Origin of the sequence: Candidatus Enterococcus murrayae (genome assembly GCF_017315985.1) — a bacterium.
GTDB classification, from domain to species: Bacteria; Bacillota; Bacilli; order Lactobacillales; family Enterococcaceae; genus Enterococcus_A; species Enterococcus_A murrayae.
In genome coordinates, this window is record NZ_JAFLVR010000073.1 from 1 (window position 1) to 47703 (window position 47703).

44 protein-coding genes and 1 riboswitch are annotated in these 47703 nt (G+C 41.7%); of the genes, 30 read left to right on the plus strand and 14 right to left on the minus strand.

Annotated elements, in window-relative coordinates; genetic code table 11:
- Positions 1-21: 21 nt before the first annotated feature.
- Positions 22-780, plus strand: a complete 759-nt coding sequence (locus JZO85_RS21315; protein ID WP_207110537.1) for a nucleotidyltransferase domain-containing protein — start codon at positions 22-24, stop codon at positions 778-780.
- 123 nt (positions 781-903) lie between these two features.
- Here the strand turns inward: JZO85_RS21315 and JZO85_RS21320 are convergent, their stop codons facing one another.
- From JZO85_RS21320 to JZO85_RS21335, 4 genes are read right to left on the minus strand one after another with little or no spacing between them, the layout of a single operon-like run.
- Positions 904-1296, minus strand: a complete 393-nt coding sequence (locus JZO85_RS21320) for a DUF1801 domain-containing protein (RefSeq protein ID WP_207110538.1) — start codon at positions 1294-1296, stop codon at positions 904-906.
- 6 nt (positions 1297-1302) lie between these two features.
- The gene (locus tag JZO85_RS21325; protein ID WP_207110539.1) at positions 1303-1779 is read right to left on the minus strand and encodes a GyrI-like domain-containing protein; all 477 of its coding nucleotides are present in this window, start codon (positions 1777-1779) and stop codon (positions 1303-1305) included.
- Between the two features lie 55 nt (positions 1780-1834).
- Positions 1835-2752: a helix-turn-helix transcriptional regulator gene (locus JZO85_RS21330; RefSeq protein WP_207110540.1), complete on the minus strand. Its 918-nt coding sequence runs from the start codon at positions 2750-2752 to the stop codon at positions 1835-1837.
- Positions 2753-2792: 40 nt separating this feature from the next.
- Positions 2793-3497 carry an ArsR/SmtB family transcription factor gene (locus tag JZO85_RS21335; RefSeq protein WP_207110541.1) on the minus strand — a complete coding sequence of 235 codons (705 nt, stop codon included), beginning with the start codon at positions 3495-3497 and terminating at the stop codon, positions 2793-2795.
- A 90-nt stretch (positions 3498-3587) separates the two neighbouring features.
- Here JZO85_RS21335 and JZO85_RS21340 point away from each other — a divergent pair, with 90 nt between their 5' ends.
- The 4 genes from JZO85_RS21340 (at position 3588) to JZO85_RS21355 (ending at position 7577) form a co-directional block, all read left to right on the plus strand.
- Complete coding sequence (locus JZO85_RS21340; protein ID WP_207110542.1) at positions 3588-4433, plus strand: isocitrate lyase/PEP mutase family protein; 846 nt, start codon at positions 3588-3590, stop codon at positions 4431-4433.
- Positions 4430-5656 (plus strand): dicarboxylate/amino acid:cation symporter, encoded by a 1227-nt coding sequence (locus JZO85_RS21345; RefSeq protein WP_207110543.1) that lies wholly within the window; start codon positions 4430-4432, stop codon positions 5654-5656. Before JZO85_RS21340 ends, JZO85_RS21345 begins: the two co-directional genes overlap by 4 nt.
- A gap of 191 nt (positions 5657-5847) precedes the next feature.
- Entirely contained in the window at positions 5848-7146 is a 1299-nt protein-coding gene (locus JZO85_RS21350; protein ID WP_207110544.1) for a Y-family DNA polymerase, read from the plus strand.
- 2 nt (positions 7147-7148) lie between these two features.
- Positions 7149-7577: a hypothetical protein gene (locus JZO85_RS21355; protein ID WP_207110545.1), complete on the plus strand. Its 429-nt coding sequence runs from the start codon at positions 7149-7151 to the stop codon at positions 7575-7577.
- A gap of 180 nt (positions 7578-7757) precedes the next feature.
- Here the strand turns inward: JZO85_RS21355 and lepB are convergent, their stop codons facing one another.
- Positions 7758-8327: a signal peptidase I gene (gene lepB, locus JZO85_RS21360; protein ID WP_207110546.1), complete on the minus strand. Its 570-nt coding sequence runs from the start codon at positions 8325-8327 to the stop codon at positions 7758-7760.
- Positions 8328-8468: 141 nt separating this feature from the next.
- On the opposite strand from lepB, the gene JZO85_RS21365 reads away from it, so the two are divergent.
- Together JZO85_RS21365 and JZO85_RS21370 are read left to right on the plus strand one after the other, a co-directional pair.
- On the plus strand, positions 8469-9104 hold the full coding sequence (locus tag JZO85_RS21365; protein WP_207110547.1) for a pentapeptide repeat-containing protein: 636 nt from the start codon (positions 8469-8471) through the stop codon (positions 9102-9104).
- Positions 9105-9800 (plus strand): alpha/beta hydrolase, encoded by a 696-nt coding sequence (locus JZO85_RS21370; RefSeq protein ID WP_207110548.1) that lies wholly within the window; start codon positions 9105-9107, stop codon positions 9798-9800.
- 40 nt (positions 9801-9840) lie between these two features.
- On the opposite strand, the gene JZO85_RS21375 is transcribed toward JZO85_RS21370, so the two are convergent.
- Positions 9841-12060 carry a MucBP domain-containing protein gene (locus JZO85_RS21375; RefSeq protein WP_207110549.1) on the minus strand — a complete coding sequence of 740 codons (2220 nt, stop codon included), beginning with the start codon at positions 12058-12060 and terminating at the stop codon, positions 9841-9843.
- Positions 12061-12412: 352 nt separating this feature from the next.
- A riboswitch (M-box (ykoK) riboswitch) is annotated at positions 12413-12580 on the plus strand.
- 113 nt (positions 12581-12693) lie between these two features.
- Here JZO85_RS21375 and JZO85_RS21380 point away from each other — a divergent pair.
- The 5 genes from JZO85_RS21380 to JZO85_RS21400 all read left to right on the plus strand — a co-directional run bounded on the left by JZO85_RS21380 (position 12694) and on the right by JZO85_RS21400 (position 17886).
- On the plus strand, positions 12694-13842 hold the full coding sequence (locus JZO85_RS21380; protein ID WP_207110550.1) for an FtsW/RodA/SpoVE family cell cycle protein: 1149 nt from the start codon (positions 12694-12696) through the stop codon (positions 13840-13842).
- The gene (locus JZO85_RS21385; RefSeq protein WP_430732927.1) at positions 13814-14953 is read left to right on the plus strand and encodes an FtsW/RodA/SpoVE family cell cycle protein; all 1140 of its coding nucleotides are present in this window, start codon (positions 13814-13816) and stop codon (positions 14951-14953) included. The genes JZO85_RS21380 and JZO85_RS21385 overlap by 29 nt, the downstream gene beginning before the upstream one ends.
- A gap of 38 nt (positions 14954-14991) precedes the next feature.
- Entirely contained in the window at positions 14992-16569 is a 1578-nt protein-coding gene (locus JZO85_RS21390; RefSeq protein ID WP_207110551.1) for a phosphatase PAP2/LCP family protein, read from the plus strand.
- A gap of 115 nt (positions 16570-16684) precedes the next feature.
- On the plus strand, positions 16685-17533 hold the full coding sequence (locus JZO85_RS21395; RefSeq protein ID WP_207110552.1) for a sulfite exporter TauE/SafE family protein: 849 nt from the start codon (positions 16685-16687) through the stop codon (positions 17531-17533).
- Positions 17533-17886, plus strand: coding sequence for a DUF1634 domain-containing protein (locus JZO85_RS21400; protein WP_347401818.1), 354 nt, complete (start codon positions 17533-17535; stop codon positions 17884-17886). Before JZO85_RS21395 ends, JZO85_RS21400 begins: the two co-directional genes overlap by 1 nt.
- A 37-nt stretch (positions 17887-17923) precedes the next feature.
- Here JZO85_RS21400 and JZO85_RS21405 read toward each other — a convergent pair whose 3' ends face one another.
- The 4 genes from JZO85_RS21405 to JZO85_RS21420 form a co-directional block, all read right to left on the minus strand.
- Entirely contained in the window at positions 17924-18910 is a 987-nt protein-coding gene (locus JZO85_RS21405) for a polyprenyl synthetase family protein (protein WP_207110553.1), read from the minus strand.
- On the minus strand, positions 18907-19473 hold the full coding sequence (locus JZO85_RS21410) for a Gx transporter family protein (protein WP_207110554.1): 567 nt from the start codon (positions 19471-19473) through the stop codon (positions 18907-18909). The genes JZO85_RS21405 and JZO85_RS21410 overlap by 4 nt, the downstream gene beginning before the upstream one ends.
- A gap of 11 nt (positions 19474-19484) precedes the next feature.
- A complete protein-coding gene (locus JZO85_RS21415) occupies positions 19485-19898 on the minus strand; it encodes a NusG domain II-containing protein (RefSeq protein WP_207110555.1) in 414 nt (137 codons plus the stop codon).
- A 219-nt stretch (positions 19899-20117) separates the two neighbouring features.
- A complete protein-coding gene (locus JZO85_RS21420) occupies positions 20118-22073 on the minus strand; it encodes an FAD-dependent oxidoreductase (RefSeq protein WP_207110556.1) in 1956 nt (651 codons plus the stop codon).
- A gap of 256 nt (positions 22074-22329) precedes the next feature.
- On the opposite strand from JZO85_RS21420, the gene pplA reads away from it, so the two are divergent.
- From pplA to menA (JZO85_RS21440), 4 genes are all read left to right on the plus strand, one after another.
- Positions 22330-23229, plus strand: a complete 900-nt coding sequence (gene pplA / locus JZO85_RS21425) for an extracellular electron transfer flavoprotein PplA (RefSeq protein WP_207110557.1) — start codon at positions 22330-22332, stop codon at positions 23227-23229.
- Positions 23230-23383: 154 nt separating this feature from the next.
- Complete coding sequence (locus tag JZO85_RS21430) at positions 23384-24454, plus strand: FAD:protein FMN transferase (protein WP_242550488.1); 1071 nt, start codon at positions 23384-23386, stop codon at positions 24452-24454.
- Position 24455: 1 nt separating this feature from the next.
- Entirely contained in the window at positions 24456-25406 is a 951-nt protein-coding gene (gene menA / locus JZO85_RS21435) for a 1,4-dihydroxy-2-naphthoate polyprenyltransferase (RefSeq protein WP_207110559.1), read from the plus strand.
- A gap of 65 nt (positions 25407-25471) precedes the next feature.
- A complete protein-coding gene (menA, locus tag JZO85_RS21440) occupies positions 25472-26458 on the plus strand; it encodes a 1,4-dihydroxy-2-naphthoate polyprenyltransferase (protein WP_207110560.1) in 987 nt (328 codons plus the stop codon).
- 40 nt (positions 26459-26498) lie between these two features.
- On the opposite strand, the gene JZO85_RS21445 is transcribed toward menA (JZO85_RS21440), so the two are convergent.
- Positions 26499-27929: a basic amino acid/polyamine antiporter gene (locus JZO85_RS21445; RefSeq protein ID WP_207110561.1), complete on the minus strand. Its 1431-nt coding sequence runs from the start codon at positions 27927-27929 to the stop codon at positions 26499-26501.
- A gap of 542 nt (positions 27930-28471) precedes the next feature.
- Here JZO85_RS21445 and JZO85_RS21450 point away from each other — a divergent pair.
- A complete protein-coding gene (locus tag JZO85_RS21450) occupies positions 28472-29005 on the plus strand; it encodes a GNAT family N-acetyltransferase (RefSeq protein WP_347401819.1) in 534 nt (177 codons plus the stop codon).
- A gap of 47 nt (positions 29006-29052) precedes the next feature.
- Positions 29053-30807: a hypothetical protein gene (locus JZO85_RS21455; protein ID WP_242550489.1), complete on the plus strand. Its 1755-nt coding sequence runs from the start codon at positions 29053-29055 to the stop codon at positions 30805-30807.
- A gap of 324 nt (positions 30808-31131) precedes the next feature.
- Here the strand turns inward: JZO85_RS21455 and JZO85_RS21460 are convergent, their stop codons facing one another.
- Entirely contained in the window at positions 31132-32214 is a 1083-nt protein-coding gene (locus JZO85_RS21460) for an iron-containing alcohol dehydrogenase family protein (protein WP_207110564.1), read from the minus strand.
- Positions 32215-32365: 151 nt separating this feature from the next.
- Here JZO85_RS21460 and JZO85_RS21465 point away from each other — a divergent pair, with 151 nt between their 5' ends.
- The 10 genes from JZO85_RS21465 (at position 32366) to yjeM (ending at position 42696) form a co-directional block, all read left to right on the plus strand.
- Positions 32366-33817 carry an ABC transporter substrate-binding protein/permease gene (locus tag JZO85_RS21465; RefSeq protein ID WP_207110565.1) on the plus strand — a complete coding sequence of 484 codons (1452 nt, stop codon included), beginning with the start codon at positions 32366-32368 and terminating at the stop codon, positions 33815-33817.
- The gene (locus JZO85_RS21470; protein WP_207110566.1) at positions 33810-34532 is read left to right on the plus strand and encodes an amino acid ABC transporter ATP-binding protein; all 723 of its coding nucleotides are present in this window, start codon (positions 33810-33812) and stop codon (positions 34530-34532) included. The genes JZO85_RS21465 and JZO85_RS21470 overlap by 8 nt, the downstream gene beginning before the upstream one ends.
- Before the next feature lie 19 nt (positions 34533-34551).
- A complete protein-coding gene (locus JZO85_RS21475) occupies positions 34552-35703 on the plus strand; it encodes a pyridoxal phosphate-dependent aminotransferase (RefSeq protein WP_207110567.1) in 1152 nt (383 codons plus the stop codon).
- Between the two features lie 73 nt (positions 35704-35776).
- Positions 35777-36628 (plus strand): AraC family transcriptional regulator, encoded by an 852-nt coding sequence (locus JZO85_RS21480; protein ID WP_207110568.1) that lies wholly within the window; start codon positions 35777-35779, stop codon positions 36626-36628.
- 84 nt (positions 36629-36712) lie between these two features.
- Positions 36713-37282 carry an NUDIX hydrolase gene (locus tag JZO85_RS21485; RefSeq protein WP_207110569.1) on the plus strand — a complete coding sequence of 190 codons (570 nt, stop codon included), beginning with the start codon at positions 36713-36715 and terminating at the stop codon, positions 37280-37282.
- Between the two features lie 101 nt (positions 37283-37383).
- Positions 37384-37593 (plus strand): hypothetical protein, encoded by a 210-nt coding sequence (locus JZO85_RS21490; protein WP_207110570.1) that lies wholly within the window; start codon positions 37384-37386, stop codon positions 37591-37593.
- 90 nt (positions 37594-37683) lie between these two features.
- Positions 37684-38157, plus strand: coding sequence for a GyrI-like domain-containing protein (locus JZO85_RS21495; RefSeq protein ID WP_207110571.1), 474 nt, complete (start codon positions 37684-37686; stop codon positions 38155-38157).
- Between the two features lie 85 nt (positions 38158-38242).
- Entirely contained in the window at positions 38243-39001 is a 759-nt protein-coding gene (locus tag JZO85_RS21500) for an ABC transporter ATP-binding protein (protein ID WP_207110572.1), read from the plus strand.
- Entirely contained in the window at positions 38994-40589 is a 1596-nt protein-coding gene (locus JZO85_RS21505) for an ABC transporter (protein WP_207110573.1), read from the plus strand. The genes JZO85_RS21500 and JZO85_RS21505 overlap by 8 nt, the downstream gene beginning before the upstream one ends.
- Before the next feature lie 619 nt (positions 40590-41208).
- Positions 41209-42696 carry a glutamate/gamma-aminobutyrate family transporter YjeM gene (gene yjeM / locus JZO85_RS21510; protein WP_207110574.1) on the plus strand — a complete coding sequence of 496 codons (1488 nt, stop codon included), beginning with the start codon at positions 41209-41211 and terminating at the stop codon, positions 42694-42696.
- A 96-nt stretch (positions 42697-42792) separates the two neighbouring features.
- Here yjeM and JZO85_RS21515 read toward each other — a convergent pair whose 3' ends face one another.
- Together JZO85_RS21515 and JZO85_RS21520 are read right to left on the minus strand one after the other, a co-directional pair.
- Complete coding sequence (locus JZO85_RS21515) at positions 42793-45039, minus strand: FtsX-like permease family protein (RefSeq protein ID WP_207110575.1); 2247 nt, start codon at positions 45037-45039, stop codon at positions 42793-42795.
- Positions 45039-45740: an ABC transporter ATP-binding protein gene (locus tag JZO85_RS21520; protein ID WP_207110576.1), complete on the minus strand. Its 702-nt coding sequence runs from the start codon at positions 45738-45740 to the stop codon at positions 45039-45041. The genes JZO85_RS21515 and JZO85_RS21520 overlap by 1 nt, the downstream gene beginning before the upstream one ends.
- Positions 45741-45907: 167 nt before the next feature.
- Here JZO85_RS21520 and JZO85_RS21525 point away from each other — a divergent pair, with 167 nt between their 5' ends.
- Together JZO85_RS21525 and JZO85_RS21530 are read left to right on the plus strand one after the other, a co-directional pair.
- Complete coding sequence (locus JZO85_RS21525) at positions 45908-46534, plus strand: TetR/AcrR family transcriptional regulator (protein ID WP_207110577.1); 627 nt, start codon at positions 45908-45910, stop codon at positions 46532-46534.
- A 555-nt stretch (positions 46535-47089) separates the two neighbouring features.
- Positions 47090-47662, plus strand: coding sequence for a helix-turn-helix domain-containing protein (locus tag JZO85_RS21530; RefSeq protein WP_207110578.1), 573 nt, complete (start codon positions 47090-47092; stop codon positions 47660-47662).
- The last annotated feature ends 41 nt before the right edge of the window (positions 47663-47703 follow it).

Here is a 47703-nt window from a genome sequence, read left to right on the forward strand (position 1 = left end):
TAGGAAGGCAGGATTATAGGAATGAAAGAAAAAATCAAACAAGCCCTGCAAGAAATTGCCAAGCAAGAAAACATTGAGATTCTTTATGCAGTAGAAAGCGGCAGTCGTGCTTGGGGATTTCCTTCTAAAGATAGTGACTATGATGTACGTTTTCTCTACCGAAGAGAAAAAGATTGGTATTTGAAATTAGAAAAAACAAAGGATCATTTAGAATTTCCTATTGATGAACAATTAGATATTTGCGGTTGGGATTTAGATAAGACACTGAGCTTGCTGCAAAAGAGTAACCCCGCTTTACTAGAATGGCTCAGTTCTCCCATTGTCTATCAGGAAGATACTCAGTTTGTTGCAGAACTACGTCGCTTGAGTGAAAAAAATATGGATGAGCAGCGGTTGATATATCACTATCTTCATATGGCAGAAGGCAACTATCGGGAATATTTAAAAAAAGAGTTTGTCCGAATCAAAAAATATTTTTATGTGCTTCGTCCAGTACTAGCATGTATGTGGATTAAAGAATACCATCAAAGACCGCCGGTAGCGTTTGAACGATTATTGGAGCAGCCGGATTTATCAGTGGAGTTGTTGAAGGTGATTGACGAGCTATTGGTTCGGAAGAAGAGGGGAGACGAATTAGACGTAGAGGCAGCAATACCACAGTTGAATACTTTTTTGGACGAGCAGCTGCAGTTTTTTGCAGAATATGTTAAAGAGCTTGATAAGAAACCTGGGATCGCTTCTGCTGAGTTGAATGCCTTTTTCTTGAAATGGGTGAAGTAGTGGGAGCCGGTGAACCAGGGAGATCGACTCTTTGCGGCGTTTCAAGTTTATTTGAAATTTAAATACAAAAAATCAATCACCTAGTATTTGTTGCTAAGTGATTGATTTTTTTGTTTAAAAGAGCTATTTATTTTTGTGATAAGTTAGGCCCATTTGAATACAAATCCGTAAATTCTCTATCGGAAGAGGCGCATCAGGATCAATAATGATCGCTCTGTTTTTAGAAAAAGTTAACTCGTCCTGGAACATTTCTCTGAATTGTTCGATAAGGTGTGTCTGACAATGAAAGAAAATAGCAACGTTATCGTCACCAAAAGTATCTAATCTGATAGGCGTTCCTTTTTTAGCAGTGTAAGAGGGCTGATTCCATTTCAGGTTTTCTACCAAACTTTCATCGGGGGCTACTTCTCTGCTAATATCAAAAATTAGTTGTCGGATTTCTAGTAAAGCTGTCTTTTGTTCAGCTGAGTACCCATCAAACTTCCTTTTTACATTAGAATCATTAAATAGATCCATTATTTTTTACCTCCTTCTAACAGGGAGCCAAAGCTCACTTTTATACGAATCAGATGTCATGTCGCCTTGAAAATAAATTTCAAAACGAGGGAGTGGTAATTGGTCGTAGTCGGAATTTGGCAGCCAAGAATAAATTATTTCCTTTTTCAGCTGCATCATCGCATGGGGGATAGGACCGGTACATTCGAATTTCGCCCACTCTGCTTCAGGAAAATCAATGCTAGCTAGCTCTTCGTGATCGTCTATCCTGCTAGTTGTTCCAATGAGGTAGTTAAAGTTTTCTTGCCCATTTTCATCAGAAACACCCAAAAAACCGTTTATCTCACCATCAGAGACAGTCATTAATTGGCCCATCATTTCTGGAGTCAAGGATGCCCACATCGACGCAATCTCCTCAAAATTTTCCTTGCCTTCAACAACAGGAAAGTGTTTTTTGAAACCAACTACCTTAAATGCAGATTTTTTTTGTAAATGTACGTTCATAAAATTCGCCGCCTTTTCTATTATTATCCTTAGTATGCAATAACAATACTGACAGCTATATGTCACTATTTAATTCATTGTTCAATTTTTTTATTATTTGCGAATACTCTTGTTTTAGTTCATTAGGAGCTAAAATCGTGACACTTCCATGAAACCTAAGCAGATAGGCCGCTATTTCTTCTAAACTATGAGAGGAAAAGCTGACGAGTATTTTATCGTCCAGTATTTGCATTTCATTCGCTAAATAATAGTCAAATAGCCTTCCTAATGAGCTTTTTGGGAATTCTAGTTTGATCTGAAATTCTTTAGATGAAGCAAGATCGGATTTACTGTCGAATTTTGGGCTGAAATTTTCAGTTGTTAAAGTAAATGATCGAATTCTTGTTACTTTAAAAAATCGGAAAGCTTGTCGCAGTTCACAGTAGGCACGCATAAACCAGCTTCCATTAAATAGGCCCAGCTCGTGAGGCTGCACTGTGCGCGTGGTCATTTCTCCAGTACCATCGGCGTATTTGATCACTGCTTTGATTTTTTTAGTCATCGCAACTCGTATTTGTTTGTTTATATCAAGAACATATTTTTCAATTGCTGGTCGGTGAACAGTGGGCGAGCTTAAGGATAATAATCGATCGTCTGATGAATGGTTCGAAAGAAGTCGGACCTTCTCTTTTAAAACACTGGGTTCATGCGTTTCTCCGATTATTTTTTCGTTGACCGTTAGCGAATCCAAGATCAATTGCTTTTCTGTTTCGGTAAAGCTAAGTGAGCGAAGCTTGAAGGAATCAATAAGTGAGATCCCGCCATTTCGACCAAAGCTGGAGCTGATCGGAAAGCCAGCATTTTCAATTGTCTGGATATCGCGAAAGACGGTTCTTTTTGAGACATCAAATCTTTCCGCAAATTCTGAAGTTGTGATGACGTCATTTTCTAAAAGCAGAACAATCATTGCGAGTATTCTTTCTATTTTTTTCATCTAACTAATGTTTCTCCTTGCTTGTGATTTCGATGCCACATTAGGACGGCTCATTCTTTACGAGTACTTTTTGACTGTCCCTGTTTTTATAGACGGTCCGCAGCCAAGCAGGGGAAACCGCTGACAAAATGACACTTCGGTTTTTATCGGATTTTATTATCCAGCCTTGTCGTAAAAAGGCGGCACAAATTTCTGAACCTAAAGGACCAGCCAGATGGAATCTTCGTTCACTCCAATCCATGCAAAGTTTTCCGTTTAACGCTTCAGGAGAACTCACCCCAATCTCTTCAAAAAATATTCGACCAGCGTCAGTTAGTGAAATTTCGTGATTTTTCCTTCTCAAGTAATCCTTCTCAATAAAGAAGTCAAACAAATTTACCCCCAATTTTCCAGCTAAATGAGAATAGCAGGTACGGGCCTCTTTTATTTCTATATATTCTTGTTTTTGATTGTAGGACTGGATCTTTTGAGGTGTGGAGATAGTCATCAATAATTCCAGTATGTCCGCAATTGACTCGTTAATTAGTCCATAGTACACATTTTTTCCTTGTTTATAAGTATCTATCCAGCCTATCTGGGTAAGCTTTTTTAAATGGTAGGACGTGGTACTAAGGGAAACGCGGGTTCTTTTTGAAAGTTCAGTCACGGTGTAATAGCGACCATCGATCATAATAGTCATTAATTTTATTCTTGTTGGATCACCAATAAGCTGAATTGTTTCTGGCAGATTTGGGATTCCATTCATAAATTTCATCTCTTTTCTACACTTCGACCGTCATCGAAGTATCTGTGTGTTAACTTACTATTATCTTATCAGAATGAGGAGTTGAATAAAATGAATAGTACTCACCAACAAGAAGCGGCGGCCCAGTTACAAGCGCTGCATAAGCAAAAGGAATTATTTGTTTTACCAAATATATGGGATGCAGGAGGCGCAAAAATCGTTGAGGCAAAGGGCTTTAAGGCGATTGCTACGACAAGTGCAGGAATAGCCTTTGCGAATGGATATTCAGACGGCGAAGCGTTGCCGTTTAGTCTCTTAATAGAGACTGTTAAACGCATTTCTAGTAAAATCTCCACCCCTTTATCTGTTGATTTTGAAAGAGGGTATGGTGAAGAGGAGGGGGAGATCTACGAAAATACGAAACAATTATTAGCTGCCGGCGCTGTTGGCCTTAATATTGAAGATGGCTTGCCCAACAACAAACTATCAGAAGTAGAGTCAATGAAGAAAAAGCTGCAAGTCATGAACGATTTGAAGAATGAGCTGGGAATTGATTTTCTAATTAATTCCAGAACAGACATTTACTGGAACCAGATTGGCTCGGAAAAAGAACGATTGAGGAAGACGATTGAACGTGCCAACAGCTATTTCTCATGGGGAGCCGATTGCGTATTTATACCAGGGAGTATTCCATTTAATGAACTGGAAATAGTAACTAAGGAAGTTGCCGGACCGATCAATGTTTTATTAAATGAACAGTTAAAAAATATAGATGCATTAAACAAGATCGGGGTCAAAAGAGTCAGCTTGGGCTCCTCGTTGAGTAGAAACAGCATAACTAATTTATTCAATCAAAGTGAACAGATAAGGAAAAATCATTTTGATCTTTTGCTAAAGGATACGTTGTCTTATGACTATGTAAATCAGTTTTACGGAGCACAGGAGGAAGAAAAATGAAGTACATCGCAAATTATAAATCATCCCTTTTACTTCTTCTGTGTATAGGTGTCGGAGGGCTTGTTGGGATAATTTTTCCAGAGAGTTCGGTTATTACTTATCCTGTGGGAAGCATCTATTTAAATTTTCTCTATGTTTTAGTCACACCGCTGATATTCTTTAGCGTCATAACAGCGATCATTTCTACAAAAACGGTAGAAAAGGCCAAGCATATTTTATTTTTGAGTATGGTCACATTTTTGCTGTTTTCTTTGGCGGCGAGTCTCATCGCACTGCTATTAGGTATTTCATTGCCGTCTATGGTAGCCTCTGACAGCAGTGCCATTATAAATACGCTGCCGCAGATAAATGAGAAAGTAGACTTTACAGAAAAAATCATCCGAATGCTCTCTGTAAAAAATCTGCCGGAGCTGTTTCAATCCGAGAATATGATTCCGTTATTGCTATTTTCAGCACTGGCGGCAGCGTCGATCAGAAAATTAGGCAACAAAGCTAAGTTATTAAAGGAGCTATTTTCAGTCATTACCGATCTTCTGTATACCATGATTTCAACATTAATGAAGTTTGCGCCGATTGGCTTTGGCTGCTATTTTTCATACAGTATCGGTCAGACAGGCGCTGCGATCTTAAAGAACTACGCAAAAATATTTCTTCTTTTTCTCTTATTCTCTATTTTGTTTTATTTCATTTTTTATAGTATCGTCATCTATTTTTCTGGAGGTGTTGCGAAGGTGAAGCTGTTTTGGCGATTCAATACGATTCCGTCGTTGACAGCCGTTGCGACAGCATCTAGTTCAGCATGTATTCCAGCAAATCTAGCTGCCTGCGATCAGCTAGGCATTGACAGAGATGTTTCCAGTACCATCATTCCATTAGGAGCAAATATTCATAAAGACGGAGCAACAGGTGCAAGTGTGTTAAAAATTTTATTAATTTTAGAACTTTGTAATATTGATTATATGAACTTCTCCACCTTAGTCTTAGTCATTTTAACGGCAATTTTATCGGGAATTGTCATGGGCACTGTTCCAGGAGGCGGCGTATCCGCGGCAATATTAATGATCTCAATCTTTAATCTGCCGAATGAAATGATGTCGATTATCATTCTATTGAGTACAGTATTTGATATTCCAGCCACATTATTGAATTCTGTTGGCAATATTCCCAGTGCTATGATTGTTGATCGAATGATTTTCCGAAAGAGGAACAGCACTGTTTTGTAGAAAAAAGTTAAAGGAATCATACCCGCAAAGCTCTTATAAAAAAATAGTGAAGCAAATGAATGACAGCTTTCGATAGTAATTATTGAAGGCTTTTTTTGCGTTTTTTTCTAGCTAAGTAAATGATTGACAAAAAGCCAGAATAATCTTAAACTAAAAACGAACATATGTTTGTTTTTTAGGAGGTGGTTTTGATGAACATTTATGAAGGAGAACCTATCAGAGATGTTTTTTGTATGGACTCCAAAAGTTTTTACGCCAGTGTGGAATGTATCGAGCATGGGTTGGAACCACTGGAAGATTTATTAGTCGTCATGAGCGGTGATCGTGAGAATGAAGGGTTGGTTTTAGCGGCCAGTCCGATGGCCAAAAAAGAGCTGGGGATCAGTAATGTCAGCCGCGGCTTTGAAATTCCTAATCATCCAAGGCTGCATATCGTGCCGCCAAGAATGACGCTGTATATCCAATATCACATGCGTATTCAGGAGATTCTTCGTTCATATATGGCAGAAGAGGACATTCATACATATAGCATTGATGAACAATTTGGTGATTTGACTCATAGCTGGAAATTATTTGGCAATAGTTCGGCAGAAGTCGGCAGGATGATTCAGAAAGAGATCATTGAAAAAGTAGGGATTTATACCTCCCTTGGGATGGGGGACAACCCACTATTAGCGAAAATTGCGATGGACATTGAGGCGAAGCACGATAAAGAGCGTATTGCTCAATGGCATTATCAGGATGTTCCAGAAAAAATTTGGCCGCTGCGTTTGAATGACTTTTGCGGTATCGGCAATCGAATGGAACGCCGCTATCAAATGATGGGATTAAGAACGATGGGGGATTTAGCCCACACTGATCCGTTTGTTTTGAAAAATCATTTTGGCGTGATGGGGATGCAGCATTACATGCATGCTTGGGGAATCGACCGGTCAGTGCTTTCGCAAAAAGATTTGTATCCTACTAAAGAAAAATCAATCGGCAACTCACAAGTTCTACCGAAAAATTATGCTCATAAAGGAGATATTTTGACAGTAATAGCGGAAATCTGCGAACAGGTCGCCCAACGTTTGCGTAAAGCGGACGTCTTAGGAGGTACGCTGCATCTAGGGATCGCTTATGCCTATTTTGGCAGCGGGAAGCGCGGCGGATTTCACCACCAGCTGAAGATTCCGCCGACCCATCAAGCGAAAGAGCTGACTCGTGTTGCTTTTTCATTATTTGAAAAGTATTGGGATAAATCTGAAGTCCGAAATATTTCCATTACTGTCTCTTCTCTGCGTCCGGCTGGCAGTTTACAGCTAAATCTTTTTGAAGATCCGAATCAAACGATCAAGGAAGAAAAAATTGATGAGGTCATTGCCCAAATTCGGAGCCGCTACAGCTTCACTTCGATCGTTCGAGCGCATTCATTGAACGAAGGCGCGACAGCAATTAAGAGAGCCGGCTTGGTGGGCGGTCATGCTGGTGGAATGGAAGGAATGGATTAGCCATGATTTATGATGATGACAGTGCAGAGCAGCTTTTTATGGAAGCTAAGCAAACCTACCAGGATCGCGGAATGATGAAGTGGATTGGTTTTTACTTATCAGATCATACGGCGGTCTTAGGCAAGGAGGCTGTGGAACGGAATCACATCAATGCCGGAAAAGAACAAATGAGTTTGGAAGAAATCGGAGAAGTTTTGCAGCAAGGGTATCTTAAAAATAAGCGGCTTGCTATTCAGCTGGAGACCTTAGACAATGAAGGAAACTATTTGAATGACCTTGTGGGAAAAATCGTCGGTCAAAAAGAAGAACAAATTTATTTGAACGAAGAGGAACGAGGCATGCTTCATTTAACAATCGAACAGATCCACCACGTTACCCTATTAGGCCCTAAGAAAATCCTGACAGAAAAAATTACTAAGCCGCTCGAATAATTGTTTAAGAGCTTCCTGTAGATGAAGGAAACGATGAGCTCAGCTCCAAATTTTATTAAAAGCATAAATGAAAGTCAAACGCTCCTATACTTTCGTAATCGAAAGCAATAGGAGCGTTTGACTTTAAATTTGTAAAGTATTTTTCAAAAAGACCTTCTAATCATTACTTTTGCGGCACGCTTAAAATAGCTTCAGCTCATTTAATGGCCAGAAACGCAGAATCACTTTTCCTTGGATCAAGGATTTGTCAACGAAGCCGAAGATCCGGCTGTCTTTAGAGATCAATCGATTATCTCCTAAAACGAAATATTGATTTTTAGGGACGGCCACATTGAAATCATCGGTGAAACTAGTCGCATTGGCTGCCTGCTCTTGAAACGCTTTGCTGTAGGAATACTCCTCGAAAAGCTTATCTTCTTTGAACTTTTCTTTGAATTCATCGAGATAGGTCTCAGCATATTCTTTGCCGTTGATTGTTAGGACATTGTTCTTCATTTCTACGTGATCACCGGGCAAGCCGATGATGCGTTTTACTACATAAATGCTTTGATTATCCGGCTCTTTAGTAGTGATGATGTCTTGTCTGTCTAAGTTGGATATTTTAGACGTAATCAGCCGCTGTTTGTCATGAAGGCTAGGATCCATCGAATGGCCTTCGACTTTTACTGGAGAAAAAACAAACATTCTAGCGAGAAAAATCAATGCTATGATTATGACTACCGGAAGCCATTCTTTTATTTTATTGCTCATAAGGTCACCTCGTTGGTAAATTTTATCATTCTTCAAAATAAAAAGCTCTTTTAAAACTCTCTTTTAGATTTGGGCTAGAGAAATCTTATGATTTATGGGAAACTTAGAACATAAAAATGAATGATGAGCAGGAGTAGAGCGATGAAGAAAAATTATCCAGCATCACCGATTTTACCAAAGAGTTTTACTGAAAATTTTTACTTAGAGGACGAAGCTGTGATTGAAGAGGTTCATGGTGTCGAGTTTGACTATAGCTACTTGAACTGTGAAAATCTCGTGCTGCGGCGATCGATTTTAGAAAAAGTGACGATGCAGCGTACGAAGCTGATCCGCTTTGAAGCCAGCAATGTGGTCATTAAAAATTGTGATTTTTCCAATCTTGAATGGATCGGCGGCAGCTTCCATCAAGTGGTTTTCGAAAATTGCAAGCTGACAGGTTGTAATTTTGCGGAAAGCTATTTGCGGGATTGTCAATTCAAGGATTGTCTTATTAGTTTTGGCTCCTTCAGCGCCACCAACTTGAAAAATGTGGCTTTTGAAAATTGTAAAATGACCGACAGCGAATTTTTTGAGGTCACCTGGAAGCATCTATTTTTGCTGAATAATGATTTGGACAATAGTAATTGGATGCGTACGAAATTGTCTGGTTTAGATTTTACCAGCAATCAATTTGGCAAAATTGCCTTTTCAATGGAGCAACTGAAGGGATTAAAGGTCGATTCATACCAAGCGCTGATCATCGCGGCTGGGTTAGGATTGGAGATTGTGGAGGAATAAATGAAAATAGAACAGAGGAAGATTCAGGGGATTCCTGTCATACGTTGGGGAGAACCGAGTAAAAAAATACTTTTAGCTTTTCATGGAGATCAATCTCATAAAGAGGATACCGTGATTCGGCTTTTAGCGGAAACGGCAACGAAGAAGGGGTATCAGGTTTGGAGCTTTGATTTACCGGAGCATGGGGAACGCAAAGAAGAGGACTATGAGCTGACTCCGCAAAATGTCGTTGCGGACGCGCAGCATCTCCTTTTTGAATTAGAAAAACAGGCAGAAAGTATTTCGTTATTTGGCTGCAGCATGGGGGCGTATTTTGGAATGCTGGCGTGTCAAAATAGGAAGATCGATCAAGGGTTCTTTTTGTCGCCAATTGTTGATATGCAGGAATTGATCGAAAATATGCTGCTTTGGTCGCAACGGACTCCAGCTGATCTGAAGCGGGAAAAGCGGATTGAAACGCCCGTAAAAATAGTAGAATGGGATTATTATTCCTATGTTGTTGAGCATCCAATCAAATGGGATATTCCGACAAATATTTTGTATGGCGGAAAAGACAACTTGACATCAAGAGCGACCATTGAAACATTTTCGGAGGCTGCTCAAAGCTTATTAACTGTCTTTGAGCCGGGAGAGCATTTCTTCCATACCGCTGAACAATTAGCTTTCTATCAGAAATGGTTGGAAGCAAATCTATAAAAGAACAGCCTGGCTAAATTTTTTTAGCCAGGCTGTTCTTTTATTTTATTCTTTTACGACTGAAAACAAGCAGAGCCGCTGCCAGAAGCAGCATGCTGGTGCCAGCGATCAGATACTTTGGAGTAATCGCTTCGCCGGTTTTCGGTAATTTTGCGGCCGCATTTTTTGTAGCGGTCGTTTGTCGCTTGGTGTTGATAGAGCCGCCTGCCGGTTTGACAGTGCCTTTGCTCGAATCAGTAATTCCACCTGTTGAATGTGTGTCCGTTGTCGTTGTAGCTGCTGTATCAACGCTGGACGAAGTAGTTCCCGAAGGCTCGCTTGTCTCAGTCGCTGGTGTCATTACAGGCTGATAGACATAGATAACCGTTTGTGCTTGATCGCTAAAGCTTCCTTTAGCATTTTTAGGAAGCTGTTTTTTATCTAAGGTATAGTTTTTGATTGTTGGCTGATATTCCTTGCCCGACACATCAAAAGCAGCTCCGATTTTACCAGTTAAGACTTTTTTTGCATGAATTTCTTTGCCCTTTGGATCAAGGTACTTGATCGTTACAGGTTTTGCTTCTTTTTCAGGATCGATCACGGTGACTGTAGCGGTCGCTTCAGCATGATCGCCTGTCCAGCTTCTATTAGGAACACGGTTATACGTATAAGTGATTTTATATTTCCCGACTTTGGTATTATCAACGCTTCCTTCGGTTTGAACATCATTGATCGTGATCGGCTGCCCATAAGGATCGGTTCCGCCGTCGAAGTTGTCCTCGAATTTCCACGCATCGTCAACGTAAATTGTGGAATCATGTGCATTTAGAATAGCTGAATTTCGTTTATAAACGTAAGTGACCGTTTGTGGATCAGCAGTTAATTCGCCAGTTGCATTGGAAGGCAATTGATCTTGATCCAGGGAGTAGCCAGGAATCGTCAACTGATAGTTTTCCGTGGTCGTATCATAAGGCTCTCCAACATTTCCTGTAATCGTTTGATTTTCACGAATTCGATCGCCGCTTTCATCTACATATTTAATTGTCAGCCCCGGTGAAGGAGTGGTGTGTTGAACAGTGAATTGGTGCAAATAGGTTCCAGCTGAGATAGCGTAAAAAGTAAATCCTTCCGGCTGATTGTATGTTCCAGCAGGATTATTCAAACGGGCGTTGTACTTAAACGTTTGTAATTGATCAAACTCTTCTTGTGTAACGCCAGAAATAGTAACCCCTTCGTCTGTTATAGCTAAGCGGCTGCTGTCCAGCTGTACACCATTGAAATCAAAATATGTTTGACTAGCACTATTTGAAGTAGTGAATGGCGGTACATAGCCATCGAAGTTCGTCATGCGGTTTGGCATGATTGAAAACGGAATGTAGATCGTCTTTTTGTCTGCATCGTAATTCAATTGATCAGCATTGATCGGTGTTGCAGCATCGCCTCGGCCAGTATTCTGACCGTATGCGGCAAGCTGTGTCAGTGCAGGCATTTGATTGATTGGTTTAAAATCAGTGATACCGCAAAATTGGACACGCAATTCCTTTAGTTTTGTCAAAGCAATTACAGGCTCAATAGTGGTAATGTTCATATTGGATTCGAAGGTTAAGGATTCCAAATTCGTCATTTTAGTGATTTTGTTATAAACGTTATTGGTCACGCTGCTCCCAGAAAGATTTAATTGAGTGAGTACCGGCCCGAAAATTGGAACATTTTGATCGGTGACATTTGTTCCCATCAGGTAGACCTGCTTCAATTTTGGCAAGCTGGCTAACACGGAAAAATCATTGATTTGATTATTGGAATTCATGTAGAAATATTCCAAATTACCTGCCAGCTCTAACCCTTTTAAGCTAGCTAAGGCAGTGTCGGTATTTTGGATGAAGAGGCTGGTCAGCTTCGGCATATCTTCTTGGGTCAATGTATCTTTTGTTTTCCCAATAGCTTTTGCGACGATTTGCTGCAGGACTGGATCAGGCATCCAAGTGTCTAAGCTGGCAGCGCGTGCTTCGACTGTGTTCGTTGTTGAACTTGTTTCAGCTGACGGAATAACCGTTGTACTTTCACTTGAAGCCGACGTGCTGGTTGACGGGACTGCTTCCGCTTCATTTGATGTTGAATGGATACTGTTTACTGAACTAGCAGAGGGGATCGATTCAGAGCTAGTTGAAATAGTTGAATCGCTGTCATATGTATTTGTTTCAGCACTCCCTTTGAGAGGAATACCGACAACAGAGCCCAAAATGATAGAACTGATTGCGGATAAATATAAAGCCTTTTTCACAAATATAACTCCTTTATAAGTAATTAGTAATGAATAAACAATAAAGCAATTTTTATAAATAAACTGTTCAAGTTTTATGCGCTGATTTTCGTTATTTGAACAATTCATTTTATTGACGAAAAACGCCTAGTATTTTCCGAAAAAATTATCTAAGCAAAGAATTTAGCAGAAATGAATAGTAAAAAAGTAAATACTATTTTTTTACTTAATGTAAATATCATAAAAAGTTTGTTATTCCTAGTAAATTTTTAGTAAAGGATTTCATAAGCAAAGTTAAAGAAATTTGGGTTTTCTATAGAAATTTTTGCTATTTACTGACAAAAAACGTAGTATTCTTTGTGAAAATAAATATAAGTAAACTTGTTAGGTGAGGCTCCTAAACAAACATAGGCTATTGTGCAGAAACGTCGAAAGACGCCAATGTGTAAAATAGGAATTGTCGGATTAAGGCTTTTCATAAAATAGCTAAGAGTAATTCTTTACGTTGTTTAGTGCTAAAACTCAGACGATGAGATTGATTGTGTGAGGCACCCAACTTGTTAGTTTTTTTGCTAACGATTGGTGTCTCTTTTTTAGGTTATTTGCTGTGGACTCTCTCGTCTCAAACAATTACTTGATGAAGGGGAGAGAGATATGATGAAAAGAAAAAAGATCGATTGGCCGTTGTTGCTGCCTTATTTAGGGGCAAGTCTAATCGGTCTTTTAATTGTTTTCAGCGCTAGTTCTTATCGATTGATGGCCGAAGGAGAAAATCCGCTAACGCTATTTAGTAAACAGGCCATTTTCATGGGTCTGAGCTGGCTGCTGATCGCAATTATTTATCATGTGAAATGCGCTGTTTTAGTGAAGGGTGGATTGGCAAAAAGCTTATTGGCGCTAGGATTGGTGAGTCTGCTGCTGGTAAAGATCAGCGGAGTCAGTATCAATGGCGCACAAAGATGGGTTTCCTTATTGGGTATCCAGTTTCAGCCTTCTGAAGTAACGAATGTCGCGTTGATTCTTTATTTGGCCTATTTTTTCCGAGTGAAACGAACGAGGCGCGAATTACTGGTTCCCGGCGGACTGGTTTTACTCAGCGGTTTGTTGATCCTGCTTCAGCCAAAAGTGACAGGTGCGATTATTATTTGGGGGGTTGCTTTAGTGATCATCACGACTGCTCAATTGCCTTATCAGCTTTCACTTATCATTTTTTTGACGCTTATCGCAGGGATTGCACTGATAGGAGGAGTCATTCTTTTGCTGGGCAGTCATCATCTTTTACCGGAATTATTTGCCCATACCTATGATCGCGTTCGGCTAGTGAGAGATCCTTTTCTCGACCCCTACGGAAAAGGCTTTCAAATGAGCAATTCTTATTATGCTCTTTATAACGGCGGTTTCTTTGGCCGAGGTTTAGGGAACAGTATTACGAAAAAGGGCTATCTGCCAGTTGCAGAAACGGATTTTGTCTATTCGATTTTAGTCGAAGAACTAGGTGTGGTGGTCGGCTTAATTGTATTAGCGCTGCTTTTTTTGATCGCTCTTCGTTTATTTGTACTAGCAGCAAAGGAAACGAGCCAGCAGATCAGCTTGATTTATTTTGGTGTTGGAACACTATTACTGATTCAAACAAGTATTAATATTGCCAGTATTTTAGGACTGATTCCCATGACAGGCGTGCCGCTGCCATTTATCAGTTATGGAGGAACCAGCTATCTGATTCTCTCAGCGGCTCTAGGTATTTGTCTAAAATTTTCTTCGGAGGTCCGAACAAATGATGAAACGTTTGAGCAACGAATTTAATTACTCTTTGTTTTTGCCGATCTTTTTATTCTATTTGATCAGTGTTGGTGTGCAGGCGATGGCCGCTGATTTAGACGGAGCAGAGGTAAAAAAGGTAGTAGTCAGGCAGATTATTTTCTGCCTGCTTTCACTGCTGGCGATGGGGGTAGTCAGCAGGATCAAAACGGCGCATCTATTACGATACGCGCCTGTTTTTTACATTTTATCATTAGGAATAATGCTCCTTTTGTATTGGTTTTATGATCCCGCGATGTACACCGTAACGAATACAAAGCGTTGGTTGCGAATTGGCGGTTTTTCCTTTCAGCCATCAGAGCTGATGAAGCTGAGCTTTATACTTTTTATGGTTCGTCTAACACTGATCAATGAGCGGAACTGCCAGCAGCGGACCATGAAAAGCGACCTGCATTATTTAGGCAAGATTGCCTTGTATAGTTTGCCGACATTCTTGTTGATGTTCATGCAGCGGGATTTTGGAACGAGTTTGGTTTTCATTGCTATTTTAGGTGCGCTGTTTGTTATTTCTGGAGTGCATTGGAAGATACTTGCTGCTATTACAGGTGCGGGGGCCGCTCTAGGGAGCACATTATTGGTTTTAGTATTTAGTCAATGGGGGAATAGGCTGCTCTATTGGCTGCACTTTAAAACCTATCAATTGGATCGGGTACGCGCCTGGGCCGATCCGTTTCAATATCGGGATTCTATTGCGTATCAGCAGGTACAGAGTCTCTACGCGATTGGATCTGGCGGATTATTTGGGCGAAAGGCAGAGCAAGCTTCCGTATATGTGCCCGTCCGTGAATCGGACATGATCTTTACCGTAATTGGTGAGAGCTTTGGGTTTATCGGCGGAACCTTGGTGATTTTTCTGTACTTCTATTTGTTTTACCAAGTCCTGTCTGCGGCAATAAACACAAATAATAAAGCGAATCTCTATATTGCAGCAGCGTTTGTGTTTAGTCTGCTGTTTCAAATTTTTGAAAACATTGGTGCGGCAATTGGTATTTTACCGCTGACCGGAATTCCCTTACCGATACTAAGCCAAGGCGGTACTTCCTTGATCGTACTGGGCGTCGGCTTAGGGATTATGTTGGGGTTTAGTGAAAAATAGATCGTTAGCTGAAAAAGAACGGAGAATCAATAATCATTATGCGAAAAAAATTGTTTATAAAAAGTATAGGCGCATTGCTTGCAGTCCTTCTATTTACCACTGCCATTACAGCAAATGCGCAATGGCTACACCACTTGGATCATCTATTCATTCAATATCGATTGCCAAACATTTACTACGCAACGCTTTTCGTAGGAGCAATAGCTAAGTTGGCCACCATTGCTCCGATGCTTGCCATTTTCATTACCCTTGCTGTCCTTTTACTGCGGAGAAATGATAAGGGGCTGGCTTTTTGGGCTTTGGGGAACTTGGTTTTTGCAAGTGCTGCAGGCTATTTACTGAAGCAGCTGCTCCAGCGCTCCCGACCGGATCAAATCCAATATATCTCCCGTACTTCTTACAGTTTTCCTAGTGGACATTCGCTGCTTATAGCGACCTTTATTTGTTCAGTCCTTTTGCTCTATTTTTTCAGCGAGAAAAAACCGCCGTTGCTTCTCAAGCTTGTTCTTTTATTTCTGCTGATCGCGGTTGCAGGCGGCAGAATTTATTTAGGTGTTCACTATTTTAGTGACGTTATCACTGGTTTACTTCTTGGAGCTGGACTGACCTTTGGAACTGCCGCATTATTTTACCCATATTTGCTGCCAGCTCAGACGAAAGATAAGAGAATCAGAAAATCACGTGTTTTATCATGGCAGAAGGGGATATTAGGTGTTCTTGCCGCTTTAGTCGTGCTTGTTTCGGGCTTAAGTGTTTTTGCAGTAAAGTTTTATCATAGTTCACAAAAAATAGCGGACTCGATGTATTCTCCCGTAGAGCGAACAGGAAAACGGAAGACTCCGAACGCATCTGAGCCGATGAGTATTTTGATTTTGGGAATTGCGAATGACGCTAAAAGAAAGACAGATTTTCGAGCGAATACGATCATGGTAGCGACATTGAACAATCAAACAAAAGAAACCACCTTGGTAAGTATTCCTCGTGATTCATTTGTTGAGATCGTTGGGGCGGACTATGAGGACAAAATCAACCATGCTCATTCGATCGGTGGACCAGAGATGATCATGAAGACGGTTGAACAGTTTTTAGATATTCCGATCCATCATTATGTTTCAGTGAATATGGACGGTCTGCAGACGTTAGTGGACGCAGTCGGCGGTGTGACTGTAAATAATGATTTTGCTTTTTCCGCAGAAGGTATCGACTATCCAAAAGGCAAACAGCATTTGAACGGCTGGGAGGCGCTGCAATATTCCCGCATGCGCTACGAAGATCCTAAAGGGGATTATGGCCGACAGGGAAGGCAAAGAGAAGTGATGGAATTGCTAATCAAAAAAATGCTTTCGACGAAAAGTCTTTTCAGCTATCAGAAGATTTTGGACGGTATCGGAGAAAATGGAAGGACGGATCTAACATTTGAGCAAATGCAGAAAATCATGACCGGCTACCATTCTTGTTTGACAAAAATCGATAGTCAGCAGGTTCAGGGTGAGGGCTTCACCGGAGATGGCTTTACTGGCGAAGAAGGGATTTCTTATCAAAGAATCCCGCAGGAGGAAGTGGACCGTGTGAAAGAATTGCTGCATAAACAATTGAATATAGAGGAGAAAGAATAGCTGGCGAAAACCATCCATTTTATGAAAAATAACTATTGGATTTCTTAATAAGGACGCTAAATTTTCTGCTTTGAAAGAATGTTGCGCTATAATAGCAGCAGAAAGGCGGGAAATTATGCTTAGTCAGATAGGATTATTACTAGTGGTCGGTGTGCTGGCCGGAATATTAGGGTCGATTTTAGGGATCGGCGGCGGAATCATTTTGACGCCTTTTTTGACGTTGGTAATGGGATTAGATATCCAATATGCGATCGCTGCCAGCATTGTTTGTGTGATCGCAACGAGTTCAGGCGCAACGATCGCTTATTTGAAAGATGATATGCTGAATCTGCGAGTCGCGATGTTTTTAGAAATCGCGACCACGATCGGAGCAATCGTTGGTGCATTGCTTTCAGGAGTTGTGCCGACAGGCTTTTTATTTATTTTATTCGGAGGCTTTTTACTGTTTTCAGTCATCAATATGATTCAAAAGCTGCGCGGCAAAACGGATAAAAAAATCAAAGAGTCAACAGGAGACTCATTTGCTGAAAAATTGAAATTAAACGGGTCCTATTACGATAAGGTGCTGGATAAGCAGATCGATTATCAGGTTGAAAAGGTGCCCGGCGGTTTCGCCATGATGTTTGGTGCGGGGATCGCGTCGGGGTTATTAGGAATCGGCAGCGGAGTATTCAAGGTAACAGCGATGGATACCATCATGAAAATGCCATTGAAGCCTTCAAGTGCGACTAGTAATTTGATGATGGGAGTGACTGCGGCGGCTTCTGCGATGGTTTACTTTTTCAGCGGAGCGATCTTACCGGAAATCGCGGCCCCATTAGCATTGGGTGTTTTAGTTGGTGCAACGATCGGCTCCCGAATCATGACGCGCTTAAAACCAATCGTGATTCGAATGATTTTCATTCCGATTTTATTGTTTATGGGGATTCAAATGGTTCTTCGTGGATTCGGGGTGATCATTTAGTGGAAAATAAGGAAGAAATGTTGAAAATCGAACGCTCTATCGGATATATTTTACGAGTGGGTGTGATTGTGTCGGCTGCTATTATTTTAATTGGAATGCTCCTATTATTATTTTTACCGAGCAGTGGACCGGTACCGAACAGCTTGCCCCTGATTTTTCAAGGCTTGCTGCGCTTAAATGGGGAAGCATTTATTATGCTAGGGCTTTTTTGCTTGATCCTGACACCTGTTTTGCGAGTGGTGGTATCAATCTTCGCTTTTGCGAAAGAAAAAGATTATCTATATGTTGCGATTACGATTATCGTATTAGTTATTTTGATTATAGGCATGAGCTTTGGTTTAGTTGAAAAATAGCAATTGAAAAATCCGCCCACATTGGGCGGATTTTTGCTTAGCTTTTTCGTGTTAAGATTTGTCGAGTCAAACGGTCAAGCTTTTCCTTTGTATCGAAAAAGTTCTCCGGTAATTTCTGAATATCCTTTAGTGCTTGTTCCGTATATTCTGAAGCGAGCTGTTGTGCGTAAGCCACGCCGCCCAATTGATGAACCAACTGCTGAACATGCTGTGTATCTGAGCTGGTCATCTGTTTTTTCTTTTCTAAATAAGGTCGTAATTGTCCTTTGTCTTGATTGAGGGCGTAGATCAAAGGTAGGGAGTAAACCCCTTGACGGACGTCTTCTAAAACAGGCTTGCCTAAAGTAGTAGAATCCGCTTGATAATCCAGCAGATCGTCCATGATTTGAAAAGCGATGCCGATATTTAGTCCGATCATTCCAGCTTTTTTTGCGAAGCGTTCACTATTGCCGCTTTCAAACGCACCAACGGAGCAGCTTAAAGCAAAAAGCTCCGCCGTTTTTCCTGAAATGTTCTCTAAGTATTCATCCACTGTTTGATCTAACTTATAGCGGTCATCCATCTGACCTAACTCACCGTCTAAGATTTTTTCCATGCTGCGAGAATTCAATTGAAGGCTTCTTAGAGAAGTAGAGTAATCTGACAGTAGCTTGAAACAGCAAATGAACAAATAATCTCCGGCGTAAACCGCAGTATCGTTTCCAAAAGCCGACCGTATTGTCGGCAAGCCGCGTCGTAATTCTGATTCATCCACAATATCATCGTGGATCAAGGTAGCTGTGTGGAGCATTTCGATCGAGGCAGCCAAGGAGGTGGCTTTTTTTTCGTCTTGATCCGGTCCAAACTGGGCAAACAGGAGTTGATAGGCTGGACGTAAAAGCTTACCGCCTGCATGGATCATATCTAATACGGCCGATTCGACTTTTTTATTTTTCAATTTGACGACATTTTCCATCATTTCAAGGGTCGTCGTTAATTGCTTAGCAAGATCAGGATATTCTTGCCACATGGGATGAAGTTTCATTTTTGATAGCCTCCTGATCCTTTTTTCGTTTTTTGTGTCAATTCATAGTCCAATTGAAATTTTTGCAGCGCTCGTACGTGAACCAGCAGATAATTTCCCGCGATACCAATGACGATTCCAGCAAGAATTCCCAAAAGGGACATGACCGGCAAGTAGAGCATGACAGTCCAAGACTGTGCAATCCAGCTGGCGACCAGTAGTTGGCCGACATTATGCAGAAAGCCGCCGGCAGCACTGATGCCGATAATACTGACGCGTTTAGGTCCAAGACTTTTAACTAAAAGCATACCGAAATAGCTCAGCAGCGATCCGCTCATACTATATAAGAAGGTCGATACTGTTCCGCCTAAAAGGGTCGTTAAAATCAGACGCATCCAAATCAAACGGAAGCTGTCTCTTTTTGGCATAGTAAACAGCGCAACGATCGTTATTAAATTGGCGAGACCAAGTTTGGCCCCTGGCGCAAAGGCAAAAGGGGAGGGAAACATGTTCTCGATTAAGCCCAAGATCACACCTTGAGCGACTAGAAGTGCTATGTAGATCAACTTTTGTGTTTTATTCATAATAAGGGCAGCTAGTAAATGACACTGCCGGGTTCCCCTCCGTCTGAGGATTTGATTTCAATCAGTAATTTATGCGGCAGACAAACAATCGTTTCGCCGGATTGATCGATCCAACCGCGGCGTACGCAGATCTGATCTCCGCAATCGGCTTCTTTGATGCGGATCCGATTTCCTTTGATTTCAATTAGATTATAGTCCCCATCTTTGTCTTCATAACGATAGGTGTAGGCCTGCGACTTGTCCGAAAGATCAAAGGTTTTGAGCTCTTTTCCATCGACCGAAAGGATTGCTTCTTGTGTGGTGCTTGTTCCGCGGTTGAGACTGAAGACAACGACAGGAGCGAAGGAGAGCAAAACAAGAATCACAACAATGATACCGTCCCAAGGCCGCAGCAAACTATTTTTTGCAAAATCCTTCAGTTTCAAAGTACACACCTCGTTTATTTTTTCTCTGGATACTAGATAAACGAACTAGCTTGGTTGAAACCAAGCAAAAGTCGGCGCTTTTGAAGTTCGCTATCGATCCATTTTCATCTGATCATTCCAAAGCAAAATGAGTTCGTAAATCTTTTTCTTATCATAACATAAAGAAAGTTCTAAAGAGAAAAACAAGCCCTTTAGAACTTTCCGTCAATATTGGTCAAATTAGTTGGAGCTGTCTTTTCCGTAGATGGATCTCGGTGTTCCGTACCACCATCTGCCAGCAGTACGCTGAATCCAAGGAATCACCCAACGGTCCAGACCTAATGCACGACCGGAGCCATTCATCAAGGCGAAAGCAACAGGGATGAACCAGATGTTTACCCAGTAGAACATACCTGATAAACAGAAGGCAACGACTAAACCAATCGTAGCAGCATTCGCTAACCAAGTGAATAAGCCAAAGATCAAGGCCAATGCGATCCCGATTTCAACGAAGGTCATGAATTTTTGCATGAATAGTGCAACATCTTTATTCGGCATCATAAATTCCATAATCTTCGCGAACCAATTCGGCATTTTTTCAAAAACGGGCATTGGGTTTTCACCAAATGTATAGTTAAAGCCAAAATGTGTCGCCGCAGTCGCCGTTGCGTCAGTTGCTCCGCCAGCCGCACCAGTTGCGGCTGTTGTTGCTTCAGCTGCGTGTGAACCAGCCGCTGAGGCGCCAGTTGTTACTTGCTCCTGCAGCCAAGGGAAGGGGAACACGACTTTATCAGTAAACCACGAGCCGCTGCCAAACCAAGAACTTGGATTTAAGTAGCTGCCGTCGCCGACTACTTTTTTCGATGCTTCCACCAGCCACATTGAACCGTAGAACACGCGTAAAGGTACGCTCCAAAGAACATTGCCATAACGAGAAGAATGTCCGCGGGTCACATTACGATCATTTTTGATATGGAAGAACTCATGCATCATATATTGGAACATGTAGTAGCCAGAGCGCATGTCAAAGAAGTATTTCAGGTTAACGATGTGTTTCATCACAATCGCCATGAAGCCGGCCATATGAACCTTGTCCATTAGGTTGGCAACACCCCATTTAGAACCAATGGAAACCATGAAGCCTTGATAATTACTCTTGAACTCGTGCTTTTGCGTATTTTTGATTTTTGCGACGATATTAGCCGCAGCAGTATGGGCCGTTTGTTCAGCAGCCTGAACGATTTGCGGCGTAGGCTTTCCATCATCGTTTTCTTCATAATAAACCAAATCACCGACGATGTAGATGTCTTTATCTTCGTAGCCTTTAGCTTGCATAAACTCGTTGGCATATAAGCGCTGACCGCGAGCAGCTTCCAAACCAAAATCAGCTGCATCAGTCGTTCCTTTCACACCGGCAGTCCAGATCAAAGTGTTCGTTGGAATTTGCGAACCGTCCTTTAAGACGATATGATCTGCGGTTACCTCGGTAATAGGAGCGCCTTTCTTTAACTGAATGCCTTTCTTCATCATAAAGCGTTCCGCTTTTTCCGCGTCTTTACGATCAAGCATATTTAAAATAGTAGGAAGGGCTTCCACAACCATCAAAGTAAACTCTTCAGGACGCAATTTATGTTCTTTGGCCAGGACATTTTTCCATTCCATCAATTCGCCGATCATTTCGATCCCAGTAAAACCAGAACCGCAGACCACAAAGGTCAGCATTGCACGGCGAGTGGCTTCATCAGGCTCAAGCGCTGCTTTTGCGACTGTATCTTCGATGTGTTTCCGAATCTTGATCGCGTCTTCCATCGACCATAAAGTAAATCCATGTTCTTTGACCCCAGGTGTACCGAAGTCGTTTGGCTCGCCGCCCATACCAATGATCAATTGATCGAAGGGGTACTTGCCCAGCTTTGTTTTGACGATTTTTTTCTCTTTATCGATGCCGATAACGGTATCGGTGACTAGCGATACATTTTTCTTGCGAGCAAACAGTCGTTGTAAATCGTATTGAACTGCTTCGGGTTCTACTCGTCCGCCAGCTACTTCGTGTAATTCGGTCATCATTGTATGGTAAGAGTGACGGTCAATCAACGTGATCTCAACGTCGTCTTTTTTTAACTTTTTGGCCATGAATTTCGTTGCTGCAACACCTGCATAACCTGCACCCACAACGACAATTTTCTGTTTTGCCATTGAAAATCCGCTCCTTCTAAATGATAATGACTGCACAATAATAATGAATTGATAACACCTGAACAATCGCTCTCATTATACATATAGTTCTTTTTTTTGTCTATCACAATTATTCTAAAGTAATAATGATACTATCCTTATAATTGGATTAAAATAAATTGTTTTAACGGAATAATCGTATACAAACATAAAAAAGTATTTTAGAATAGTTATTGTTTAATGAATCACAAAAAAAGAATAAAGGTGGAGTTTAATCATGAAAATGAAAAAAATAGTATCAGGATTTGCTGTGGTAGCGTTTTCTACAATAGCGTTAGCTGCTTGTGGCGGAAACAATGACAAAGAGTCAGCATCAAGTTCTTCAGCAAGCTCATCTGAAGCAGTGAAGCCAGCTGAAAAAGAAGCAGGCGGCGATCTTAAAGACGGCACCTACAAACTTGAAGAAAAGAACTACAATAATGGCTACCGAGTAGTTTTCGATATGACTGTTAAAGATGGAAAAATCACGAAATCAAACTACGATTATTTGAATGAAGATGGAAAATCGAAGCAAAAAGATGCTGAGTACGAAAAGAATATGAAGGAAAAAACGAAAACTGGTCCTAAAGAATACATTCCAGAACTGAATAAATCTTTAGAACAAACGCAAAATCCGGATGCAGTTGAAGTGGTTACTGGTGCAACACATTCAAGCGAAAGCTTTAAAAACTACTCTCAACAATTAGTTCAAGCGGCTCAAGCAGGCGACACAAAAACAATCGAAATCGATAATGGTGCTGATCTGAAGGATGGTACCTACACATTAGAAGAAAAGAACTACTCTAATGGCTACCGTACAATCTTCAACATGACTGTTGCTGGTGGAAAAATTACTGAATCAAACTTCGATATGGTCGACAAAGATGGCAAGTCTAAAAAAGATGATGCTGACTATGAAAAGAACATGAAGGCTAAAAGCGGTGTAGGACCAAAAGAATACATCGAACAATTGAACAAAGGGTTAGTTGAAAAAGGTGCTCCTGCTGATGTAGAAGTGGTTACTGGCGCAACGCACTCATCACACGTGTTCCAAACTTACGCTGCTCAATTAGTGAATGCTGCTGAAAAAGGCAACACTACAGCGATCCAAGTGGATAACATTGTAACTAAAAAATAATTCCTGAATCTTAAGGGAACTTTTTAAGGGTTTGTGGCAGATCAGTCACAGACCCTTTTTTCTTAGAAAATCACCAATCATACTTTAGATAAAAAAGACTTTGAAAGTTTGCGTAAACGCGCTATGATAAAGTGAAAATTTTAGTAAAGGAAGTATGGAAGTGAAAAAACGTATAGTAATCCTGATCTTTAGTTTGATTCTGGTTGTACTGACAGCTTGCGGTAGTGACAAACCAAAAATAAATGAGAAGCCCTATGATGATAAACAATTTTTGATGGGTACCTATGTCCAGATTCGTATTTATGATGATGGTAAGAAGGCCGCGCTGAAGCCTGCTTTCGCTCGAGTGAAGGAATTGGCTGATAAAATCACTGTTAATCAAGAAGGTTCAGAGATCGATGAGATCAATAAAGAGGCGGGGATTAAACCAGTCAAAGTGACGGACGATATGTATTATCTATTGAAGGAAGCCTACAAATATAGTCAAGATTCTAAAGGCGGCTTCGATATGGCCATCGGATCGATCACGTCATTGTGGCGCATTGGCTTCCCAGATGCTCGCAAGCCTGAACAAAGTGAGATCGATCAAGCGTTGAAATTAGTCAATTATCATGAGGTCGAATTTAATGAGACGGATAAGACGGTCTATTTAAAGGAAAAGGGAATGAAGCTGGATCTAGGCGCAATCGCCAAAGGGTATATCACGGATGAAGTTGTTAAGGTGTTGAAAGAAAATGAAGTAACGACGGCGATCATCGACCTTGGCGGAAATGTCTATGTTATGGGGCGCAGTCCTCGCGGCGATCAAAAGGAGGACTGGACAGTTGGTATCCAAGACCCTAACCAAGCGCGCAACGTAATTCTAGGCAGCATTCCAGAAAGTAATATGTCATTAGTAACATCGGGTATCTACGAGCGCTACCTAGAAGCAGATGGCAAAACGTATCACCATCTGTTCAATCCAAAGACCGGGTATCCCTTTGACAATGATATCGCAGGGGTGACGATCGTATCGAAAAAATCGATCGATGGCGATGGCTTGTCTACCGCTGTCTTTTCGATGGGGGTCAAAGAAGGAATGAGCTACGTGGAGGATTTGAAGGATACCGAAGCGATTTTTGTGACACGAGACGATAAAGTCTATGTAACTTCTGGTTTGAAAGATACTTTTGAGCTGAATAAGGAAGCTGGCTACACGATGGGCAACGATAAGGATTTGAAATAGTATGACAGGAAAAAGTTTTTTTGAATTAGTAGAGATACGCACCAAGTTAGCGAGCTTGTTTCCATTTTTGATTGCGGTATTGTTTACCAATACGTACTTCCATTCTTTCCATTGGGGAAAAACACTCTTTTTCTTCCTCGGTATGTTGGCTTTCGACATGGCAACGACGGCGATCAATAATTACATGGATTTTCGCAAAGCCCATTCAGAAGAATACAAATATCAGGAAAATGTCATTGGCAAGGATCAGCTGTCGGAACGAACGGTCGTAATGATTATTTTTGGCTTGATAGGCTTTGCGGCGATTGTCGGACTCACTCTAGCTGTTCAAACAGGCTGGCTGCTTTTGGTGATGGGCTGTGCCTGCTGCTTCATCGGCGTGTTTTACACTTTTGGTCCCATTCCATTGTCTCGGATGCCTTTAGGGGAAGTATTCAGCGGTGTAACGATGGGGCTTGGTATTTTTGCTATTACAATTTACTTGAACACGTATGATCAAAAGCTCTTTTTCATGGAGCTGGATCTGAAGCATTTTGCGGTTACTGGAAGCACAACAGCGGCTCTAGCCGTTATTTGGGCCTCGTTACCGCTGATCGCGACGATCGCTAATATTATGCTGGCGAATAATCTTTGTGATTTAGAGCAGGATATCGCCAATCATCGCTATACCTTGCCGTTTTATTTGGGCAAAAAAAATGCGGTGCTCTTATTCAATCTATTGATGTACAGCTGCTATGCAGCTATTGTGATCGGGTGGGTCGCTGGCATCTACCAGTGGCCGATACTTTTGGTCTTCGTGAGCCTAGTCAAGATTTATCCACAAACGAAAATTTTTACCCAAGAACAGATTAAAAGCAAGACCTTTGCGATGTCGATCAAAAATTTGGTTACATTCAATGGCTCTTATGCATTAGGCCTTGCAGCTACGCTGTTTTGGCAATTTATCCGTTAATCTAGCAGTTCATTACCACCACATGTTTTTACTGTGGTGGTATGAGTTTTGGGAAGAGGGGTATTATGGACAATACGAAGAGGCTGAGGGCCGCTCAAAATAAAATGACCAGAGAAACATTTTTCGAGCTCGTGCAGATTCGCACAAAATTTGCCGGTATCTTTCCTTTTGTGATCGCTGTACTATTTACAAACACCTATTTTCAGGCGTTTCATCCAGGCAAGACACTTCTTTTCTTTTTCGGAATGTTCGCCTTTGATTTGGCGATTACGGCGATCAATAATTATATGGATTTCGTAAAAGCCCACTCGGAAAAATACAAATACGAAGAAAATGTCATCGGTCGAGAAAATCTATCAGAAAAACAGATTCAACAGCTCATTTTTGGTTTGGTGGGCTTTGCGGCGATCATCGGACTGATATTAGTTGTTCAAACCGGCTGGATGCTTTTGCCAATGGGGGCGGCTTGCTTTTTTGTCGGTGTGTTTTATACGTACGGTCCGATTCCGCTTTCGAGAATGCCGCTAGGAGAAATCTTCAGCGGCATCACAGAAGGCTTGGGAATTTTTGCCATTACGATTTATCTGAACACCTATGATCAACGGCTCTTTTATATGGAATTGACTATGGATCATTTTGCAGTAACGGGAAATACGCTGGCGGTGCTGGCAGTTGTCTGGGCGGCATTGCCGCTGATGCTGACAATCGCGAACATCATGCTGGCAAATAATTTAAGCGACTTGGAGCAGGATGTGGAGAATCATCGGTATACCTTGCCCTTCTATATTGGGCGCGAGTGGGGGGTACGACTATTTAATGTGTTGATGTACAGCTGCTATGGAGTGATTCTGATTGGATTGTTTGCCGGGATTTATCAATGGCCGATCCTGCTGACTTTTGTCAGTCTGTTGAAGATTATCCCGCAGACTAGGCGTTTCACGAAGGAGCAAATCAAAAATAAGACATTCCCGCTGGCGGTGGAAAATCTGATCGTGTTTAACAGTTGTTATGCGTTAGGGCTTTTGGTCACGCTGGCAATGCAAATTATTTAAATAGAGGAAATGGCAGTGAGTTTGCTCACTGCCATTTCTTTTATCTTAATTGAAATAGAAAAACGATCAGGCTTAGCACCCCTAAGCCAGTCACGATCGTAAATAAGAGTTTGTCTCGCTTTGTCCTGAAAACAGGTCGTTTATACGTATGGCTGTTCCACAGCCAAAAGACAAAGCCCAATGCGTAAATGCCGATACAATAAAGCAGATTTAGGATTCCAGATGAATAGAGCATATAAATTCCGTAAATGACACCGCCGACCGCTAAAAACTGCTGGCCAGTATGTTTCTTTGCTTTAGCAATTTGCCATAAGAAGGCGGCAGATAAAACATAAGGGACGAGAACCATCGTTGTCGCAGTATCGGTCACTGCTTGGAAGGCATCCATTGCCCACCGAGAGATCAGAAAGACGATTTGCATAATCACGCCATTCAAAACTAAGGCGTTTACCGGTGCATTTTGTTTGTTGGCCTTGCCTAAGAAGGCTGGGAACATCTTGTCCTGAGCAGCGTCAAAGGAAATTTCTGCAGCTAAAATTGTCCATGAGATCCAGGCTCCTAATACAGAAATAATGACACCAATATTAATCATATTGCTTGCCCAGGCACCCGTCGAGGCACGTAAAACGCCGCTTAACGAAGGACTTGGCAGGTTAGCCAGCTGTTCTTGCGGCAGTGAGCCAAAACTCAGCATCACGATCAATACATAGATTGCCAGTGTTATGGAGTAGCCAATCAACGTTGCACGACCAACATCACGGGCGCGTTTTGCTCGCCCAGATAGAACGACGGCGCCTTCGATCCCGACGAAAACCCACATCGTTTGCAGCATCGCATGACGAATTTGTGTGGGAACACTGCCTAACTGCTTGCCATTCAACAGCATATTTTTAGCAAAAACATCCATTGAAAAGGTTTGATATTTGAAATGAATGAATAAAAGAAAAATAGCTAATAGGATTGGCACTACTTTTGCACTGGTAGCGATCGTATTCAAAATACTGGCAGTACGAATCCCCCGAGCAACCAAAAAGATGACGCTCCAAATCATGAATGTACCTAAAAACAACCCAATTTGACCGCCAGAACCGCCGATGGAGGGGATAAATTTGCTTAAGGCATCTAAAAAAAGAATGACAAAAGAAACGTTCCCGATAATATTGCTCAGCCAATAGCCCCAAGCAGAGTTGAATCCGACATAATCGCCAAAGCCGTCTTTGGCGTAATAGTAGATGCCGCCGATAATCTCTGGTTCTTCCCTTGAAAGAGTCTGAAAGACCTTCGCGATAAAGAAGACCCCGACGCCGGTAATTAGCCACGCCAATAATGAAGCAATGACGCCGGCTGATTGAGAGATACTGCTGGGAAGGTTAAATACACCGCCACCCAGCATTGAACCAATCACAATCATACTTAAACCTAACAAGCTCATCTCTTTTGTATGCTTGTCAGGTGTTTGCTGCTGTTCCATAAATTTCCTCCTAGTTCCTAGTGATGAAGCTTTTTTAATCGTACAACCCATTCATTTTCCGCCTGCTGATGAGTGCACTACCTTTATTGATAGTGCTCGCTGAAAGCTGATTGGTAATTATTACGTTGATTTTTCGACCCTCGCAGGTAGCGCACTCTTTGTTCACAACACCGATAAATTGAAAATAACGGATGAAAGACGCTCTTTCTATATAAGCATAGTTACATAAAAATAACCATAAGGAAGACGTAAAACTAATTCAATGAAGGTTAAAGAATTACCATTATAATCTAATCTAAACCCAATTTTCTTTCCTGTTTCAGTCTTCTGAAAAAAACAAGAAATTCACAATACGATAACGAAGTGAGGGAAGCCAGCCGTTATTATTTCCATCGTCCTGTTATCTGTTGTGTTTATTATTTAAGCGTTAATTTAGTTAAAAAATGCAATAATTATTAAGATTTTGGATGGATCTTTTTTAGAGAGGGTGTTTTTTTAATTATCAGAGTGATAGAATTGAACCAGCAAGGAGGTCTGAGATGATTAAAATTCGAGTAGCATCACCAATGGATGCAGCTTCACTGGTGGCGATTTATGCGCCCTATGTTTTAGAAACAACCATTACTTTTGATTACGAGGTACCTAGCAAAGAGGACTTTGTTAAAAGAATTGAAGAAACCGTCAGCAGCTATCCTTATTTAGTGGCGGAAGAGGACGGGGTCATATTAGGCTATGCCTATGCTCATGCGTACAAAGATCGAGCTGCCTATGATTGGGCCGTTGAAGTCAGTGTCTATGTCGATCGTGAAAAACGCGGCAATGGAGCGGGAAAGCAATTATATTGTGCGTTAGAAGAAATCTTGAGAAAGCAAAATGTCGCGATTTTGACAGCCTGTATAACTGGCGGGAACCAACCCAGTATTCATTTTCATGAGAAGCTGGGGTATCAGGAGGTCGCGAATTTTCCTAAAATAGGCTATAAGTTTGATCAATGGCATGATGTTATTTGGCTCCAAAAATTTATGATGGAAACAGAAGGGAACCTGCCTGCATTTATCCCTTTTTCTAAACTATGATGATCAAAAATCGATTTAAGAATCAGCCAGAGTTAATGGGAAGGGTATTGATAGGTATTTTTATCTTCGCGATTGTTTTTCGACTCGTGCTCGCGGTGATGATGCCAATCAAAATATATATGCATGCAGGCTACGATGACGCGCTTTCTATTAACCAAGCATTGAATATTTTAGCTGGCAAATGGTTGGGAGAATACGGTACAGGGACGTTGACAAAAGGCTTGTCTTTTACGCTCTTTTTGCTTGTGAATCATTTTTCACAGTTGTCCTATCCTTTGTTTTTGTGTTTGGTCAATATGGGGGCGGCATTTGCTATTATCAAAGCCTTATCACCATTAATTAAGAATAAGTATTTGAGCGGTATAGGCTTTTTATTCTTGATCTATTCTCCAGCTACACTGACATCAGATTTTTCGCTGCGTGTTTATCGCAATAGTTTAGTCTTTGCGACAGTCCTGTTTGTCTTAGCGGGTATTCTGGGGCTTTATTTACGTAGGAAGGAAACCATCAAAACGCGAATTCCTTGGTCGATTTTATTGACGATTGCTTTTCCTTTTTTCTGGTATTTACGAGAAGATTCGATTTGGCTGCTGCCGCTTTATATAGTTGCTACGTTTTGTACACTTTTTGGCATCATTGTTCAGAATCAGTCTTTGGGCTCATCCTTGAAAGAGGTGCTTCGTAATTTTTGGCAGCTACTGAAGGCGATGAACAAGCAAAAAATCATCAGTAATCTTTTGCTGCTGGCCGCCCCTGTGCTCTTTACTTTAGGGGAATCGCTGCTGATTTCTAAGACGAATCAGGATCACTATGGTATTTTTACCACGAATGATCGAACGAAAACGTCTTTTGCTAAATTGACGGAAAATCTGATTCAGATCGATAATAGCGGTTATGATAAGAAATCAATTGCCGAGGACAACGGTATTTGGGTTTCGAAAAGAACCTTTGCCGAAGCACAAAAAATTTCACCGACTTTTGCCAAGTATCGTAAAGGAATTGACTGGATGCTGAAGGACTCGATTTGGCCGGATTCTTGGCCTGTTAAAAATGGCGAGCTGCCTGGAGATATGTTTGTCTGGGGACTGCGTGAAATGTTTCAACGGGAAGGTCTGTATAAAAATGGCGGCGAGAACGAGAAAGTCTTCAAGCAGATCAACGAGGAGCTGGCAGAAGGCTTTAAGTCCGGCAAACTTAAGAGAAAGAAGCTGTTCTTTGTAACGAAGCAAAGCAACGGCAAGAAATCTGAAGACATGGGGAAGGTTTTCAGTTATTTGCGGGCTGGAGTAATGGAAACGACACTCTACAAAAGCTATCGAACGGATTATGGCGGTTCCATCTTTATGCCGGAGCAGCCGGCGCAGGTAGTTCTGGATCTGCTGAATGTCAAAACGGTATCTACTATTAAAGAAGGAATGGCGGCAGAAGCGAAGCGAACGAGACCGATCGTGCTGATCATTAATGGGATTATTTTGCTGTATCGCATCATTTCACCGATACTGCTGCTGGTTAGTTTGGGTTCGGTGCTGATCTTTATAGCCGGCTATGTCAAAAAGAAAAAGACCCGCAGTGTTTTGGCGGATTACTTAATTATTTTCCTTGGTTTGCTCCTGACGTATTTTGTCTATCTGTTTGGCGTATCCTGGTTCGCGACTTGGGCGCCAAAGGGTAAGGCGCTATTCATGTTCTTCTATACAGGTGCCGGTGTTCCGCTGATTCAAGTGTTTGAGCTGCTGGCAGTAGTGCTGATCGTCAAAAATGTTCAAAATCAATTATTTGAGAAAAAAGCGAGTATAAATTAGAATTCGTTAATAACATTCTAATTAAATTCATTAAGAATTGTTACGCGGCTATACCAATGGTTTGTTATCCTTGCAGTGTAAAAGTAAGGAGGGCCTTAATAGCGCAATGAAACGAGAGAGGAACACTTCGAAAAACGAAGTAAAAACCACCGACTTTCTTCTAGAGATGTTGGCGTTGTTCATTCTAATTTCCTTAACTATTTATGCCATTAGAACTGGGAAAATTTTTTAAAAGATACTTTGCTTCATAAGTATCTTTTTTTTTGCTTTTTTTATCAGAACTAGACCAAAAAGGAGCTTGCGGATTTTCGCAAGCTCCATTCTTTATTCTTGTGTGAAGGCTTCTAGGGCCTTCATTTTTTGGATCACGAGGTCTGGCGTGATCGTTTGCTTCATTAGATGGATCATCTCGCCAGGAGCGCAGGCACGTTCAGCGACGGATTGGTACTCTTCTTCGGTTAAATGCAAATTCATCTCCGCTAAGCTTGTCGGCAAATTCAATTGATGATAGAAGGGCAGCAGTTGCTCGATCTCTGTCAAATTTTCTTCAATCATTAATTGAACCAAAATTCCGTAAGCTACTTTGTTGCCGTGAAGCTGCTGATGGCTACCGGGTAAAACGGTCATGGCATCATGAAGGGAGTGAGCACCAGCGGTTCGGCCGTACTCATCGCCGAAGCCCCCGACCATTCCAGCTAGCAGGATATTGGCTTCAACCACATCGATAAAGGCTTGATTGAGTTGATTTTGCGCCATTGCTTCTAAGGCTGCTGTGCTTTCAGCAATAAGAATCTCGCGACATTTTTGAGCAGCGAATTCTGCTACTTGTACTTCAATCGGCTTCACTGCTAGTTGGGAAATGATTGCATGAGATTCATACCACTTTGCCAAGGTATCGCCAATACCGGCGATCATCAATTCACGGGGAGAGGCTAAAATGACTGCTGGATCGATTAGTACAAGATCGCTTGCTTTTGGAAAAATATCATAACGCAGCATGATTCCTGCTTCATCATAGACTACACTTAAGGGTGTGTAAGCCGCACAGGTAGCAGCCAAAGTCGGCAGGATGATGATAGGCAAATGTGCCTTGTATGCAGCAAACTTCCCTAAATCGGCGACTTTTCCACCACCTACTGCAATGATACCATCGAATTTTTTCTGATTGCATAAAGACGCAAAGCTTTCTGCTGCGGCATCTGTACATTGACCGCCATAATAGTGATACGCTGCTGTTATTGATAGTTCGGGAAAGTAAGGTTTTACCGCTTCCCAGGATTTCTCTCCGTGGAGGATCAGGACATTCTTTATGTTTCTTCTATTAAGATGGGATTCTAACGAGTCCCAGGCGTGTGCTTTTAGCTCATATTCCTGCGGAGCACCGCGAACGATTAATTGTTTTGTCATTAGCAAACTTCTTTCATTAGATTTTTAGAAAACTCTTTTTTTATTATAATGGTTATGGTAGTATAAATGCAAGTTGCTTTTTGAATAATTATTCTTTATTTATTCGTATACTTATATTATTATTCATTATTTGGAAAAGGGAGCGGGATGTATGAAAAAGAAAATTGGCGCATTGCTCACAGTCTTGCTGATGTTGATCAGCTTTTTACCGGCAAAGGCACAAGGAGCAGAAAAGGATGAAATCTACGAACGGATTCAACAAAGCGGCGAGCTGGTCGTTGGATTGTCAGCGGATTATGCACCGTATGAGTTCCATGCAGATGTGGATGGAAAAGATAAAATTGTCGGCTTTGATGTGTCAATCGCGGAAAAAATCGCGAAGGATATGGGTGTGAAGCTGAAGATAGAAGAGCTTGGTTTCGACGCGTTGCTGGGGGCATTGAAAACGGGAAAGATCGACCTAGTTATTTCCGGTATGTCAATCACAGAAGAGCGGTTAAAGGAAGTTGATTTTTCTGATCCATACTTTGTGGTGCAGCAAAAGGTTTTGGTTCGCAAAGGAGAAAAAGACAATTTCAAGACGACAGAGGATTTCAAAGGATTATCCGTAGGTGCGCAAAAGCAAACGACTCAAGAGGATTTAGTTAAAAATGAAATGACCGGTGCGGAACCGACCTCATTGCAAAAGGTCCCAGATTTGATCAACAATTTATTGAATAAGAAGGTCGAAGCGGTCGTATTAGAACAGCCGGTAGCGGAAGCTTATGTCCAACAAAGCGATAATGTGGAGTTAGCCCCAGTGAAGTTTGAGCAGGGCGAAAAAGTTACGGCCATCGCTATGTCGAAAAATACACCGGAGCTGAAAAAGCATGTCAATGCTTCGATCAAAACAATCAATGATAAAGATTTATTGAAGGATTATCAAAAGGAAGCCAATGATCTGATGTTCCAAGATGAGCAATCCTTCCTGCAAAAATATGGTCCTTATTATTTGAATGGAGCGAAGTACACGATTCTACTTGCTTTTGTCGGCGTGTTGTTTGGGTTAATCTTCGGTAGCTTATTGGCCTTGATGAAACTAAGCAAGAGTAAAATCTTGAAAGCATTAGCGGTCATCTATATTGAGTACGTTCGAGGAACACCGTTATTGGTTCAAATCTTTATCGTCTATTTCGGAACAGGAGTCTTAGGGCTGGATCTGTCGAAATTACTGGCAGGTTGTATCGCGGTATCATTAAATAGTGCGGCGTATGTTGCGGAAATTGTTCGGGCAGGGATTAATGCAGTAAACAAAGGGCAAATGGAAGCAGCACGTTCGTTAGGGATGAATCAGAAGGAAGCGATGCGTTATATCGTCTTTCCGCAGGCAATCAAAAATATTTTGCCAGCCTTAGGAAATGAGTTTGTGACGATCATCAAAGAATCATCTGTTGTTTCTGTTATCGGGGTATCTGAATTGATCTTCCAAACAGGGGTGGTGCAAGGAGCCAGCTTCAAGCCGTTCTTACCATACGTGCTGGTATCGCTGATCTACTTTGTCTTGACCTTCTGTATTTCCCGTTTATTAGGGTTAGTTGAAAGGAGAATGGGTCTGAATGATTAATGTAAAACAACTGTCAAAAAGCTTTGGCGAGAATGAAGTGTTGAAATCCATCGATCTTACAGTCAAAGAAGGCGAGGTAGTGGTTATCATCGGACCTTCAGGAAGCGGGAAAAGTACGATCCTGCGCTGTTTGAATTTATTAGAAGAACCAACCTCCGGCGAAATCTTTTTTGAAGGACAAAATATCACGGCACCAGACAGTAATATCGATCAGATTCGCCAAAAGATGGGGATGGTGTTCCAAAGCTTCAACCTGTTCCCGCATATGAGTGTATTGGAGAATTTAACGATCACACCGGTGAAAATCAAAAAGGAAGATCCTGCTCAAGCAAAAGACCAAGGCCTGGCATTATTGGATCAGGTTGGCTTGAAGGAAAAAGCGGATAGTTATCCTGCCAGTCTTTCTGGCGGTCAGCAGCAGCGGGTAGCAATCGCTCGCGCATTAGCGATGAATCCTGATGTGATGCTGTTTGACGAACCGACCTCGGCGCTTGATCCCGAGATGGTCGGTGAAGTATTGGCCGTTATGCAGGATTTAGCCAAAAAAGGGATGACCATGGTTGTAGTGACGCATGAGATGGGCTTTGCGAAGGAAGTCGCGGATCGGGTGATCTTCATGGCAGATGGTGTCATTCAAGAAGAGGGCACACCAGAGGAAATCTTTGATCATCCGCAAAATAGTCGGACGCAGGATTTCTTGAATAAGGTATTGTAATAGAGGCGGAGGAATAAGGATGGATAAACGGAAAATCGCGCGACGCTTCCAGCAGCCGGCAGAAAATTTGCTGATGAAGATCGCTGTTCTAGCAAAAGAAAAGGAAGATATTATCGATTTGTCGATCGGTGATCCGGATTTGATTACCAATCCGGCGATCATCGAAGCGGCCTACGAGGATGTAAAAAAAGGAGCAACGAATTATACAGCACCTGATGGCAGCAAAGAATTTTTGACGACAGTTGTTGATTTTTATCAGAAAAAATATGGTCTGACCTTCCAGCTGAATCAAGTTCGTGGGACAGTTGGTGCTTTGCACGCGATGTATTTGGTGATGCAGGTGCTGCTTGATCCGGGTGATGAAGTGATCATCCACGAGCCGTATTTTTCACCTTATCGCGAACAGGTGGTTTTATCTGGCGGAACACCGGTTTTTGTTCCGACCTATGAGGAAAATGGCTTTCAATTAGATGTAGCGGATTTAAAAGCTGCCATCACGGATCGGACAAAGGCCATCATCATTAACTCGCCAAACAATCCGACGGGTGCTGTTTTCTCTGAAGCTACCTTGAAGCAAATCGCCGAAGTGGCAATTGAAAAGGACCTCTTCATTATTTCGGATGAAATTTACGAGGATTTTGCCTTCAAAGAAAAATTCGTACCGATGGCTAGTCTGGCTCCAGAAAATACGATCACGATCAGCGGTGTCTCAAAAGGCTTTGCGATGACTGGCTGGCGTCTGGGCTACATGGTGGCGCCTGCTTATATCAATCAAATTGCTGGAATGATCAACGAGAGTATTACTTATTCGGCGCCGACAGCATCACAGCGTGGCGGAATCTATGCATTGAAGCATTATGAGGAGCTTGTACCGCCAACGGTCGCCATTTTTAAAGAGCGTTTGGCATACATTGAAAAAAGAGTGGCAGAAATTCCGTATTTATCCTTGCGTCCAGTTGCCGGCAGCATGTATGCTTTTATTAATATCAGTAAAAGCGGATTGGATTCGGTGACGTTTGTTGAAACGGTCTTGGAGCAGAGCGGTGTCTTGTTCGTTCCGGGAAAAGCCTTTGGCGAGAAGGTAGGAGACGACTATATTCGTCTGGCGGCAACACAATCATTGGAGGTTTTAGCAGAGGCCTTTGATCGGTTGGCAAAGCTGCGCTTCTAGCTCGCAAAAGGCGGCACGTTCTGAGAGGTATTTCTTTACTGGTCCCATTATAGTAGAGACAGGAGGAAATTGGATGGAGTGGTTAGATCATTTCAATAGTAGTATTGCTTATGTGGAGGAAAATTTAACAGGTGAGATCGACTTGGACAGGGCGGCGCAACTGGCGCAGTGCTCAAGTTATCATTATCAGCGGATGTTTTCATACATCGCGGGTGTGACCTTAGGTGAATATATCCGACGGCGCAGGATGAGTTTAGCAGGTGTTGACCTGCAGCGGGGCGAAAAAGTCATCGATGTAGCCGTTAAATACGGCTATGATTCTCCAACTTCCTTTAATCGAGTATTTAAAGGAGTCCATGGAATCACCCCGAAAGAAGCAAAGCAATCAGGAGTAAAATTGACTAGCTACCCCATGCTGACCTTCCAACTTACAGTAAAGGGAGTGCATGCAATGGAATATCAACTAATTGACAAAGAAGCGTTTCATGTTACAGGACTTGGTTTGAAAATTGAGCAGGACATGGAGGTGGCGCAAAAACGTATTCCAGAATTTTGGAACGAGGTAAGTGCCAGCGGAGAACTGCAAAAATTGATTCCGGTAATGGATCAAAACAATCCAGGCGTATTAGGAATCAGCTTGATGACTTCAGAGATTCAAGATGCTTGGGAATATGTGATCGGTGTGGCGAGTGAGGACGTGCCAGAAGGGTTTGCCCAGTATGAGATCCCTGCGGCGAAATGGGCGATCTTTTCAGGGACTGGACCAATGCCTGGAGCGATCCAAGAGCTGCAGCAGCAGGTGTTTCAGGAATGGCTGCCGACTTCCGGCTTTGAATACGATGAACTACCGGATATTGAATTGTATCTGGATGCCAATCCCGAAAATGCTCAGTTCCAAGTCTGGCTGCCGGTTCGAGCAAAATAGTTTTTTAAGAGGTTGCAGCTAGAAGCTGCAGCCTCTTTGTTATACCCTATATACATAAAGCCAAAAGATAAGAGGGTGCACAAGATGAAAAAACTGATCAAAGAAATTAAGGACTATCAACCATTTACCTCACAAGAAGCAGCGGATAAAAAAATTTTTTTAGAGAGACTGCAATTTCAAGACCATCTGCTGACGCGGGAAAATCCAGAGTATCATTTTTCCTCCTCTGCGTGGGTCGTGAATCCAACCTATGACAAGGTGCTGATGGTTTATCATAATATTTATCAATCCTATTCTTGGACTGGCGGACACGCGGATGGCTGTGAGGATCTTTTGCAAGTCGCGCAAAAGGAACTGGAAGAGGAGACAGGGCTAAAAGAATATCGTCTGATCTACGAGGGCTTGTTTGCCTTTGATATTTTACCAGTGAACGCTCACTACAAAAATGGGCAGTTCGTCAAGGCGCATCATCATATCAACACGACCTATCTTTTTATGGCGGAGGAGAATCAGACGCTGCGAATCAAAGAAGATGAGAACAGTGATGTGAAATGGCTGGCTGTTTCAGATATCGACCAGCTAGTTGCCGAAGCGGAGATGCGGCCTTACTATCATAAAATGATGGAAAAAGCGCTCTTGCTTAAAAATAGCTGACGAGCGGCTTTTAAATTAAAAAAGTTTTTTTGAAAATGTGACATATGTCCTAATTGATTTTGGCAGGAAGCCATAGAATAAGGGTGTAGGAGGTGTGAAGAATGATAACCCTTATTTTATTGATCCTGACGATCATCGTGCTATTTGACATTAGAAAATGGCAAAAGGAGCAAACAGAGAAGCACTATTGGGAACGCATCAACGAGTTTGAGGCTCAACGAAAAGAACAAATTTTAGCGACTGCGATTAAGAGGGAACAGTGTCAATCAGCTGAGTCCAGCATTGAAAAAAAGTGGCAGCAGGCTAGCTAAGCCTTGTTGAATTTACCGTTTTTGATTAACCGATGTCATTTGCCAAGGCTTTCAGTTAGAATGGTTGAAAACGATGAAGGATAATCAAGTATGATGAAGTATGAACTGAAGGAACTGCCGGACTTTACTGTGATCGGCTTAGAGCAGGAATTGACGAATCGAAAAAGTACAAATCTTGAACGCTGCCTGTCATTTTGGCCAGCTTTTAATCGTCAGTTAAAAGCCAATGGATTGACGCAGCAACAAGGGGCTTGGACAAAGTTCGCCTTTATGGATCGGCGGGAGGAAAAGCTGATTTATTACTGTGGGATTCCTCATTCAAAAAAGATACCAACCGATTTTCTGCTGAAGGAAATACCTGCCGGCCGGTATTTGGTGGTGGAGCATCGAGGAGCGATGGATCAAATCTACTCTACCTATGAAGCAATCTATCAAGTCCTCGTGCCGAAGCTGGGACTTTCATTAGCGCAAACTAATTTTTTGCATTTTGAAAAATACGGCGCCAAATTCCAGTGGAGCCGCGAGAACTCGATCATTGAGATCTGGATTCCAATCAAGGCTTAGAACACTCGCAGGGGTGTTTTTTTTTTGCGGCGTTTATTGTCATGGGGCTTTTTTTCTCGTATAGTTGAAAGAAGGAGTGATGAGCATGATTAAATTAAATGGTGTGACAAAGGTTTATGGAGAGAAAAAAGCGCTGGATAATTTAAGTCTGACGATCAAAGCAGGCGAAATTTTCGGCTTTCTAGGACATAATGGCGCTGGAAAATCGACGACGATAAAAAGTTTAGTGAGCATTATTGAACCAACAAATGGTGAAATTTTATTTGATGGGAAAAACTTAAAAGAGGATCGGCAGGCGATCAAGAAGAAAATTGCTTATGTCCCTGATTCCCCCGACATGTTTTTACAATTGACCGCCAATGAGTATTGGGATCTGCTGTCAGCGGCTTATGAATTAACGGGGCAAGAGGCCCGGCGACAAGAGCTGATCGAGTTGTTTGACTTAGTGGGGCATGAGGAGGAAACACTGGAAAGTTTTTCTCATGGGATGCGGCAAAAGACAATCATCATCGGCGCGCTGCTGCCAGATCCGGATATTTGGATTTTGGACGAACCGCTGCAGGGATTGGACCCGCAGGCCGCATTTGATTTGAAGGAAATGATCAAACGGCACGCAGAAAAAGGCAAAACGGTGATTTTTTCTACGCATGTTTTGGATACTGCGCAGCAATTATGCGATGAACTGGCGATCCTTAAAAAGGGAGAATTGATCTACAATGGCTCGGTTGATAATCTGCTGCAGGATTATCCAAATGAATCACTGGAAAGCGTCTATTTGAAGATGGCCGGGCGTCAAGCGGCTGATGGGGATGTTTCCGAATTCGAGGAGGCGGCTCATGAATAGCGGGATTATCAAGCGTTTGATTGCGGTAAACATGCTTTATGTCAATCCGTCATCGACGAATCAAATCCGTAAAAAAGGCCGTAAAGGAAAGCAGGTCATCCGTAGTATTATCCAACAATATCTGTTGTCGGGTGTCATCTTTTTGGTGATTTATGGAGCAACGATGATACTGATTGATTTCGCGAAATTACCGGGATACTTTACGTACTATATGGCCTTATTTGCTCTGATTGGTTTTTCTCAATCGCTTTCCACTATTTTTAATGTATTTTTTGAAAGCAAGGATCTGCAGGATTATTTGCCGCTGCCGATCAAGCGGGGGGAAGTTTTTATTGCGAAATTTTTAGCAGTAGGGATGACGATCGTGCCATTTCTATTACCCCTTTTGATTTTGTTTTTTCTGACGGCGTTTAAGAGCGGCTATTCGATTATTTTTGCAGTCATTGGAGCGATTTTGCTATTTTTGATCTTTTTCATTCTCTTATTCAGCTTATGTAGTCTGATTGTTTTTGGGATGACTAAGACCAAGCTGTTTCGCCAGCATAAGAAATTATTCACTAGCTTGATGCTTGGTTTTTCAATGGTTGTCTCAGTCGGCGGAATCCTAGCGATTAATTTCACACAAAATTCGATGGATCATTCGGCAGGGGCTGCCGACCGCGGCTCGCTCGCCATCTTCATGCCGTTTTATCAGGTGATGCGCGAACCGTTTACAGCTAAAGGGATTCTAACATTTCTCGCGTTATTGGCTCTGACAGGCTTGCTTTTGCTGGCACTGCGATTTTTTGTCGTTCCTAGTTTGTATGAGCAGTTCAGTGATGAAGGTTCTCGTACGGTAGCTACGAAGCGTAAACGAAAAAGCAATCAATCGCTAAAAAAACAATTAGCCAGTTATAATCATCAATTGCTTAAAAATCCCAATCTGATCATGCAAGTTCTGACCTCGTCATTGATCATGCCGATCGTGATGGTGGCAACGATGGTAACGACTAATCCGGTCAGCCTCGCGACATTGGGAACAAAGTTCATGGGGGTATTTTTCGTCTGCGGAATCGTTTTTGCTTTTATTACGTTGAATCAAACCTCCTTTGTCAGTAATCTGATTTCATTGGATCGAGAGAATTTCTTCTTTATTCAATCGCTTCCGCTGTCATTGGAAAAATACCTGCGACAAAAATTTTGGGTAGGCTGCAGGATTCAAATGGGCATTTCAGGTGTTATGGGTGTGCTCCTCGCGCTCGCATTACATTTTCCAATCGCTCTGCTGCTGACCTTTACCGCAGGAATATTATGGGGTACCTACTTGCTGTCGCTGTACTTTTTCAGTCGAGATTACCGCTTGTTGAATCTGACCTGGACGAATATCAGTCAGCTTTTCACTAGAGGGGTAGGGAATTATGGGCTGATGCTGTGGATGTTTGGGACGATGATTGTTGGAGCAATTTTGATCGCGCTATACGTAGTCGCTGTTTTAATGAACATTCATCCTGTATTGCTAAATGGCGGTGTTATGATCTGGTTAGCCATCCTATCAGGCGGATGGCTGTGGATCAATCACAGTAATTTTTGGAAAAAGCTAAGCAGCTAATAACTGATTTAAAGGAAAGAATCTCTTATGTGAGGTTCTTTTTTTTATTCCGAGCACAGTAAATAGACTAAAATGTGAGGAATAAAATTAAATTATCCATACTTTTTGATTGTTTATTGATGGAACAGAAATGGCATTTAGATAAAATTATTTAAATTGTTTTTTCATAATAAAGGATGTTTAAAAAGTAAACAGCCGTTCTTACTTACTTTTATTAGTAAAAAGGATGTACTTTTTTAATTTTAAATAAAGGAGTTGGATAAAAGGTGAGCGCTTTCTATTTTTCACTGGACCGAAATGAGCTATGATATAACAACCTTTTTTGAGGGGGTAGGAAAATAATAAAAAAACAAATTTAATTAGCGTTCTGCAACACTTTGGATTATAGTTATTTTATCATTTAACTGAGCCGCTTCTTTTTATTAAATTGTTCTTTTGATAGCAGTAATTGTCTGAAAATTTCGACAATGCTGTTTCTTGCGCTTCGTGTTTTTTCATTGTAGAGTAACATTTAGGGTCTGCTCGTTACTAAAAAAATCTTGCTCAATTAATAACTAATTGATGAAGACTTTCAGTGGTGGAAGGAGTCCTGAGACAAAATTGAATAGGAGTGGTTTCAATGTCCAAAGCAGAAAAAGGCATGACGCTTGGTGCCCTGATCATGATGATCTTTACCTCCGTGTTTGGGTTTGCTAACGGTCCAGTAGCATTCTACTTGATGGGGTATGGCTCAATCGTCTTTTATGTCGTTGCTGCGATTCTGTTTTTCATTCCTTTTGCATTGATGATGGCTGAATTTGGGTCAACAATCAAAGGCGAAAACAGTGGAATGTATAAATGGTTGGAGGTCAGCGTAGGACCGCGTTTCGCATTTATCGGAACATTCATGTGGTTTGCTTCTTACGTTGTCTGGATGGTTTCTACATCATCTAAAGTTTGGATACCTTTTACAACGGCCTTTGCCGGAAGTGACCAAACGCAAAAATTACATATGCTGGGTATGAACTCAACCCAAGTGGTCGGTTTATTAGCATGTGTATGGATGATCATCGTTACTTTGGTTTCGATCAAAGGGGTCAAAGGAATCGTAAAAATCACTAGCTTAGGTGGTATTGCGGTAACTAGTTTAAACGTTGTTTTGATTGTGATTTCTGGAATTATTCTGGTTGCAAATGGTGGACACTTAGCTCAACCATTCAATCATATTTTACATTCTCCAAATCCTAGTTACCAAAGTCCAATCGGCCTGTTAGGATTCGCGGTATTCGCGATCTTTGCTTATGGTGGTTTGGAAGCTGTTGGGGGCATGGTTGATAAAACCAAAAATCCTGAAAAAACATTCCCTAAAGGTGTTGTCCTTTCAGCGTTGATCATTTCAGTTGGTTACGCATTGGGGATCTTCTTATGGGGTGTAAGTACCAACTGGCAAGACGTATTATCTGGTGATTCAACGAACCTAGGAAATATTTCTTATGTTATGATGAACAACTTAGGCTACGTTTTCGGTGACGCGATCGGCTTAAGCCAAAGCGCTGCTATCAGTATGGGTAACTGGTTTGCTCGATACACTGGTTTAGGAATGTTCTTAGCCTACAGCGGTGCGTTCTTCACATTGACGTATTCTCCATTGAAGACGTTGATCATGGGAACACCGAAGAAATTATGGCCTAAGAAATTCACTGAATTGAATGCTAACGGTATGCCAAGCTACGCAATGTGGGTACAATGTGCGATCGTTGTTGCGATCATCTTGATTGCTTCATTCGCTACACCAGATCCATCTGCCTTCTATAACATCTTGACTTTGATGGCGAATGTATCAATGACATTGCCTTACTTGTTCTTGATCTATGCGTTCCCTAAATTCAAGAAAAAAGACGGCTTGGATCGTCCGTTCGAAGTGTACAAATCTCATGGTATGACAATGGCTATCAGTGTCGTCGTCTTTCTACTAGTATTGGGTGCGAATGTCTTCACGATCTTCCAACCAATCATCGAAGGCGCGGGCGTTCGCGATACTCTTTGGATGATCGCAGGGCCAGTAGGATTTACCGTCGTCGGTATTATTCTTTACCAAAACTATGTACGTCGTTCAAAAGCTGAATAAGATAGAGAACTCCTAGCGCATTGACGTTAGGAGTTTTTCACACGGTAGATAAATCAGGTTCCCCGTTCGATAGTTCGAGCAGGGAACCTGATTTTTTTATTCAGCCGGCTTCAAAGCAGTGGCGAAATCGATTCGATTGATACGATTGTTTAAATACGCCTGAACCAGCAGCATGCATGCAAACAAGACGAGGCTGGCAAGCATCAGACTTTGAAAAGAGAGATGCGGCAGGTATTGCTGCTGCCCTGTGGAAAGCAGGGCTACGTAGGTATTGAGAAACAGCCAACCGGCTGGGATGCCTAGCAGCCAGCCTAGCAAAGTTAATAAGGTGGTCTCTAAAAAGGACAATGAAAGAACTTCCCATTTCGTAAAACCTAAAACCTTCAGAGTCGCAAATTCAATAAAGCGTTCGGAAAAGATCAGCAGGTGACAATTCATCATGATGGTGATTCCTAAAGTCAATGCGGCTAGGATCAATAGGGATACGATTGTTAGAATCCCCTCAATTAGTGCTTGAGAGTCTTTAAACTGCTGCAGCTTTTCACTTCTGCCGGCGATCAAAGGCGATGGCGCCAGCTGATTTTTTTCTTTCAACAAAAGACTTTGTGGTTCGAAGGGCTGCTTCAAATTTTCCCAAGTTCGTTGCGAAAGGAATATCCCTTGTGGAGAAGAAATGGGGAGTAATTTTTTGATAGACACCGGAAGAATCTGCTGCTGCAGCTTAATGTAAAGCGTCTCCTCGGCCGTTACATTCAAATCTTTTGCTAGTGCTTCAGATAGTGCGACCTGATTGGCTGTCAGATTCTTCAACTCAATTTCAGGCAGGTTCAGCTGACGACCATTGGAAACAATCGTTGCCTGGACAGTTTGTTCTTTCGAGCCTTTCAGCAGTTTTACTGATTGCTGCTCCATCCATTGATAATCAGAAGTGAGATGCTGGACTGTCGAGTGTCGATCCTGAGCACTCATGGGCCTTTTGAAGCTGACTTTTTCTTGATAATGATAAGTGTCATTAAAGACAGAATCCAAAGAAAAATTGATGGAGTCCTTGATTCCTAAAGCCGCGATCAGTAAAAGCATACAGCCCATTGCCCCAAAAATTCCTAATACTGCCCGGCGAATATTTCTTTGGATATCCCGCAAAGTCCACTGCAAGGAAAAGGGCAGGTAAGACCAGAGCCTTGTTTGTTCCAGCCAAACTCGTTTAAAGCGTTGAGTAGATTGCTTTTGCATGATGACTGCAGGGAGTTGGTTTACAAGCGGTAGTACGGGAATTAAAGTAATGAGCATGCTGAGAAATGTGATAACTGCGACAATGGCATACCCAAGAGTTGTCTGGACTTCCAGCCACTTAGGAACAGAGAATTGTTTGCCGATCGCTGAAAGTAAAGCAGGAGAGAGCAGCTTTGGCCCTAAAAAGCAGCCAAGGACAGATCCAAAAAAAGTTACGATCATGCTGAAGGACAAATAATGCAGCAGGATCGACCAGCCACTAAAGCCCTGTGCTTTCAGTATGGCGATCTGCTGCTGTTTGACGAATCGCCGCATTGTCGCTTCTATCGTGATCAGCGTTAACAGTAAGAACAAACTTGAAAAAAGAAAGGCCAAGCGCTGAACTTGAGTGACACGATCAAGGAAGATCGAAAGACCGCTCCCGTTGTTTGTTTCGGTCAATTGCAGATACTCATCTCCCCAAATGTCGGAGAGCTCATTTTCTAACCAAGGGATGTTGCTGTCTTTGTTTGTTTTCAATAAAAGCTGATGAGAAGGATAGATCGGCAATTGGTCAAAATACTGCTCAGATAGGTAAGCATACCCGCTCTTTTTATGATTCGGCAGCGGCTGATCCTTGTTCTCGGTATGATAGATGAATTCTGGCTGACGGACCGTTCCTAAAATTTCGTAGCGCTGGTTATCAATCGAAAAATAATCGCCCAGTTGCTGCTCATTTGCCTGAAAAAAATCTTCATCTAGCCAAATACCGGCTTGATCAGAAAGCTTTGCTCCGCGAATAACCTGCGGCTTGCTGGTATAAGAGTGATCAAAACTTAGAATGGTCAAGGAAAACTGTTCGTTTTGATAGCGTCCAACTGATCGATGGGCAAACTGCTTAACGGAGGATAATTTCTTTGTTTGTGCTTCTTTTGGCTCGTTGAAATTCGCAACAGTCAATGTACTGTCGGCTAAATGGCTATTTTTTGAGAACTGTTTTCCAGTGATCCCCATTTGCTGACCAAAATGAAAAATACCAGTAAAAATGAATAGGCAAATAAAGCTCATCAGAAAGACAGAGAGAAAGCTGATCCAATTTTTTCGCAGATCACGAAAGGTTTTACGAAGCATTACCAAATCACCTCATCAATCTCTAAAGGCTGCTCTTGGCGAATATTTTCTATGATCACGCCATCCTTTAAATGAATTACGCGGTCAGCGATTTGAGCAATCGAAGCATTGTGCGTGACTACGAGAATGGTGTGCCCATAGTTGACGGCCATTTCCTTCAGCAGATGCAGCACCTGCTTGCCTGTTTCACTGTCTAAAGCGCCAGTAGGCTCATCGCACAAAATAAGCTGCGGATTTTTGCAGACAGCCCGGGCGATAGAAACACGCTGCTGTTCACCGCCAGATAGCTCCTGTGGAAAGTTCATTAAGCGATGGGAAAGCTGGACCTTCTCCAGAATATCCTTAGCCTGAAAGGAGTCCTTGGCAATCTTTTGAGTAATCGCGACATTTTCCAGTGCAGTCAACGTCGGAATCAAATTATAAAATTGAAAAATGAATCCGACATTTTTACGCCGGTATTTTGCTAATTCCTTTTCTTTGTAGCTGTGAATCGGCTCCTGCTGGACAAATAGTTCGCCGCTTGTGGGCTGATCCATGCCGCCTAAAAGGTTTAGCAGGGTAGTTTTTCCTGAGCCGCTTGGCCCTAAAATGACAGTGAATTCGCCTTTATCTAGTGAGAACGAGATATCTGATAATGCTGGAATTTCTGCTGTTGCTGTTCGATACGTTTTTTTCAGTTTGGATGCCTGAATGTAATTCATGAGATTCCTCCTAATTGAACACTGTGTTGATTTTCTATGATCCATAGTTTAAGCTGTAACAAGGTGTTGAACAACGAACAATTACGGGGCAAGTGTGCAAAAGTTGATCATTTACCAAGTAAGTGTTCAAAAATTCAACAAATCAGGTCAAATTGTTGGAGGAAAATATGTCGAATAAAACCGATCGGACAAAGCTGCATATCATCCAGACTTTTTTTACAATGATGGATGAAGTGGGCTTCGAAAAAATTACCGTCGCTAATCTAGCGAAGCAAGCAAAAATCAATCGTGGAACCTTTTATCATCATTTTCCAGATAAATATGCCGTCTTAGAAGAGGTGGAAGAGGAGATCTACGCCAATTTTGAGCAGGTCCTGAACGATCATATCGGCTGGGCAGTGACTGAAAAAATCGATGTCTATGGGCGGCAACATGTAGCACGATTCTTTAAGGAGGCTTGTTTGGTTGTGATGAATTTCTTGTATGAACGAAAGGATACGGCTCAAACATTGCTTGGGGAGCATGGCCGCCCACAATTTATTGAGAAGCTGGAACGAGCATATGTCTCTGCGGTTCAAAGAAAGATTCGCTTAAACGCCAACGAGTCAACAGAGCTGGAAAAGCTGCAGCAGGAGTTCATTTATTATGGTGCGATCGCGATCGTCAAACGCTGGATACGAAACGGTGTGAAGGAATCACCAGAGGAAGTTGCCGAAGTCATCTCAAAATGTATGACGACCCCGCCGATCGAAATTTTTGAATCCATCGAACGTGGAGAAGCGGATACTAAATAATGGATCAAACACATGTAGAAAAGCAGGGAATCTGATGGAGTAATTGTATTGGAAGGAGAAGCAAATGAGGCAAAGAGTGCTCTTAAAGCTGATTGTTGTTTTGAGAGTAGATGTTCTATCAAAGGTTTATTTTTTAACTTGAAGCAGCGGCTCAACTTTGTTCTTTACCAAGTTGACTATTTATAATCACTATATACGTTATTTTAAATGAGTGGATATCTGCTTATTTGCTGATTGTTCTATTTTCTATCTGGCAAGATTCGATTGCTTCTTGAGTGGAAAAGAGATGAACTGGATACAATGATTAGAGTGGCTTATGCTATGGGTTCATTTTAAAATTACTGCGTTGGCGAACGAAGAATTGCTATTCAACGATGCTGCTACATGGAGCACTGAATATTTTTGGTCGCTGAGAAGAGAAATAAAAAACGTTGTTAAATCAAGCATATTGGGCTTGATAAAGACTTTTGACATAGATGGAAAAGCCGATGACAAAGATTTTTGCTAGCAGGGAGCAGCAAGAAGTTTTATCGTGAGGCTGAAGGAGCGGATGAAATGAATTTAAGCAAACAGATCAAAAAATTACGCGAAGGGGCAGGTTACTCACAAGAAGAGTTATCCGAAAAAATCTATGTCTCTCGCCAAACTATCTCTAATTGGGAGAATGAACGGAGCTATCCAGATATTCATAATCTGTTATTGCTGAGTGTTCTTTTTAACGTGACTTTAGACGAACTTGTCAAAGGAGACGTGGAGACGATGAAAAAAGTGATCAAAAAAGATGAGATGAATAAGTACAGTTGGATTATGGCAGGAACAATTATGGCGGCAGCGATTTTATTTGGACCAGCATGGAAGTTTTTAGGAAATAAAGGCCTGTTGATTCCATTTATTCTTTGGGCGATCGGTATGTGGGCAGCGATAAAGATTGAAAAAATCAAAAAGGAAAAAAATGTCAAGACCTACAAGGAAATTGTTGCCTATATGGAAGATGAAGATGTTGATATACAGCGTAAAGAACGAAGTTTCGGAAAAGATCTGCTGTCAAAAACATTAATCGTGGTCACTTTTACAGCTGTGGTAACGGCGATTGTGTTAGTGAGTCTTTGGGTGAGCGGCATGTTTTAAACAGGGATGGTCGTGAGCTGGAAGAGCTCGAGAATAAAAAT

Coding starts and splice junctions, on each gene's coding strand:
- JZO85_RS21420 (WP_207110556.1), bottom strand. CDS start 22,073: ATGGCAAAACAGAAAATTGTCGTTGTGGGTGCAGGTTATGCAGGTGTT.
- JZO85_RS21405 (WP_207110553.1), bottom strand. CDS start 18,910: ATGAAACTTCATCCCATGTGGCAAGAATATCCTGATCTTGCTAAGCAA.
- JZO85_RS21460 (WP_207110564.1), bottom strand. CDS start 32,214: ATGACAAAACAATTAATCGTTCGCGGTGCTCCGCAGGAATATGAGCTA.
- JZO85_RS21370 (WP_207110548.1), top strand. CDS start 9,105: ATGAAAATAGAACAGAGGAAGATTCAGGGGATTCCTGTCATACGTTGG.
- JZO85_RS21365 (WP_207110547.1), top strand. CDS start 8,469: ATGAAGAAAAATTATCCAGCATCACCGATTTTACCAAAGAGTTTTACT.
- JZO85_RS21410 (WP_207110554.1), bottom strand. CDS start 19,473: ATGAATAAAACACAAAAGTTGATCTACATAGCACTTCTAGTCGCTCAA.
- lepB (WP_207110546.1), bottom strand. CDS start 8,327: ATGAGCAATAAAATAAAAGAATGGCTTCCGGTAGTCATAATCATAGCA.
- JZO85_RS21515 (WP_207110575.1), bottom strand. CDS start 45,039: ATGCTTCGTAAAACCTTTCGTGATCTGCGAAAAAATTGGATCAGCTTT.
- JZO85_RS21485 (WP_207110569.1), top strand. CDS start 36,713: ATGAAAAAACTGATCAAAGAAATTAAGGACTATCAACCATTTACCTCA.
- JZO85_RS21320 (WP_207110538.1), bottom strand. CDS start 1,296: ATGGATCTATTTAATGATTCTAATGTAAAAAGGAAGTTTGATGGGTAC.
- JZO85_RS21335 (WP_207110541.1), bottom strand. CDS start 3,497: ATGAATGGAATCCCAAATCTGCCAGAAACAATTCAGCTTATTGGTGAT.
- JZO85_RS21330 (WP_207110540.1), bottom strand. CDS start 2,752: ATGAAAAAAATAGAAAGAATACTCGCAATGATTGTTCTGCTTTTAGAA.
- JZO85_RS21475 (WP_207110567.1), top strand. CDS start 34,552: ATGGATAAACGGAAAATCGCGCGACGCTTCCAGCAGCCGGCAGAAAAT.
- JZO85_RS21490 (WP_207110570.1), top strand. CDS start 37,384: ATGATAACCCTTATTTTATTGATCCTGACGATCATCGTGCTATTTGAC.
- JZO85_RS21325 (WP_207110539.1), bottom strand. CDS start 1,779: ATGAACGTACATTTACAAAAAAAATCTGCATTTAAGGTAGTTGGTTTC.
- JZO85_RS21430 (WP_242550488.1), top strand. CDS start 23,384: ATGGAAGTGAAAAAACGTATAGTAATCCTGATCTTTAGTTTGATTCTG.
- JZO85_RS21500 (WP_207110572.1), top strand. CDS start 38,243: ATGATTAAATTAAATGGTGTGACAAAGGTTTATGGAGAGAAAAAAGCG.
- JZO85_RS21445 (WP_207110561.1), bottom strand. CDS start 27,929: ATGGAACAGCAGCAAACACCTGACAAGCATACAAAAGAGATGAGCTTG.
- JZO85_RS21350 (WP_207110544.1), top strand. CDS start 5,848: ATGAACATTTATGAAGGAGAACCTATCAGAGATGTTTTTTGTATGGAC.
- JZO85_RS21520 (WP_207110576.1), bottom strand. CDS start 45,740: ATGAATTACATTCAGGCATCCAAACTGAAAAAAACGTATCGAACAGCA.
- JZO85_RS21470 (WP_207110566.1), top strand. CDS start 33,810: ATGATTAATGTAAAACAACTGTCAAAAAGCTTTGGCGAGAATGAAGTG.
- yjeM (WP_207110574.1), top strand. CDS start 41,209: ATGTCCAAAGCAGAAAAAGGCATGACGCTTGGTGCCCTGATCATGATG.
- JZO85_RS21315 (WP_207110537.1), top strand. CDS start 22: ATGAAAGAAAAAATCAAACAAGCCCTGCAAGAAATTGCCAAGCAAGAA.
- JZO85_RS21465 (WP_207110565.1), top strand. CDS start 32,366: ATGAAAAAGAAAATTGGCGCATTGCTCACAGTCTTGCTGATGTTGATC.
- JZO85_RS21385 (WP_430732927.1), top strand. CDS start 13,814: ATGATGAAACGTTTGAGCAACGAATTTAATTACTCTTTGTTTTTGCCG.
- JZO85_RS21505 (WP_207110573.1), top strand. CDS start 38,994: ATGAATAGCGGGATTATCAAGCGTTTGATTGCGGTAAACATGCTTTAT.
- JZO85_RS21480 (WP_207110568.1), top strand. CDS start 35,777: ATGGAGTGGTTAGATCATTTCAATAGTAGTATTGCTTATGTGGAGGAA.
- menA (WP_207110559.1), top strand. CDS start 24,456: ATGACAGGAAAAAGTTTTTTTGAATTAGTAGAGATACGCACCAAGTTA.
- JZO85_RS21495 (WP_207110571.1), top strand. CDS start 37,684: ATGATGAAGTATGAACTGAAGGAACTGCCGGACTTTACTGTGATCGGC.
- JZO85_RS21345 (WP_207110543.1), top strand. CDS start 4,430: ATGAAGTACATCGCAAATTATAAATCATCCCTTTTACTTCTTCTGTGT.
- JZO85_RS21390 (WP_207110551.1), top strand. CDS start 14,992: ATGCGAAAAAAATTGTTTATAAAAAGTATAGGCGCATTGCTTGCAGTC.
- JZO85_RS21395 (WP_207110552.1), top strand. CDS start 16,685: ATGCTTAGTCAGATAGGATTATTACTAGTGGTCGGTGTGCTGGCCGGA.
- JZO85_RS21380 (WP_207110550.1), top strand. CDS start 12,694: ATGATGAAAAGAAAAAAGATCGATTGGCCGTTGTTGCTGCCTTATTTA.
- JZO85_RS21355 (WP_207110545.1), top strand. CDS start 7,149: ATGATTTATGATGATGACAGTGCAGAGCAGCTTTTTATGGAAGCTAAG.
- pplA (WP_207110557.1), top strand. CDS start 22,330: ATGAAAATGAAAAAAATAGTATCAGGATTTGCTGTGGTAGCGTTTTCT.
- JZO85_RS21530 (WP_207110578.1), top strand. CDS start 47,090: ATGAATTTAAGCAAACAGATCAAAAAATTACGCGAAGGGGCAGGTTAC.
- JZO85_RS21340 (WP_207110542.1), top strand. CDS start 3,588: ATGAATAGTACTCACCAACAAGAAGCGGCGGCCCAGTTACAAGCGCTG.
- JZO85_RS21525 (WP_207110577.1), top strand. CDS start 45,908: ATGTCGAATAAAACCGATCGGACAAAGCTGCATATCATCCAGACTTTT.
- menA (WP_207110560.1), top strand. CDS start 25,472: ATGGACAATACGAAGAGGCTGAGGGCCGCTCAAAATAAAATGACCAGA.